The 57,671-nt window shown below is 46.6% G+C and carries 55 protein-coding genes and 1 tRNA gene (1 of these 56 running past the window's edge); 38 read left to right on the plus strand and 18 right to left on the minus strand.

What is annotated here, in order from left to right:
- Positions 1-42: 42 nt before the first annotated feature.
- Positions 43-119 (plus strand) — tRNA-Asp (locus HC752_RS20490).
- Positions 120-723: 604 nt separating this feature from the next.
- Here the strand turns inward: HC752_RS20490 and HC752_RS20495 are convergent.
- Genes HC752_RS20495 through hemC form a run of 4 tightly spaced genes read right to left on the minus strand, consistent with a single transcriptional unit; the run spans position 724 to position 4,786 of the window.
- Positions 724-1,908, minus strand: a complete 1,185-nt coding sequence (locus tag HC752_RS20495) for a heme biosynthesis HemY N-terminal domain-containing protein (protein ID WP_190337062.1) — start codon at positions 1,906-1,908, stop codon at positions 724-726.
- On the minus strand, positions 1,905-3,092 hold the full coding sequence (locus HC752_RS20500; protein WP_190337063.1) for a uroporphyrinogen-III C-methyltransferase: 1,188 nt from the start codon (positions 3,090-3,092) through the stop codon (positions 1,905-1,907). Before HC752_RS20500 ends, HC752_RS20495 begins: the two co-directional genes overlap by 4 nt.
- A 14-nt stretch (positions 3,093-3,106) precedes the next feature.
- Positions 3,107-3,838: a uroporphyrinogen-III synthase gene (locus HC752_RS20505; RefSeq protein WP_190337064.1), complete on the minus strand. Its 732-nt coding sequence runs from the start codon at positions 3,836-3,838 to the stop codon at positions 3,107-3,109.
- Between the two features lie 9 nt (positions 3,839-3,847).
- A complete protein-coding gene (gene hemC, locus HC752_RS20510) occupies positions 3,848-4,786 on the minus strand; it encodes a hydroxymethylbilane synthase (protein ID WP_190337065.1) in 939 nt (312 codons plus the stop codon).
- Positions 4,787-5,136: 350 nt separating this feature from the next.
- Here hemC and HC752_RS20515 point away from each other — a divergent pair, with 350 nt between their 5' ends.
- A complete protein-coding gene (locus HC752_RS20515) occupies positions 5,137-7,665 on the plus strand; it encodes a class I adenylate cyclase (RefSeq protein ID WP_190337066.1) in 2,529 nt (842 codons plus the stop codon).
- A gap of 110 nt (positions 7,666-7,775) precedes the next feature.
- Here the strand turns inward: HC752_RS20515 and cyaY are convergent, their stop codons facing one another.
- Positions 7,776-8,090 (minus strand): iron donor protein CyaY, encoded by a 315-nt coding sequence (gene cyaY / locus HC752_RS20520; protein ID WP_190337067.1) that lies wholly within the window; start codon positions 8,088-8,090, stop codon positions 7,776-7,778.
- A 75-nt stretch (positions 8,091-8,165) separates the two neighbouring features.
- Between cyaY and lptM the strand changes: the two genes are divergently transcribed.
- From lptM to HC752_RS20555, 7 genes are all read left to right on the plus strand, one after another.
- Entirely contained in the window at positions 8,166-8,282 is a 117-nt protein-coding gene (gene lptM / locus HC752_RS25495; protein ID WP_190337068.1) for an LPS translocon maturation chaperone LptM, read from the plus strand.
- 26 nt (positions 8,283-8,308) lie between these two features.
- On the plus strand, positions 8,309-9,562 hold the full coding sequence (lysA, locus tag HC752_RS20530) for a diaminopimelate decarboxylase (protein WP_190337069.1): 1,254 nt from the start codon (positions 8,309-8,311) through the stop codon (positions 9,560-9,562).
- Positions 9,563-9,572: 10 nt separating this feature from the next.
- Positions 9,573-10,403, plus strand: a complete 831-nt coding sequence (gene dapF / locus HC752_RS20535) for a diaminopimelate epimerase (protein ID WP_190337070.1) — start codon at positions 9,573-9,575, stop codon at positions 10,401-10,403.
- A 35-nt stretch (positions 10,404-10,438) separates the two neighbouring features.
- Positions 10,439-11,143, plus strand: a complete 705-nt coding sequence (locus HC752_RS20540) for a DUF484 family protein (RefSeq protein WP_190337071.1) — start codon at positions 10,439-10,441, stop codon at positions 11,141-11,143.
- The gene (gene xerC / locus HC752_RS20545) at positions 11,118-12,062 is read left to right on the plus strand and encodes a tyrosine recombinase XerC (RefSeq protein ID WP_190337072.1); all 945 of its coding nucleotides are present in this window, start codon (positions 11,118-11,120) and stop codon (positions 12,060-12,062) included. Before HC752_RS20540 ends, xerC begins: the two co-directional genes overlap by 26 nt.
- Entirely contained in the window at positions 12,062-12,778 is a 717-nt protein-coding gene (gene yigB / locus HC752_RS20550) for a 5-amino-6-(5-phospho-D-ribitylamino)uracil phosphatase YigB (RefSeq protein ID WP_190337073.1), read from the plus strand. Before xerC ends, yigB begins: the two co-directional genes overlap by 1 nt.
- Before the next feature lie 213 nt (positions 12,779-12,991).
- Positions 12,992-15,520, plus strand: a complete 2,529-nt coding sequence (locus HC752_RS20555) for a bifunctional diguanylate cyclase/phosphodiesterase (protein ID WP_190337074.1) — start codon at positions 12,992-12,994, stop codon at positions 15,518-15,520.
- Positions 15,521-15,578: 58 nt separating this feature from the next.
- Here HC752_RS20555 and HC752_RS20560 read toward each other — a convergent pair whose 3' ends face one another.
- Genes HC752_RS20560 through HC752_RS20570 form a run of 3 tightly spaced genes read right to left on the minus strand, consistent with a single transcriptional unit; the run spans position 15,579 to position 19,177 of the window.
- The gene (locus tag HC752_RS20560; protein WP_190337075.1) at positions 15,579-16,988 is read right to left on the minus strand and encodes an aldehyde dehydrogenase family protein; all 1,410 of its coding nucleotides are present in this window, start codon (positions 16,986-16,988) and stop codon (positions 15,579-15,581) included.
- Complete coding sequence (locus tag HC752_RS20565) at positions 16,978-17,616, minus strand: tRNA-uridine aminocarboxypropyltransferase (protein WP_190337076.1); 639 nt, start codon at positions 17,614-17,616, stop codon at positions 16,978-16,980. The genes HC752_RS20560 and HC752_RS20565 overlap by 11 nt, the downstream gene beginning before the upstream one ends.
- A 1-nt stretch (position 17,617) precedes the next feature.
- Positions 17,618-19,177, minus strand: a complete 1,560-nt coding sequence (locus tag HC752_RS20570) for a hypothetical protein (RefSeq protein ID WP_190337077.1) — start codon at positions 19,175-19,177, stop codon at positions 17,618-17,620.
- Between the two features lie 44 nt (positions 19,178-19,221).
- On the opposite strand from HC752_RS20570, the gene HC752_RS20575 reads away from it, so the two are divergent.
- Complete coding sequence (locus HC752_RS20575; RefSeq protein WP_190337078.1) at positions 19,222-19,674, plus strand: EVE domain-containing protein; 453 nt, start codon at positions 19,222-19,224, stop codon at positions 19,672-19,674.
- A 3-nt stretch (positions 19,675-19,677) separates the two neighbouring features.
- On the opposite strand, the gene HC752_RS20580 is transcribed toward HC752_RS20575, so the two are convergent.
- Together HC752_RS20580 and HC752_RS20585 are read right to left on the minus strand one after the other, a co-directional pair.
- Positions 19,678-20,523: a Cof-type HAD-IIB family hydrolase gene (locus HC752_RS20580; RefSeq protein WP_190337079.1), complete on the minus strand. Its 846-nt coding sequence runs from the start codon at positions 20,521-20,523 to the stop codon at positions 19,678-19,680.
- Between the two features lie 126 nt (positions 20,524-20,649).
- Complete coding sequence (locus HC752_RS20585; RefSeq protein WP_190337080.1) at positions 20,650-21,651, minus strand: alpha/beta fold hydrolase; 1,002 nt, start codon at positions 21,649-21,651, stop codon at positions 20,650-20,652.
- A 78-nt stretch (positions 21,652-21,729) separates the two neighbouring features.
- Between HC752_RS20585 and rhtB the strand changes: the two genes are divergently transcribed.
- From rhtB to arsJ, 6 genes are all read left to right on the plus strand, one after another.
- Positions 21,730-22,347 (plus strand): homoserine/homoserine lactone efflux protein, encoded by a 618-nt coding sequence (rhtB, locus tag HC752_RS20590; RefSeq protein ID WP_190337081.1) that lies wholly within the window; start codon positions 21,730-21,732, stop codon positions 22,345-22,347.
- A gap of 100 nt (positions 22,348-22,447) precedes the next feature.
- Positions 22,448-23,713 carry an EAL and HDOD domain-containing protein gene (locus HC752_RS20595; protein WP_190337082.1) on the plus strand — a complete coding sequence of 422 codons (1,266 nt, stop codon included), beginning with the start codon at positions 22,448-22,450 and terminating at the stop codon, positions 23,711-23,713.
- Between the two features lie 127 nt (positions 23,714-23,840).
- Positions 23,841-24,173, plus strand: a complete 333-nt coding sequence (locus HC752_RS20600; protein ID WP_190337083.1) for a metalloregulator ArsR/SmtB family transcription factor — start codon at positions 23,841-23,843, stop codon at positions 24,171-24,173.
- Between the two features lie 70 nt (positions 24,174-24,243).
- The gene (locus HC752_RS20605) at positions 24,244-25,245 is read left to right on the plus strand and encodes an ArsJ-associated glyceraldehyde-3-phosphate dehydrogenase (RefSeq protein WP_190337084.1); all 1,002 of its coding nucleotides are present in this window, start codon (positions 24,244-24,246) and stop codon (positions 25,243-25,245) included.
- Positions 25,246-25,256: 11 nt separating this feature from the next.
- Entirely contained in the window at positions 25,257-25,760 is a 504-nt protein-coding gene (locus HC752_RS20610; RefSeq protein ID WP_190337085.1) for a cyclin-dependent kinase inhibitor 3 family protein, read from the plus strand.
- 116 nt (positions 25,761-25,876) lie between these two features.
- Entirely contained in the window at positions 25,877-27,097 is a 1,221-nt protein-coding gene (gene arsJ / locus HC752_RS20615) for an organoarsenical effux MFS transporter ArsJ (RefSeq protein WP_190337086.1), read from the plus strand.
- A gap of 167 nt (positions 27,098-27,264) precedes the next feature.
- Here arsJ and HC752_RS20620 read toward each other — a convergent pair whose 3' ends face one another.
- Positions 27,265-27,735 (minus strand): Dps family protein, encoded by a 471-nt coding sequence (locus HC752_RS20620; protein WP_190337087.1) that lies wholly within the window; start codon positions 27,733-27,735, stop codon positions 27,265-27,267.
- 109 nt (positions 27,736-27,844) lie between these two features.
- Positions 27,845-28,675, minus strand: a complete 831-nt coding sequence (locus tag HC752_RS20625) for a LysR family transcriptional regulator (RefSeq protein WP_190337088.1) — start codon at positions 28,673-28,675, stop codon at positions 27,845-27,847.
- 121 nt (positions 28,676-28,796) lie between these two features.
- Between HC752_RS20625 and HC752_RS20630 the strand changes: the two genes are divergently transcribed.
- Both HC752_RS20630 and HC752_RS20635 read left to right on the plus strand, forming a co-directional pair.
- Positions 28,797-29,516 (plus strand): SDR family oxidoreductase, encoded by a 720-nt coding sequence (locus HC752_RS20630; RefSeq protein WP_190337089.1) that lies wholly within the window; start codon positions 28,797-28,799, stop codon positions 29,514-29,516.
- Between the two features lie 124 nt (positions 29,517-29,640).
- Positions 29,641-30,663: an acyltransferase gene (locus HC752_RS20635; protein WP_190337090.1), complete on the plus strand. Its 1,023-nt coding sequence runs from the start codon at positions 29,641-29,643 to the stop codon at positions 30,661-30,663.
- A gap of 21 nt (positions 30,664-30,684) precedes the next feature.
- On the opposite strand, the gene HC752_RS20640 is transcribed toward HC752_RS20635, so the two are convergent.
- Positions 30,685-31,014 carry a DUF2500 domain-containing protein gene (locus tag HC752_RS20640; RefSeq protein WP_190337091.1) on the minus strand — a complete coding sequence of 110 codons (330 nt, stop codon included), beginning with the start codon at positions 31,012-31,014 and terminating at the stop codon, positions 30,685-30,687.
- Positions 31,015-31,247: 233 nt separating this feature from the next.
- Here HC752_RS20640 and HC752_RS20645 point away from each other — a divergent pair, with 233 nt between their 5' ends.
- The 4 genes from HC752_RS20645 to HC752_RS20660 all read left to right on the plus strand — a co-directional run bounded on the left by HC752_RS20645 (position 31,248) and on the right by HC752_RS20660 (position 34,138).
- A complete protein-coding gene (locus tag HC752_RS20645) occupies positions 31,248-31,613 on the plus strand; it encodes a DUF4145 domain-containing protein (protein ID WP_190337092.1) in 366 nt (121 codons plus the stop codon).
- Between the two features lie 943 nt (positions 31,614-32,556).
- Complete coding sequence (locus HC752_RS20650; protein WP_190337093.1) at positions 32,557-33,180, plus strand: lysoplasmalogenase family protein; 624 nt, start codon at positions 32,557-32,559, stop codon at positions 33,178-33,180.
- Positions 33,181-33,224: 44 nt separating this feature from the next.
- The gene (locus HC752_RS20655) at positions 33,225-33,461 is read left to right on the plus strand and encodes a YecH family metal-binding protein (RefSeq protein ID WP_190337094.1); all 237 of its coding nucleotides are present in this window, start codon (positions 33,225-33,227) and stop codon (positions 33,459-33,461) included.
- Positions 33,462-33,547: 86 nt separating this feature from the next.
- Positions 33,548-34,138, plus strand: a complete 591-nt coding sequence (locus HC752_RS20660) for a YhgN family NAAT transporter (RefSeq protein WP_190337095.1) — start codon at positions 33,548-33,550, stop codon at positions 34,136-34,138.
- Between the two features lie 129 nt (positions 34,139-34,267).
- Here HC752_RS20660 and HC752_RS20665 read toward each other — a convergent pair whose 3' ends face one another.
- Positions 34,268-34,534, minus strand: a complete 267-nt coding sequence (locus HC752_RS20665) for a DUF1145 domain-containing protein (protein WP_190337096.1) — start codon at positions 34,532-34,534, stop codon at positions 34,268-34,270.
- Positions 34,531-35,130 (minus strand): 16S rRNA (guanine(966)-N(2))-methyltransferase RsmD, encoded by a 600-nt coding sequence (gene rsmD / locus HC752_RS20670; protein ID WP_190337097.1) that lies wholly within the window; start codon positions 35,128-35,130, stop codon positions 34,531-34,533. The genes HC752_RS20665 and rsmD overlap by 4 nt, the downstream gene beginning before the upstream one ends.
- A gap of 81 nt (positions 35,131-35,211) precedes the next feature.
- On the opposite strand from rsmD, the gene ftsY reads away from it, so the two are divergent.
- The 6 genes from ftsY (at position 35,212) to glpG (ending at position 40,676) form a co-directional block, all read left to right on the plus strand.
- Positions 35,212-36,462 (plus strand): signal recognition particle-docking protein FtsY, encoded by a 1,251-nt coding sequence (gene ftsY / locus HC752_RS20675; protein ID WP_190337098.1) that lies wholly within the window; start codon positions 35,212-35,214, stop codon positions 36,460-36,462.
- Between the two features lie 47 nt (positions 36,463-36,509).
- Complete coding sequence (ftsE, locus tag HC752_RS20680) at positions 36,510-37,184, plus strand: cell division ATP-binding protein FtsE (protein WP_190337099.1); 675 nt, start codon at positions 36,510-36,512, stop codon at positions 37,182-37,184.
- Positions 37,174-38,106 (plus strand): permease-like cell division protein FtsX, encoded by a 933-nt coding sequence (ftsX, locus tag HC752_RS20685; protein WP_190337100.1) that lies wholly within the window; start codon positions 37,174-37,176, stop codon positions 38,104-38,106. The genes ftsE and ftsX overlap by 11 nt, the downstream gene beginning before the upstream one ends.
- Before the next feature lie 172 nt (positions 38,107-38,278).
- Positions 38,279-39,136, plus strand: coding sequence for an RNA polymerase sigma factor RpoH (rpoH, locus tag HC752_RS20690; protein WP_190337101.1), 858 nt, complete (start codon positions 38,279-38,281; stop codon positions 39,134-39,136).
- A gap of 376 nt (positions 39,137-39,512) precedes the next feature.
- The gene (gene glpE, locus HC752_RS20695) at positions 39,513-39,833 is read left to right on the plus strand and encodes a thiosulfate sulfurtransferase GlpE (RefSeq protein ID WP_190337102.1); all 321 of its coding nucleotides are present in this window, start codon (positions 39,513-39,515) and stop codon (positions 39,831-39,833) included.
- A 9-nt stretch (positions 39,834-39,842) separates the two neighbouring features.
- Entirely contained in the window at positions 39,843-40,676 is an 834-nt protein-coding gene (glpG, locus tag HC752_RS20700; protein ID WP_190337103.1) for a rhomboid family intramembrane serine protease GlpG, read from the plus strand.
- A gap of 68 nt (positions 40,677-40,744) precedes the next feature.
- Here glpG and HC752_RS20705 read toward each other — a convergent pair whose 3' ends face one another.
- Complete coding sequence (locus tag HC752_RS20705) at positions 40,745-41,155, minus strand: flagellar basal body-associated protein FliL (protein ID WP_190337104.1); 411 nt, start codon at positions 41,153-41,155, stop codon at positions 40,745-40,747.
- A 130-nt stretch (positions 41,156-41,285) separates the two neighbouring features.
- Between HC752_RS20705 and HC752_RS20710 the strand changes: the two genes are divergently transcribed.
- Positions 41,286-41,825: a chorismate lyase gene (locus tag HC752_RS20710; RefSeq protein ID WP_190337105.1), complete on the plus strand. Its 540-nt coding sequence runs from the start codon at positions 41,286-41,288 to the stop codon at positions 41,823-41,825.
- Positions 41,826-42,680, plus strand: a complete 855-nt coding sequence (gene ubiA, locus HC752_RS20715; RefSeq protein ID WP_190337106.1) for a 4-hydroxybenzoate octaprenyltransferase — start codon at positions 41,826-41,828, stop codon at positions 42,678-42,680. It begins immediately after the preceding gene.
- Positions 42,681-42,787: 107 nt separating this feature from the next.
- Here ubiA and HC752_RS20720 read toward each other — a convergent pair whose 3' ends face one another.
- Both HC752_RS20720 and greB read right to left on the minus strand, forming a co-directional pair.
- Positions 42,788-45,133: a Tex family protein gene (locus HC752_RS20720; protein ID WP_190337107.1), complete on the minus strand. Its 2,346-nt coding sequence runs from the start codon at positions 45,131-45,133 to the stop codon at positions 42,788-42,790.
- 35 nt (positions 45,134-45,168) lie between these two features.
- The gene (greB, locus tag HC752_RS20725) at positions 45,169-45,651 is read right to left on the minus strand and encodes a transcription elongation factor GreB (protein WP_190337108.1); all 483 of its coding nucleotides are present in this window, start codon (positions 45,649-45,651) and stop codon (positions 45,169-45,171) included.
- A gap of 237 nt (positions 45,652-45,888) precedes the next feature.
- Here greB and fdhD point away from each other — a divergent pair, with 237 nt between their 5' ends.
- The 8 genes from fdhD to HC752_RS20765 all read left to right on the plus strand — a co-directional run.
- Positions 45,889-46,764, plus strand: coding sequence for a formate dehydrogenase accessory sulfurtransferase FdhD (fdhD, locus tag HC752_RS20730; protein WP_342029498.1), 876 nt, complete (start codon positions 45,889-45,891; stop codon positions 46,762-46,764).
- A 22-nt stretch (positions 46,765-46,786) separates the two neighbouring features.
- The gene (locus HC752_RS20735; RefSeq protein WP_190337116.1) at positions 46,787-49,072 is read left to right on the plus strand and encodes an FdhF/YdeP family oxidoreductase; all 2,286 of its coding nucleotides are present in this window, start codon (positions 46,787-46,789) and stop codon (positions 49,070-49,072) included.
- Between the two features lie 184 nt (positions 49,073-49,256).
- Positions 49,257-49,976 (plus strand): osmolarity response regulator transcription factor OmpR, encoded by a 720-nt coding sequence (gene ompR, locus HC752_RS20740; RefSeq protein ID WP_190337110.1) that lies wholly within the window; start codon positions 49,257-49,259, stop codon positions 49,974-49,976.
- Positions 49,977-50,074: 98 nt separating this feature from the next.
- On the plus strand, positions 50,075-51,388 hold the full coding sequence (gene envZ / locus HC752_RS20745) for a two-component system sensor histidine kinase EnvZ (RefSeq protein ID WP_190337111.1): 1,314 nt from the start codon (positions 50,075-50,077) through the stop codon (positions 51,386-51,388).
- A gap of 163 nt (positions 51,389-51,551) precedes the next feature.
- A complete protein-coding gene (gene recG, locus HC752_RS20750) occupies positions 51,552-53,642 on the plus strand; it encodes an ATP-dependent DNA helicase RecG (protein ID WP_190337112.1) in 2,091 nt (696 codons plus the stop codon).
- Between the two features lie 381 nt (positions 53,643-54,023).
- Positions 54,024-55,400 (plus strand): glycosyltransferase, encoded by a 1,377-nt coding sequence (locus tag HC752_RS20755; RefSeq protein WP_190337113.1) that lies wholly within the window; start codon positions 54,024-54,026, stop codon positions 55,398-55,400.
- 69 nt (positions 55,401-55,469) lie between these two features.
- Positions 55,470-57,299 carry a non-ribosomal peptide synthetase gene (locus HC752_RS20760; RefSeq protein WP_190337114.1) on the plus strand — a complete coding sequence of 610 codons (1,830 nt, stop codon included), beginning with the start codon at positions 55,470-55,472 and terminating at the stop codon, positions 57,297-57,299.
- A 66-nt stretch (positions 57,300-57,365) separates the two neighbouring features.
- On the plus strand, positions 57,366-57,671 hold part of the coding region annotated (locus HC752_RS20765; protein WP_190337115.1) for a non-ribosomal peptide synthetase (this coding region is incomplete at its 3' end). Its footprint extends 7,212 nt past the window's final position; 306 of 7,518 annotated nt are visible.

The raw sequence follows: 57,671 nt of genomic DNA on the forward strand, positions 1-57,671 counted from the left end.
GGCTTTGATTTTGAACACTTGCTAAGGCAAGTTTTCCACTGCGGAGTGGTAGTTCAGTTGGTTAGAATACCGGCCTGTCACGCCGGGGGTCGCGGGTTCGAGTCCCGTCCACTCCGCCATTTATTTAGAAAGCCCAGTCTCTCGACTGGGCTTTTGTCGTTTTGTGGTTATGATACCGATTTAGAATAAACGCCCTTGGGTGAGCAGCTCTTTAGTCATCAATGGGTGTTTTGTAACCCCAATCTTGCATCCTACCTAGCCGCTGTATACCAAGCAGTGACAAGCCCTAGAACGATATGCCCTATTGAATCTCTATGCTTGTTGAGGTTGTTTGGAGGTGTTTTAAGCCTGAAGTGATACCAATCAGGAAAGTTAACGAGTCAGGTCTCTACACTCGCTCTCTCTAATGCACATTTTGGCGACACGAACAGTATTCTCAAGAAAGCAATTCCAAGCGGCACAAACTTTGGGAACATTATCGTTATTATCGTTGAATTAAATGGTACATGTATATGATGTCCTTTTTAGTCTGCAGCCTTTTCTGATAATAGGGCGAATTTGTATGTTCAGCAGTGAGCCTATTGCTGATGAATTCAACCCAGTCAGCGGCAAAACATCGGCTAAAAAGGTGTTTGGTTATTCAGAGTTGATGTGAATAGGTTTGTTGGGAAAGACAAAGCCAGCGATTTGTCGCTGGCTTTAAGAAGATGAGTCAAAGTGGGATTAAGATTTGCTCTCCATTAACGCAAGCGCTTTACGTGAGACGTCCCCAGCGGCTTGAGTGAGCTGTTGCTTCTCTAAAACATCCGCTAGGTAGGCGTAATCTGAAATGTCTTGTCGCAGTCTCAGTGCTTGCTCGAAATGGTACTGAGCTTCAGACCAGTTCTCTTGACGCATCAGCAACTGAGCAAGCGTGCTGTGTATTGTCGCGCTGTCCCCCTCTTTTTGAAGCGCGCCTTGAAGAAGAACAACAGCCGGATGTAGATCGGGTAAGTTCATTTCGGAGATCAGTGAATACAGTTTGTCGTCAGGTTGCTTTTTCAGTCTATCTCTTACGATTATATAAGCTTGCGAATCGGCTTTACGCTCGATCAGTTGCTCTAGTAGGCAGTAGATAAGTGTGTCATCTTGGCGAGCCTTTTTCGGTAGCCCATTCCAGTATGCGAGTAGACCTTCACTTCCCTTTTGTTGAGCAACGTCGGCAAGTAACCCACATTGCGCTTTTAACATCAAAGAGTCGTGTTCAACTGGGTCAATGAGTTTGGCTTTCTTTAGCAGTGGCAATAGCTCAATCGTGTTCTGCCATAACGACAATTCTTTATAAACGGTTTTAAGAAGTTCGAGCACTATTGGATTGCAGGTATAGCGATCACGCAGGGAATGCAAGGTATCTAAAGCCAATTCATATTGTGCGTCTTTCACAAGTTGTTTTGCTCTTGTCAGCTCTACTGCGAGATCGGAGTTTTCCTGCTTTGAAGCTAACGTTAAGTAATGATCGCGTTTGCTCTTATCGCCAAGCCCTTGTGCGGCTTCTGACGCAACAAGATAACAAAGCATTGGCATGTCATGATGGTTTGCCCAGCGGGTGACTTTTTTCTCTGCCCCTTTCCAGTCGCCTTCTAAAAGCATGATGATGCCTTCGTTTGTATAGCGACGGGCACGCTTCATTTTACGGACACTAAACCAGTTCCAAGTGGCGCTGCTGGTATAGAGGAGTTTTTTAATGAGGAATTCCAAGCCAAATAGTGCCGCAAGAATGATAATTATGAAGATCACCAGCGTTGTCACGCTCATTTCTATCGTCTTATCGGCTATGGAGATTAAGACGTAGCCCTGTTGACCAGAAAACTGAGTACCAGCGTAAAGACCGACTCCCAGAATGACAAAGAGGAAAATTGCACGAATCATTTAGTCTCCTCCGTAATTATGGTGGTCACCTCTCGGCGTAGGCGATCTGAAATGACGTCGGAAAGGAGTTCTTGTGACTCTAGTTTTACTGGGTAATTGACTTGGATGTTTTGTTTGCCCAATGTGGCGATACGTTGGTTAAATTTTTGGACAGCGGGTTCATCCAAATTAAAGAATTGAGTTGACCATTCATGAGCGACTTTAAGTGCTGTTGAGAACACTTCGCCTTGTTCGGTGTATACCCCTTTCATTGCTGTTTCTAGCTTTGCTTTAATGTTCTCACGCAAGTAGAAATGCTGTTCAGGTGACAGTAGTGGGATAACATTGCCATCTCGGGTTCGGAAGGTAATGAATTGCTCTGAAAACTCACTTAAGGAGGCTTTTAGGTTTTGTTTCCAGTCGTTTATATCAGTTGATACTTTTTGTTGCTCAACAACCATACTCTCGGGAAGAATCGCATTGGCGAGCGGTAAACCATCGACTTGAAGCTGCAAACTCGTTAATGCAATGACCAATCCGTCTCGGTCAATTAATGGCAGCGATCGTAGATTGGTAATGTCATTTGCCATGGCTCTTCTCAAAGGAACCAAGCTCGGGTCATTAAGTGCTGCAATGCGCTGATCGGCACTTTCCATCAGTTTGGTCGCGCTGACAATATCGTGCTCTAAAAACAGCTTTCTACCTGCCAGTTTCACCAAATAATCAGATTCGGCTAGGAGCCAGTCATTTGGACGGCGACCTTTTACATCGGCCAATGCGAGTTGGAGGCTTTCAATGCTTTTTTGCTGTTGCTCTAACTCGACCTTAGTGCGGTTGACGGTGTCACGGTTTAGAGCGGCCGTTTCGTTTTTTACGGACTCCAATTCTTGAGCTAGGTTCGTTTGGGTCGCTTTAAATTGAGCCTTGAGCTGGGCGATTTCTTTTTCTTGTTGCTGTGTTTTTTGTTGGATTAGGTAGGTAAGACCGCCTCCGAAGATAAGCGAGAGAATGATCGCAATCGTACCAAGCTTAACGCCTCTCTTGCCTTGTTTTTCTTCAAACTTAATAGGCTCACGTTCTTTGACTTGCGGTTTGTCTGCTTCTTGGCTTTGTGAAGGATCAGATGCCGTTTCCGTCGGCTCTATTGTCTCTTCTTGTGTTTCTTCAGGTTCAATGTGCTCGTTGTTGTTTTTTTTACTTACCATGCTCTTGTCCTGTTTTATTTCTTGCTAACTGCATTCAGCAAGTCCGAATTTGCTGCGCTGCCTGTATTCACGATAGTTTGATAGCCCTGCTCTCTAGCGAGAATAGCTATCCGTTGGCTTGGCACTAAAAGGCTTAAAGTATGTAGCCAGTCTTTTTGAGTTGTCGACATTGATTGTTCTAGGTAGCAGAGTTGTTCACTACTCGTGACAATCAAAGTATCAACATTGCGGCTACGCCAATATTGAATAGAATTTTCCGGATTAAATGGAATCGGGTGTCGCTGATAAACTTCAGCGTATACGACTCTTGCCTTCTTATTCGACAGCGATTCAAAAATCAACTCTCTGCCACCGCTCCCCCGCAAGATCACTATGGAAAGCTGAGAAACGTTTTGCAATTGAGGCAATTGCAGAAAGTGTTCACTGTCGCTGGTTGTTGGATAGTGTACTTTTTGTTGGGTCACTTTGCCTAATTTGTATGCGGTTTTTTGACCAATGGCAAGGTATGACACGCTTTCTGGCCATTTGGCTTTCTGTTCTTTCAGTATTTTATGAGTGAAATGAACAGCGTGTTGGCTGACAGCGATAATAATATCGGCATGGTGAAGCTGATTAAGAAGTGCGTCGCTATTTTTGGATGGCTGGAACTGAATTAACGGATGGTGGATGGCATCAGTGTGCAGCGCTTGTAACGCTTCACACAGTTCGATGCCATCTTGTCCCGGACGGGTGACCAATACCGCCATAAGACCTACTTACTCATGATCCTGATATAAGCGCTTCAGAATGTCTTTTGCGCCTTGGTCAAGGAGTTGGTTAGCTAGGGTGACACCTAATTCCTGTGCTTTGGTTACTGGGCCTTTAATTTCACCGCGCACGATTTTGGAACCATCGGGCTCACCAACAAGCGCCCGGAGCCAAATCTCATCACCTTCGATAAGCGAGTAGCTACCAATTGGCACCTGACACCCGCCTTCGAGGGTTAGGTTCATTGCACGTTCAGCGGCAACTCGATTTGCCGTTTCAGTATGATTTAAAGGTTCGAGTAACCGAATGAGGTATTCATCGTCTAATCGGCACTCAATACCCACAGCTCCTTGTCCTACGGCTGGAAGTGATTGTTCTGGTTCAATGAAACTGCAAATGCGTTCTTCCAATTTTAGACGCTTTAAGCCAGCGGCTGCGAGGATAATGGCATCATATTCACCGGCATCTAGTTTGCCGAGTCGAGTTCCGACATTCCCACGAAGTTCCTTGATGTTCAGATCGGGTCGATACTCTTTCAACTGGCATTGACGACGTAAACTGCAGGTCCCAACAACGGCACCTTGTGGAAGGTCGTCGATTGACGCGAAGGTGTTGGATACGAAGGCATCACGTGGGTCCTCACGCTCACAAATCGTCACCAGTCCCAGCCCTTCAGGAAAATCGACAGGAACGTCTTTCATCGAGTGAACCGCGAGGTCAGCACGACCTTCCAGCATTGCCACTTCAAGTTCTTTGACGAACAACCCCTTTCCACCGACTTTCGCAAGTGGAGTGTCCAAGATAATGTCTCCCTTGGTCACCATAGTGACCAATTCAACGTTTAAGCCAGGATGCACCGCTTGCAAAGAATCTTTGACGAAATGCGCTTGCCAAAGGGCGAGTGGACTTTTTCTGGTTGCGATGCGAATGGGAGCTCTTTCGGACATAATGTTTCCATATAGGTAAATCAGATGCACCAATCCTACCACTGTGTTCGGTAAAGTATTACTGTTTCGTCGCACCTAAAGTCTGCGTGGCTATCGATCTCGATATTAAGAAAAATATATGTGATTGGGATCTCAAATGTTCTTAGGTCTATTATTACTATATGGTAGGAGGGATGCCAGTGAATGTGGCAGGGCAAGATGTAGCAAAAATAAGAAAGCAAGTGTTCAGGATAGACGCTTATTCTTTACCCTTGAACATTAAAGTGTTAAATTGATCACGTTTTTGTGGCGATTATGAATGCACTTTGAACAAAAACATCAATTTAACTCATTATCAAGGAATCACCCCCTTGCAGGCATTTACAGAAACTCTTGTTCACAGATTGGATTTGTTGAATCAACAGCGTATTGATCGGGCATTGGCTCTGATGGATACGCAAAGTCAACGTGTATTCCATTTACTGCCTGCTCTCCTTCACTTCAATCATCCGTCCATTCCAGGTTATTTCGAAAGTCACGTTCCCTATGGCATTTTGGGATTCTCATTGAATCAAATTCAGCAGCAGTTTGTTGAGGATACGGAGCTGACGCTCGGTGAATCGTTAGAAACATCAGGCGAACCGGGAATTCTGGCACTCTATACAATGGGAAGTACGTCCTCGATTGGGCAGAGTACATCCAGTGATTTGGACGTTTGGGTATGTGTGTCACCATCGATGCCCAAACGAGATAGAGATAATTTGACCAACAAGTGTTTGTTGATCACCGATTGGGCAAAAAACTTAGGTGTAGAAGCGAACTTTTTCTTGATGGATGAAGAGCGTTTTCGAAGTAATTGTTCGGAAGAGATGACTGGGGACAACTGTGGTTCCTCGCAGCACTTACTATTGCTTGATGAATTTTATCGTTCTGCTGTACGGTTGGCAGGGCAGAGATTACTTTGGCAAGTCGTCCCTCCAGAAATGGAGGAAGCGTATGATGACTACGTTCAGAAGCTGGTTGCTAAAGGTGAAATCGTCCGTAGTGAGTGGATCGATTTTGGTCAGCTTGATCGCATTCCTGCTGAAGAATACTTTGGCTCTAACTTGTGGCAGTTGTATAAAAGCATTGATTCGCCGTATAAATCGGTTCTTAAAGCGATTCTTCTGGAAGCCTATTCTTGGGAATACCCAGCGACTCGCCTCCTTTGTATTGATTCCAAACGCCGATTCTTCTCCCATGAACCCGATCTTTATGGGATGGATACGTATTATCTGATGCTCGAGAAAGTCACACTCTATTTAGAGCGGGTGAATGATCAACGTCGTTTGGATTTGGTTCGTCGTTGCTTCTATTTAAAAACTCACGAGAAGTTATCGCGTGAACCTGGAGTAGGATCGGTAGCATGGCGGCGAGAAGCGCTGAGTGACATGGTAAGGCGCTGGGGGTGGTCAGACAGTGTGATTGAAGAGCTGGATGATCGTCGTAACTGGAAGGTGGAGCAAGTCAAAGTGGTTCACCACGAATTGCTTGATGCTCTGATGCTGAGTTACCGTAACTTGATTCAGTTTGCCCGCCGAAATGACATTACTTCAGCCATCAGTCCACAAGACATCAGCATTCTTGCACGCAAGCTTTACGCGGCTTTTGAAGTATTGCCGGGCAAAGTAACCTTACTCAACCCTCAGATTTCTCCGGATTTGCATGAATCCGATTTGAGCTTTATTCAAGTTTCTCCAGGTCGAACGAATAAAGTGGGCTGGTATCTGTATAAGCAGCCGCTAGATCCACACGCCATTATTGGTCAAAAACACTTAGAACATAATGAATATCTGAGTAAGTTGGTGGCGTGGTCCTTCTTTAATGGGTTGATCACAGAGTCGACTCGTTTGCACTCTGTGGTGCGAGAAGCGGAACTGGATATCGATAAGTTCTACCAAATGGTGAGTGATTTGCGGAACACGTTTTCGTTGCATAAGCGTCGTCCTACAATGGAAGCGTTAGCGAGCCCGTGTGAGATAAGCCAATTGGCTATGTTCATTAATTTTGAAAATGATCCTACTGTTGAATTGAAAGGCAAATCACTCAAAGTTGACTTGAAAGATATTGATATCTTTAGCTTTAGAGAAGAGCACCGTAGTTTAGTTGGCAGTGTGGACTTGGTGTACCGAAATTCATGGCATGAAGTGCGTACGTTACATTTTACGGGTGAAACGGCGATACTGGATGCCTTGAAAACCGTTTTAGGCAAAATGCACCAAGATGCTTTACCGCCAGAGTCAGTCGATGTGTTTTGTTATAGCAAAAACTTGCGTGGTGTCATGCGTAACATGGTTTACCAGCTTCTGGCGGAGTGCATTGAATTGCGCTTGAAGCCTGTTGAGCAAGAGAAACGTCGCCGTTTTAAAGCCATTCGGATTGGTGAGCAAATGTACGGCTTGTTTTTTGAACGCCGTGGTGTTTCTGTTCAGAAGCTGGAAAATTCGGTCGACTTCTACAGCAGCATATCGACCAATAAACTGAAGGGCTCACCTCTGATGATGCTCGATAAAGATCAGGACTATCAGATGCCAAATGTTGTCGATAGTTTTGCCAGTGAGGGTTTGATTCAATTTTTCTTCGAAGACACTATAAAAGGTTTTAACATTTACGTGTTGGATGAAGTGAATCGAGTGGAAGTGTACCACCAGTTTAGTGGCGACAAAGATGAAATGATCAGTAACGTGAATCGCTTCTATACATCCAATCAGGATGAATTAGAAATTAGCGCAAAGTTCATTAATTTTAATTTGCCTCAGTATTATCAAATCATGAACCCTGAAGACGGTGAACCTTATGTTGTGCCTTATCGTAGTGGCTCTTCACCACAAAACCGTTCTAATAATGCTGTGAATGCTTGAAAGAATAACTTCCATCCGATCTTAAAAAGGAGCGCCTAGCGCTCCTTTTTTGTGTTGCCCATTGTTTTCTGTACTGCCTATTGTTTTCTGTGCGGCTTATTGTTGGGGCTCTAGTCCCAATCTATTGATTCTTGTGCGTGCTTTTCACACTCTTCTTTGACCATAGCAATCAGTTCAACGCCCGTCTTCGAACAAATCCACTCATTATTTTGTCGTTTGAAGTGAAAGCCACCCGATTTTGACGCCAGCCAAATCTCGTGCATAGGCTCTTGTCGGTTAATGATAATCTGAGAGCGGTTTTCAAACTCTAGGGTCATGACGTTACCCGACGTTTCATAATCGATGTCCGCCCCTGAATCATCGATGGCTTCTTCGATAATTTGCAGTTGTTCATCCACTAGCTGATGAAATTCAGTATCGTTCATCTCTTATATCCTATTGCTTTTCCTGAGTGTGGTGCGATTATAGAGGGCATTGAATGATTTATCACGAATTGCAGCATGAAAAAGTCAATCACGGTACTTTTTATGTTTGTGGTACTCGGTATCGCCGGGTGCGGACAGACAGGAGCACTTTATTTACCCAGTGACTCCGAGCAAAACGAACAAACGCAATAGCAATAAAAGAATACAGGGATACAACATTGGATTACTTTAATTATCAGGATGATGGTCAGCTTTGGGCTGAAGACGTCTCATTAACTGAATTGGCGCAGCAATATGGCACGCCACTATACGTATACTCTCGTGCAACGCTGGAGCGCCATTGGAACGCGTTTGATAAATCGGTGGGTGATCACCCACACCTCGTGTGTTATGCCGTAAAAGCAAACTCAAACCTAGGTGTGTTGAACGTGTTAGCCAGACTGGGTTCTGGCTTTGATATTGTCTCTCGCGGTGAGCTAGAGCGTGTTATCGCGGCTGGTGGTGACCCTGCAAAAATTGTATTTTCTGGCGTGGGTAAAACCGCCGATGAAATGCGCCGTGCACTGCAACTGAAGATCAAATGCTTCAATGTCGAGTCAGAGCCAGAATTGGAGCTATTGAATCAGGTCGCCAAAGAGCTGAATGTCGTCGCACCAATTTCATTGCGAATCAATCCAGATGTCGATGCCCACACGCACCCCTACATTTCTACGGGCTTGTTAGAAAACAAATTTGGTATCGCGTTTGATCAAGCATTGCGCGTATACAAGTTTGCCCAAACGCTAGATAACCTTGATATTCAGGGTATTGATTGCCACATCGGCTCTCAGTTAACAGACATCGAGCCTTTCATTGATGCAGTCGATCGTTTGCTTGGATTGATTGATCAGCTAAAAGCCGAAGGCATAGAAATTAAGCATCTTGATGTAGGTGGCGGTTTAGGTGTGGTCTACAAAGATGAATTGCCGCCAGAGCCTTCGGATTACGCCAAAGCCTTGCTAGGTCGATTAACGAACCACTCCAACTTGGAATTGATTTTCGAACCTGGTCGTGCGATTGCAGCCAATACTGGCGTTTTGTTAACAAAAGTTGAATTCCTAAAACATACCGAGCACAAAAACTTTGCGATTATCGATGCCGCAATGAACGATTTAATCCGCCCTGCCTTATATCAAGCATGGCAAGACATCGTTCCTGTTGTACCGCGTGAAGGTGAGGCAACCAATTACGATTTGGTTGGTCCGATTTGCGAGACTGGCGACTTCTTAGGTAAAGATCGAGCATTGGTTCTGGAGCAAGGTGATTTGCTTGCGGTTCGCAGTGCTGGCGCTTATGCCTTCGTCATGTCTTCTAACTACAACACGCGCGCGCGCGCTGCGGAAGTTATGGTGGATGGCAACCAAAGTCACTTAGTTCGTCAACGTGAAGAGTTGAGCAGCTTGTGGGAATTGGAACACCTGTTACCGGAGTAATGTAAAACACATGCACTTTCATTTTTCAAAAATGCACGGATTGGGTAACGACTTCATGGTTGTGGACTGCATTACTCAAAATGTGTTTTTCTCTCCGGATTTGATCCGCCGTTTGGCGGATCGTTATACCGGTATTGGATTCGATCAACTGCTGGTGGTTGAAGCGCCTTACGATCCAGAAACCGACTTCCATTACCGTATTTTCAATGCAGATGGGAGCGAAGTAGAGCAATGTGGCAATGGCGCACGTTGTTTCGCTCGTTTTGTGAGAATGAAAGGCTTAACCAATAAACACGCGATAGGCGTCAGCACCAAGAAAGGCAAAATGGTGTTGAATATTGAAGAAGGCGATCAGGTTACGGTAAACATGGGCGAACCGGTTTTTGAACCTTCAAAAATACCCTTTAAAGCCAAGCAGAGAGAGAAAACTTACATTCTGCGTGCTGATGAGCAAACCTTGTTTTGTGGTGCCGTCAGCATGGGGAACCCCCATGTAGTGACGATCGTCGATGATATATCCACTGCCGATGTCGATACTTTAGGACCGTTGTTGGAATCTCATGAGCGCTTCCCTGAGCGTGTCAACGCTGGCTTTATGCAGGTTGTATCCCGCAATGAAGTCAATTTGCGTGTGTATGAGCGTGGTGCAGGGGAAACTCAAGCTTGTGGTAGTGGTGCCTGTGGTGCTGTTGCCGTTGGTATTGAGCAAGGGCTGCTTAACGAAGACGTTACCGTGCACTTGCCTGGTGGGGATTTGAAAATTCGATGGCAGGGTCCGGGTAAACCACTGTATATGACGGGACCGGCAACCCACGTGTTTGATGGTCAATTAAGCTGCTAGGGGTCCCAGACCCCATTGTTCTAAAAGGAAACGTTTTGTCTTATCCAGAAGCGGATGCGCTCACGGCGGAGATTGTTGCCGAATATCTGCAAGATAACCCTGATTTTTTTCAGCACCGTTCTGAGCTGGTGGGGCGATTATCCATCCCACATCAACAGCAAGGTGCGGTGTCATTGGTGGAAGTTCAGTTGAATCGTCACCGCCAGCGTATTGAAGAGTTGGAAGAAGAAATTACTCAACTTATGTCACTTGCGGCAAACAATGATCGTACGTTTCATGAGTTTATGGACATACAGCAACAGGTACTCAATTGTGGCAACTTAACTGACGTTGTGCGTTGCATCGAACAAAAATCCCAAGAGCTGGGCTTAAAGGGGTGGATGAAAATCTTTGAGTGCCCAGATGAGAATCATCATTTAGAACAAGAGCAGTATCAACGTTTTGCGACCAACCACTTTAATGGGAAAGACGCTTTTTTAGGTCGCATGAAGCAAACGGATCGTGCGCTGCTGTTTTCTGGTGATGCTGTCCCAGAGCTCGGATCATTTGCCGTATTGCCTATAATCAGAAAGAAGCCGTTGGGAATCATTGCGTTTTCCAGTGATGACGGTGGTCATTTTCAACCAAACATGGACACCTTGTTTTTGCGTCATTTGACGCTGGTGATCAGCCATTTGGTGGAAAACCTTCCATGGCAGTCTGATGAGAGCACTCATGTCCAACGTACCTCTTCCCAGTGATATTCAAAAGCCGCTCGATCGCTTCTTTGAATTTTTAAGAAGTGAGCGAGGGCTTAGCCTTCATACTCAGCGTAACTACAAACTTCAACTTCATAGCATGGCGGAACACCTTGTTTCTTTGGGGCTAAACAGTTGGTCTCAAGTTGATGCAGCTTGGGTTCGCCAGTTGGCCAGCAAAGGAATGCGAGATGGCATGAAAGCCAGCAGCATTGCAACCCGATTGTCTTCGCTTCGCTCGTTTTTTGATTTCTTGATATTGCGTGGTGAGATGCAAGCAAATCCTGCAAAGGGAGTGTCCGCCCCACGTAAGCAACGCCCATTGCCTAAGAACTTAGATGTGGATGAAGTCGGTCAATTGCTCGATGTGGATGAGAGCGATCCCTTGTCGGTTCGTGACCGTGCCATGATGGAGCTGATGTACGGTGCTGGTTTGCGTCTAGCGGAATTAGTGAGTGTCGATGTGAAACATATATCGATGTCCAAAGGGGAACTGCGTGTTGTGGGGAAAGGTGATAAAGAACGTAAAGTCCCCTTTTCTGGTATGGCAAAAGAGTGGGTAAAAAACTGGCTCAACCTGCGAGGAGAGCTGGCAAACCCCGGTGAACCAGCGTTATTTGTATCGAAGCTAGGCGTGCGAATTTCTCATCGAAATGTGCAAAAGCGAATGGCTGAGTGGGGGCAAAAGCAGTCGGTTGCCAGTCATATCAGCCCGCACAAGCTCAGGCACTCTTTTGCCACTCATATGTTGGAATCCAGTGGGAACTTACGAGCGGTTCAAGAGTTGCTTGGGCACGAAAACATCTCCACCACTCAGATATATACCCATCTTGATTTTCAGCACTTAGCCACGGCCTATGATAAGGCGCACCCAAGGGCACGTAAGACACGTAAGAAAGATTCTAGCAATAAGGACGACTGATGCGCTTCTATCGTAGTATCCCCACCATTAAAGCCATGACATTTGATTTAGACGATACTCTGTATGACAACCGATCGGTGATATTACGGTTGGAGGCAGAGGTATTTCAATGGATTGCGCATCATTATCCTAAATGTGCACCGTTCACCAAAGCAGACTGGTTAACGTTTAAGTCTCTTGCAAGAGAGAATAACCCAGATGTGGCTGGCGATGTTACCTTACTTCGCCGAGCACAGTTAGCACTAGGGTTGGCACATGTTGGTTATGAAGAGGAGGCTATCCCCGACATCATAGACCAGATCATGGAGCAGGTGTTTTATTGGCGGCATCAAATTGACATCCCCGAAGAAACGCACCACGTGCTTGCTGAGTTATCTCAGCGTATGCCGCTTGTGGCCATCACCAATGGCAATGTGGATCCTGAGAAGATTGGGCTGGGTCAGTATTTTTCATTGGTGTTGAAAGCCGGTCCTAATGGCGAAGCAAAACCACATCGTGAGATGTTTGATAAAGCGGTGTCGTTTTTAGGCTTGAAGCCAAGTGAAATATTGCATGTGGGTGATCATCCTGTGAGTGACGTATTCGGTGCAAAAGAAAGTGGGCTTCTTGCATGTTGGTTCAATGATCAGATGTGTAACACTGCCACTGAGCGGGATATGCGTCTTATTCCAGATATCGAAGTGACTCAATTGAGCCACCTAACAAAAGTATCCTGACGTCGATGTGTAAGCGGATTGTAAGTGCATACTTACGCTAAAGTTCTTATTTTGTTGGGTTTTACTTTCATAGGGTCACAAGAAAGTTGGATCTTTATCACTAAAAAGTGAAATATTATTAGCTAATTGATAAAAAGTTGATCCGATGCGTGTTTTCCAGAGGAATGCTAACGTTATAGTGGGTGAAATCACGTTCTGTTAATAATTTGTAATATGCAATGTCATTCGATTTTGGCTCAAGATCTCAGTCAGTTACAGGCTGAGGTATCAAGTTACTCGCCGGACCAAAACGCAAATCACCTAATACAACTCTTTTCTACGCAATCCCCAGAGCGGGTTATCGAATACAGTCGATTCATGAGGCAGCGTTTTCCGCACAGCACGATTTTGGGTCAAAGCACCAGCCATTGCATCAAAGATGGAACCATCATTAACCTCGGTACATTGGTTGTGATAAGTGAGCTAGTCGAAACGCGTTTAACGTCTTGTGTGGTGCCATACACTGGAAATACCCAGCAAGACGGGGAAGAACTTGTCGAGCGTTTGGCAGTAAGCGAAGAGACCAAAGTTGTGATTTGTTTTGCCGAGCAAGTGAATGACCAGGATACATTGCTTTTTGATTCCAAAGATTACGAAGTGTTTGGGGCATTTAACGAGCTGACATTTGAGATCCCAGTTGCTGGTGGCTTGTCGCAGCCTAATTTGTTCGGGCGTTGGGTATTGTGGGACGATCAAATTTACCGACAAGCATGCGTCGCGGTTGCGCTGCATAACCCTAAGCTTCATGTGTGGCGCGGCTGTTATGCCGAATGGAATCCTATTGGTCGAAAGTTTCGGGTTTCTGCCGCCAATAACGGTGTGCTTTATGAGTTGGATGGCATCCCTGTTCAGACAATCTACGACCGATATCTCGCCGATGGCAACCCCGTGCCCTTTGAGCAGCTCTATGACTTTCCTTTAATGAAAGGTGAGGCCAGCCAGCAAAAAGTGCAAATGCCTATTCGGAAATTGGATGACGGCGGAATAGAGTTTGATACCCAGTGGCACGTAGGAGATGAAGTTCGGTTCTGTTACAACCACCCGTCACTCACAGAAGAGCAAGTGCGAGTGGGGGCGCGTCAGCTCGATGCACACCAGCCAGAAAGCCTCTTTATCTACAATTGTTCATCGAAGTTGGATTTCGCGGATGGGTTTGATGAAATCAGCCCTTTTGCATCCGTTGCAAAAGTCAGCGGTGTGTATTGTTTAGGCGAACTCTATCGCGATGCAAACCATCAAACCATTATGCACCACAGCTTGACGTATCTCGCCATGCGCGAACAGGAAGTCGAGGTTCAAAAAGAAACAGCCCATCAAGGTCAGTTTCAACATCAAATGTCGCCCTTGTTTTCCCTAATACGTAATGCCATCGCCGATGTCGATGATATGCAGGAAAATATGGAGAATGAGTTATTGGTGCAAGCGCATCGATTAACGGAAAGTTACCGACATGATCGGCGAACAGGCTTGCCCAATCGTTCTGTTTTGAAAGAGCGTTTGGCATCGATTAAGGCGAATGAACATCTTCTAACGGTAAAGCTTACCAATTTTAGCCAAGTCAACGAGAAGTATGGTTATCAGGCAGGTGATCAGCTACTCAGTGATCTTAGCCAGTATTTCAAAGAGCAACTTTGGCAGAGATTTGGTGGAGACTCAGAATTGTACAGCATTGGTGTTGGTGAATGGGCTGCGGTTTTTTCATCCCACCATACTGGGTTGTACATTCGCCACTTATTCACCGAATTGGTGGATGAAGTCGAGCACGCGAATTTTGAACCTTTTGGACTGCCGGAATTGGATTGTTTGTCGGTTTCCATTTGTGGTGGGCTGACCAGTCGTCGAGATTTTCCACAATCCAGCGTTGAAGAGTTATTAATTAAATCGATTGAAGCCCGCCGTCATGGCATGAAAAACAATCGTCACATGTGCAATGCCAAATTACTTGAAAAAGAAGAAGAAAACCGTCAGGAGCAATTGAAGTGGCTATCGTCGGTGAGCCGAGCAGTACTGAATCACAACGTGATTGCGTACTCTCAGCCCATATTTGCCGCGCACAGCCATGAGAAAGTGTCTGAAGAGTGTTTGGTTCGAATTCAGGAAGGCGATCAGATCATTCCCCCTGGAAAATTTCTGCCGATTATTGAAGGCACACACATCTACACCCGACTCAGCCGACAAATGCTGAGCAGTGTCTTTGAGTTGATGTCACATCGAGAAGGCTCGTTCTCCATCAATTTGTCCCCGCAGGATTTGATGAGCGACAAAACGCTGTATTTGCTCGAAAGCGCGTTGCAGAAAATGGTGAATCCAGAGCGAGTGGGGATAGAAGTGCTGGAAACCGAACAAATCAAAGACTACAGCCGAATGAGAGAGGTGTGTAACCACTTCAAACAGCTCGGCGCAAAGATTATTGTGGATGACTTTGGCTCCGGTTATTCAAATATCGATGAAATCATCAAACTTGAGCCAGATACCATCAAGTTGGATGGCAGTATCATTCGAAATATTGATAAAGACCGTAGGCAACGCCAAATTGCCATGCAGTTGGTTCAGCTTTGTCATGTGTTTGAAGCCAAAACGGTGGCTGAGTTTGTGCACAACGAACAGGTCTGCCGCGTGGCGGAAGACCTAGGTGTCGATTACTTGCAAGGGTTTTATTTTGCCGAGCCTTCCCCTTTGTTACCCAGAATCGAGGCTTGTTAGCACTCAGAGCAGAGGGTTGTTGGTACCCAGAGCAGAGGCTCGTTAGCACAGAGCTTTGTTAGCGAAGGAGCCATTTGCGCACCAATTGGTGAATGCGGCGAAATGGTGGGTGGATCATGCGAGTCGGGTAAAGCTTCTTTCGAGCAACGACAGTGCGTTGGTTGCTGAACGTCAGGAACCCTTCTTTTCCGTGGTAACTGCCCATCCCAGAACTCCCCACACCACCAAATGGCGCATCTTCAGCCACCACTTGCAAAATGGTGTCGTTCACACATGCCCCACCGGATTGTGTTTTTTCCAACACATGATTGACGCTGTTTTTATCGTGGGAAAACACATAAAGCGCCAACGGTTTTGGTCTTTGATTGACGTATTGAATGGCGTCATCGAGGGATTGGTACGTCACAATCGGTAAGACAGGACCGAAAATTTCGTTTTGCATCAATTGGCTGTCTTCCGGTGCATCCATCACCAACTGAGTGACCATTTTGCGTTGGCTACTATCAATCGAGTATTTGTTGGCAGGTTCAATCCATGCGCCCCCTTGCTCTGCTTCGTCGAGCCATGATTGAAGTCGGTCGAAATGCGTTTGGTTAATGATACTGGTGTAACTTTCGCAATTCACACCAGAAGGGTACAGGTAGCCGAAGTGATGCTTATAGGCAAAAACAAAGTCTTTCGCTTTGCCTTCCGGAATCATCACATAATCAGGCGACACGCAAATTTGACCAGCGTTGAGCGTCTTGCCATAGATTAACCGCTCAACGGCGTCGTTCATGTCCATGTCTGGCGCGATGATCACTGGGCTTTTGCCACCTAACTCTAGGGTGACGGGCGTTAAGTTTAACGCTGCAGATTGCATGACCTTCCGCCCCACTTCAGTGGAGCCTGTAAACAGCAGGTGGTCAAAGGGCAAGGAAGAAAATTGCGCAGCGATGGCCGCGTCTCCTTCCACTATGTGAACGAGCTCCGACGAAAACACACTTTTGAGTAGCTTGACCAAAACTTGGTTGGTTTGCGGTGTAAACTCGCTCACCTTTATCATGACTCGGTTGCCTGCGGCTAAAGCGGTAATTAATGGCCCTATCGACATAAAAACAGGAAAGTTCCATGGGGCTATCACACCGATTACGCCTAGAGGTTGAGGGTGCACTCGGACGTTAGATAACGCCAGCACTAACCCCGTTTTGCGCCTTTCCGGCTTCATCCAGCTTTTTAGGTGTTTAAGCGTATATTTGATTTGCTGAATGCAAGGCAGAATATCCGTTAGTAGTGTTTCATAGTGGTGCTTTGCGCCAAAATCTTTTGCGGCTGCTTCGCAAAGCGCGTCTTGATGGAGTAGGAGTGCTTCTTTAAGTGCCGTGAGGCGTTGTTTTCGTTCACTCAAACTTGGGTGTTTTTCGCCTTCAAACGCCAATTTTTGGCGGTGAAATTGCGCAATCAACGGGTTGTTTTGATCATTGGTCACGATTGCTTCCTTTCCATGGATGCCCACTCTTGTCGGCTCGATAGACATTTAAATAATGTTCAAAAAACGCTTTTAGCGGCTCGCTGTTATTCTGTTTAGGCAATGTGGTGTGATGAGATAGAGATAATAAATGGATACCCACTTCGAGCGTGCAAAAGTGCCCAGACGCCTGATTCCGACGAAGGGAATAACACGAATCTCCAGACATTTGAATATGCCAGTGAGGAAGCGACTGTAGCCAATCGCTCCGATTATACATTTTTTGTGCTTCCTGCCATGTGCCATCCAATACAATAAACACGATGCGTTTTGAATTATCGTGAATGGCGGCTGACGTCAATAATCGGCTGCTGTCACTGGGAAACAGTAAAATGGGCTGATTGTTGGGGTTTTCTAACATCGTCTTCAATTCAGCCGGTATGCGTGTGCGGCTCCATTCAAACACTTGGCACTGTGCCAATGATTTGTGTAACCACTGTCCGGTGTTGGTTTCACGCCGAGTTTCATTCGGGTGTGTAAGAAGCACCAAATCCCAGTCTGCTTCGAGACTGGGTAAGCCGTCGCACACACAGTTAAAAGTAAGACCGCAGCCGCGACAGGTTGTCGTGTGTTTCTTTTCAGCCGTCATGCTACATCTGAACGCCACTTTGTGGGGCCTCTCCATCTGCGAACAGCGTGACAACGGATTGGGAAGGCGACCAAAGCTCCGGAGCATGGCTTGGGATCATCGGATAACTGATGCCATCAAAAGACAGTGTATGTGTGCTAGAACCTTGTGCACCGTTCACGCGCATTTCCAGATCATGCCAACCGAGCTTGTTGTGCTGGCTGACTTGGAACGGGACTGGTACTTGAGTCACTCTTGAGTGAAAGCGCCAACCGTTGCCTTGTTCTTCAAAACCATTGCCTTGTTCTTCAAAAATGAGAAGCGTGCAACCAGCGTTACCACACCAATCCAGATAAGTCAGTAACTCAGGGCTTCCGTCTTGGTTGAGATCGTATTTAAGCCAGCGGTATCGCGTGTTGGCGGGGTCGGTTTTATGCAGTATGAAGTACTGGCGAAGTGCTTGATCGACATCGGCATCGAATGCAATGGAAGAGGAGACATCGGCACCTTTTAGTGGCGGATTCGAGGCGGGGCCGGGTACAGCCATTTCGCTAGTGTAAGATTGGCTGTCGGCAAACAGTTCCAACCCATTTCCTTGGATGGGGTAAACCACGCCGTTCACTTTTTCTTTCACCGCTTTTAGGCTTGAACCTGAACGGGTGTAAATGCGTTCGGAAAGCAGAGGTTGGTTTTGGTAGTGCGTCATCGTCACTTTGATTTGATTGGGATTGAGCTGTTGCCAGTATCCTTTCTCTTGTGTGCTCGGGTCGCCATTGCTGTAGTGGTAATGTGTATTGGCGCTGTGATCCGAGTTGAGTTCCAATTGCACCGAGAACCCTTGATTTTGGGTACTGGTCGCACGATAGCTTCCTAGCCAGTCATGACTTGAGTCACCATTGGAGAGTGCACCACAGCCTAGATATTGGTTGTTTGGGGTGTTGAATGTCGCAGACCAACTGAATACATCGCCACTGCTGGTATCCACACAATGCGCTTTGGTGAACACGAGATTGCCGTTGTCGACATGGTAGGTGCGTTTCAGCGGGGAAATCTCGGTTTTTCTAACTGTGTAGGATTGACTCTCTTTGCCTAATACCGCGAGTTGGATTTGGTCTTGTTTGAATGTTGCTTTCCAGAAAGGCTCGCTGCCTGAGGCGTAAGTGGAGTGTAAGGGGGCGTCGCAACGCGAAGGAGATTGTGCACTGACATGATTAATGTCCGTTACGACAAAGCGCGCCGCAAAATCCGCGGCGAAGCCGTCTTTCGGTGGCGGTGCAAGGTAGCCAATCATTTCACCATAAAGCGGTTGATAGGGGCGTTTGACTAACCCTTGAATGCGTTGGAATGCTTCTGGTTCGATATCCAGCCAGTATTGTAATTTTCCACCACACGGCGCGATGGTTCGGGTTTCATGTCCGAGCACGACTTCGCCATGTAGCATAAAGGTTTGTGGTACGATTTCTGGCTGATCAATGGTGACGGGAGTCGATTTTTCAGGCTCGATTTCCGGTACGTTGGTCTGTGCACAACCCTGTAATATCAGTGTGCTACCAATGAAAGTCGAAAAAATCAGGGATTTCATTAAAATTAACCTCAAGCCAGCCTTCGAATAATGTGAGAGATATTATGTCATATTGGTTATTTAAAACTGAACCAGATGAGTTTTCTATCGATACTCTGCGAGTGAAAAATGTATCGTGTTGGGAGGGAGTGCGCAATTATCAAGCGCGTAACATGATGCGAGATGAGATAAAAGTCGGCGATTTGGTGTTTATCTATCATTCATCTTGCAAACATATAGGGGTGGCCGGCATTGCGAGAGTGACGAAAGAAGCCTACCCTGACCACTTCCAGTTTGATGAAGACAGTGATTACTATGATTCGAAGTCAGACCCTGAAAACCCACGTTGGGTGATGGTGGACATCGAGTTTGTTCGTAAACTGGATAGGTTAATCCCATTAGCCAAGCTCAAGTCTTTACCCGAATTGAGTGAATTGCCTTTGGTAAAAAGAGGAAATCGCCTGTCCATTATGCCGGTGTCGGAACAAGAGTGGCAGACGATTTTGGCGCAGGAGTAAGGGTTAATCGTTTCTTATCAAATGCGCTTTGAGGTAGTGCGCAACGGCATCGTCAGCGTTGCTGCCAATGATGTCGTTGTTGGGCAGGGCAAGTTTCACTTTTTCATGAGACGTTTCCATGACCAGCCCTTTGCCCGCCATGGCTAACATTTCAACGTCATTCATGCCATCACCAAACGCGATGCAGTGTTCAAGCCCAAAGCCCAGTTGTTTGGCAACCGCTTCCAACGCGTCCCCTTTTGACACGCCAGCGGCCATGACTTCTAAGCACCACGGTGTGGAAAAGGCGACGTTCAGCCTGTCGCCAAAGGCTTCATTCAAATAACCTTCAAATCGAACCAAATGGTCATGATCGGGGTAGGTGAAAAACAACTTGGCAATCCCATCGGTTGGGGCGTTATCCACCTCAAAGCGTTGATACGTAAAGCCAGATTCCTTGTGGAAATGTTTGAGTGTTTCGTCTTCGCGATCCAGTAACCATGATTCATTCTGGTACAGATGAATGACGATGTCTTGGTCTGCTTTGATGATGTCTACAATAGGTTGCACCAGATCGGAAGGCACATTCTGGCTGTACATCAAGTTATCATTGGTGTCGTGCACACGAGCCCCATTCGACGTGATCATATAAGCGGGAATGCCCGCTTGGCTCCGAATTCCAGCCACATCGACGTGGTGTCTGCCCGTGGCGAAAATAAAATGGGTGCCTTGCTGATGTAGGGCTTTCAGTGTGGATTTAGTGAACTCACTGAGCTGGTGGTTAGGCGCAAGGAGTGTTCCGTCGAGGTCGGAGGCGACGATGTGAAATGCAGAATCGTTGACATTGGAATCGCTGGTAGTCGTCTTCATAAGGTATGTGGGTACTCATCGTTATCAGTGGGGAAACTATCAACAAACCTTAGTCTAATTCAGTCGTTAAACAAAAAAGAGGGTAATTCCGCATTTCCTCTTTTAGGCTGCCAGAGGCAACAGACCCTAATTATGATGCGGGGTATTTCTTTGAAAGAAACCAAGAATGTTTTCAAGGGCGGTGTTGCGTATGTGATCACGTTCAAACAGCAACTCATGTCGGGAGCCAGGCAGGCTAACCATCTGGGAGGTGCGTTTCTCCTGTTTTAGGTTTTGCATAAATTTCGATTGCGCTTGATTGCTCACAATGATGTCATCGCCCGCTTGCAGCAGCAACAGAGGGGTTGTGATGTCGGCGGCATTATCGACACAGGTTTGCGCTGAGGTCAGGCTTTGCGATACCCAGCGGCTACTTGGTCCACCGAGTTTGAGCTGCGGCATGGATTCATACAAATCACGAAACCATGTGTAGCGTACTTTGCTCAATGTGAGTGGGTTGTTTTCGAAGGGTTTACTCCAATATGCGCCTTGACCTAGGGCAAAGTTGGGTTGGCTTGACAAGGTGTCGAGAAGCACACTGAGCCATCGTGCTATTGGGCGCATGTACCAAGACAAATTGACGCCAAACATAGGGGCGCAGAGTGCCGTCGCGACAAACGGATGGTTGGGGTGGGTTTGCAAATACCGAGTGCAGATCGCTCCGCCCATCGAATGCCCCAGTAAGAAGGAGTGTTCGTAACGCGAGAAGTGGAATTGTTCGACCATTAACGCCATGTCGTCCACATAATCGCTAAAGTCCATCACGTGCCCTAACTCTGGGTTTGCTGTGAGCCTATCGGACAAGCCCTGACCCCGATGATCGTAAGAGTAGATGTCGTAGCCTTGTTGGAAGAGATCGAAGAAGAGTTCTTGGTATTTCCAGGTGCTTTCAATACGCCCATTCACCACCATAATGGCTTTGGTGTGTTTCGGTGACGTCAGAGCGATCCAATAGAGGCGTTGGTTGTTGGTGCCCTGCGAGTAGCCGTGTTGCCTTTGTTGCCAAAAAGGCGCAATCTGTTGGGCATAATATTGCGAAAAGGAGTCTTCCTGACTGAACGGGGGGGAGGAGGAGGCGAATTCGCTCATGGTTTTCTCTGTTAGATGGTCGGCTGTAAGTATATTGTACGCCGAAAGTGACGACTGAATGAAAAAAGGATGGCAGAAATGGATACCCAAGTTTTATTGACCTATATCTTCACGGCAATCATTTTTAGTTTCGCACCGGGCTCAGGAACTGTGAACTCGATCAGCAATGGTATCAATTATGGGATGCGTAAGTCGTTACCTGCGATCGTGGGTTTACAAATTGGGCTTACTTTTCATATTGTTTTAGTCGGAGCAGGGATAGGCACCTTGGTTGCACAGTCCGCAATGGTCTTCACTGTAATCAAATGGGTTGGTGTGGGCTATCTCATTTTTCTTGGTGTCCAAAAATGGCGAGAAACCAAAAGCTTAACCGTTTCTACAGAGCCAAAACAAACCTCTGGATGGCAATTGATGCGAAGTGCGGCTTTCATCAATTTGACCAATCCGAAGTCGATTGTTTTCCTCGTTGCCCTGTTTCCACAGTTTATCGATCCGGCTCAAGATCAGATGACTCAACTTGCCATACTTGGCATAGCTACCGTTGTCATTGATATTGTTGTCATGCTTTTTTACACCGGAATGGCTGCGCAATTAAGCCGCTTTATCCGATCAGAAAAGATGATGTTGAGAATGAATCGGTTTTTTGGCTCCATGTTTATCGGTTGTGGTGCTTTGCTGGCGACGGCAAAAGCGTAGCATTGGTGGATATTAATAATTTGGACTACCGATACGCATGGAAATACGGTATCTTCTCGGGTCAGTGATACCTTTAGTTTGTGGTTTTGGGTAATTATCTATGTACACCTATGTTGCACGGCAACCTATTCTGAATAATAAATGCCAAACCATAGGCTATGAACTACTATTCAGGGACGGGGAGCATAACGCATTTCCCGCTCATGTGGATTCCAATCGTGCGACCTACCGCTTGATCGCTGAGAACTTCCTCACTTTTGGCAGCGACGCGACGTCTAAAGTTTCCCGCTATTTCATTAACTTTCCTCACGAAAGCCTGATTCGCTTGTTACCTATGGCGTTGCCCAAAGAACAAATCATTGTCGAAGTGCTGGAAACGTGCCGTCCAACCGAGGATTTGCTGCACGCCCTCCGCTATTTGCACCGCCATGGTTACGCCATTGCGTTAGACGACTTTGATTTGGGTGAAGAATGGGAGCGATTTGTTCCTTATGCAAAAATCATCAAGATTGATCTGATGCAAGTGGGTATCGAGCAGGCGTGTGAATACGTTCGCCAAAAAATAGCCGCAGGGTCTAAATGCAAATTCCTAGCCGAGCGAGTTGAAACGTATCAGGAGTTTCAGGCGGCGCGTGAAGCGGGTTTCGATTTTTTCCAAGGCTTTTTCTTCAGCAAACCAGAAGTCATTCGTAATCGCGCCGTCAAACCAGAGCAAATGCTTTCACTTGAGCTTTTCCAAGAAGTTTGCCAAGCCAATGTTGACTACGATCGCATCGAAATGTTGGTGACTCAAGATGTGACGCTCAGCTATCAATTGCTGCGTTTTGTCAATGGTATGACGCCCAGAATCTCGGTGCCCATATCCTCGTTTAGACAAGCATTGGTTTACCTTGGACAGGATAAACTGAAACAGTTTGTCTCTTTGGTTGTGGCGTCTTATGTGTCGAATAAAAAACCGTTGGAATTGCACAAACTCTCTTTGCAGCGTGCGCGTTTCTGCCATTTAATGACCCGTTACCGTCCTTTCGATAGCCAACGTGATCAAGCGTTCATTATTGGACTCTTCTCATTGTTGGATTCCTTTCTCGACCATTCTATGGACAGCTTACTTGAGCAGCTCCCATTATGTGCCGAAATCAATATTGCTTTGCTCCAGCGAGAAGGCCCACTGGGTCAGTTGCTGACGCTTGAAGAGCACTTTGAGAACGCTGATTGGGATGGCGTTGAGAGCTTATGCCACTCATTACAACTGAAAGTGGATGATGTGCGTAATGAACTTCACGAAGCCATGAACTGGAGTGAGCACATGCAAGCCATGATACTGACTAATATGAAGCCACCTAAAGCCGTAGAAGGGAAGCTTTAAAAGCGGCTTTCCCCTCTTTAATACCCCCATAAGCTATATGACAATTCTATGAATTCATTCTTCCTCTCTTGACCTAAAGCCATTATTTTTTAATATATACGGATATGCGAATATACTAAGGACGGCTATGTTACCTCACCTGTTTTTCAAGATGCTGTCAGACGAAACGCGTTTGAGATGCTTACTGCTTCTCGCCCGAGAAGGCAGCCTTTGTGTGTGTGAATTAATGGATGCATTGGAAGAGAGCCAGCCCAAAATCTCACGCCACCTTGCACAATTAAGGCAATCGGGTGTGTTGTTGGATGAACGCCGTGGGCAATGGGTGTATTACCAAATCTCTTCAGAATTGCCTGGATGGCTAAAGAACGTGATTGAGGGTATTGCCACTTCGGAATGTTTGAAAGTGCAGTATCGGGCGGATATTGAGCGCTTGAATCGCGCTGACAGGCCGTGCCAGTAGATTTGTCCCCTGAACTCGCATCTTGAGGTCACTTGGGTATCACAATTTCCCTAAATGGAAGAAAAAAACGATGACAATTAAAGTAGGAATTAATGGTTTTGGCAGAATTGGTCGCCTAGCACTGCGTGCGGCGTTTGATTGGTCTGAAATCGAGTTTGTTCACATTAACGATGTGGCAGGCAATGCAAAAACCTTAGGCCATTTGCTGGAATTTGATTCAATTCAAGGACGCTGGCAATACGAAGTGAACGTCGATAACGACGACATTGTGATCAACGGACAGCGAATCACGACCTCTCAAAATGCCTCTATTGCAGACACAGATTGGTCTGGTTGTGATGTGGTGATTGAAGCGACAGGTGTGCATCGCCAAACCTCTTTCCTGAACCAATATTTAGAGCAGGGTGTGAAGCGTGTTGTGGTATCCGCGCCAGTAAAGGAAGAAGGCATTGCGAACATCGTTGTGGGCGTGAATGACCATATCTTCGATCCAGCGACGCATAAAATTGTGACCGCTGCCTCCTGCACCACAAACTGTATCGCCCCTGTTGTGAAAGTCATCCATGAGAAGTTGGGGATAGCACATGCCTCTTTCACAACGATCCACGATTTAACCAATACCCAAACCATTTTGGATGCGCCTCATAAAGATCTTCGTCGTGCACGGGCATGTGGCATGAGCTTAATCCCCACGACAACGGGCAGTGCAACCGCGATTGTGGACATTTTCCCTGATCTAAAAGGCAAGATTAATGGCCACGCAGTGCGCGTGCCGCTCGCGAATGCATCGTTAACCGACATCATTTTCGATGTGAAAACAGACACCACACCTGAAGAAGTGAATGCGTTGCTAAAAGAAGCCTCGGAAGGTGAATTGAAAGGCATTCTTGGCTTTGAAGAGCGCCCACTGGTATCGATTGATTACAAAGGCGACCAACGTTCTACGGTTGTTGACGCGCTTTCAACCATGGTGGTGGGAACTCGAATGGTGAAAATCTATGCGTGGTATGACAACGAAATGGGCTACGCGACTCGTACGGCAGAATTAGTACGTCACGTTGGTTTGGCATAAAGAGGGAAAACATGTCTCATCCTACTTGGAATTTAGATCTAGAAATCGGTGGTTTGGTTTTAACGCCTTGCCCAGGCACAAAAGGCGTCTCTTTAGAGGATTCTCTCAAGCAACTTCAATCTCAAGGAGTGCAAGCCATAGTGACCGCTTTGAGCGATGCCGAACTGACCCATAAAGATGTCGCAGAGCTAGGGGCATTAACGGAGCTATTGGGCATGAAATGGTTTCAAATTGAAATTGAAGACGATTGCGCCCCCAGTGAAGCGTTCAATGCCAAATGGCAAAAAGCCAGCCCAGATTTGCACGCCATTTTAGAAGAGGACGGTAACGTTGCCATGCACTGCATGGGAGGGTCTGGACGTACTGGTTTGTTTGCGGCTCACTTACTGCTGGAGCAAGGCTGGGCGCTGGATGACATTATCCGAGAGGTGCAGGCGCTTCGTCCGGGGGCGTTTACCAAACCCGTGCAAGTGGAGTACATCGAGCGTGTGGCGTCCGACTATGCCTCGAAATAAGCCGATCTCTCATTAACGAAATTGATCGTTTGAAGGCTTTGAGATCATGATGATCTCAAAGCTTGATTACCTAGGTCAACTGACCTTAGCCCTCACTGCCAAGCATGGGAGTTGTCATGTTTTCAGGTCTGAGTAAAAGTGTTCGCCAATACATGTTGGTGACGTTCAATTATTGGAATTTCACGCTGACGGATGGCGCACTCAGAATGCTGGTGGTGCTGTATTTCCACGATTTGGGCTACAGCACATTGGCGATCGCTTCGCTGTTCCTTTTCTACGAATTTTTTGGTGTTGTGACTAACCTCATCGGCGGTTGGTTAGGGGCCCGGCTTGGCTTAAATCGCACCATGAATATTGGTTTAGGGATGCAAATCATTGCACTGGCGATGTTGGCTGTGCCAACGGTGTGGTTGACCATTCCGTGGGTGATGGCGGCGCAAGCGCTTTCGGGTATCGCCAAAGATCTGAACAAGATGAGCGCCAAAAGTGCCATCAAAACTTTGGTACCAGAGGACAATCAAGGCGCCCTTTACAAATGGGTCGCCATTCTCACGGGGTCTAAGAACGCACTGAAAGGTGCGGGCTTCTTTATTGGTGGATTACTGCTTTCTCTTATCGGTTTTAAAGCGTCGGTATTGGTGATGGCAGGGGTATTGTCTTTGGTGCTGATTGGCAGCTTAATCGCACTTGAAAACAACATGGGGAAAGCGAAAAACAAACCCAAGTTCAGCCAGATTTTCTCTAAATCGGACAGCATTAACATTCTTTCCGCTGCACGCATGTTTTTGTTTGGTGCGCGGGATGTTTGGTTTGTTGTGGCGTTACCGGTGTATTTAGGTTCAGTATTTGGCTGGGATCACCTTTGGGTGGGTGGGTTTCTCGCGAGCTGGGTGATTGCTTACGGATTTGTTCAAGGCTTTGCCCCCAAGATTACGGGGAAAGTACAAGGGCGAGTTCCGGATGGTTCCGCCGCATTGTATTGGGCGCTGTTGTTGGCTGCAATCACGGGCATGATTGCATATGCCATCCAAATGTCGTGGTATCCACAATGGGTTATCGTTATTGGTTTGATGGTCTTTGGGGCGGTATTTGCCGTCAACTCGTCGTTGCATTCCTACCTGATCGTGAGCTACGCCAAAGGCGATGGGGTTTCGCTCGATGTCGGTTTTTACTATATGGCCAATGCGATGGGAAGGTTGATAGGGACAGTTTTATCTGGCTGGGTCTTTCAGGTTGCCGGGCTGTCGGCGTGCTTGTGGGTGTCGTTTGGTTTCTTAGTATTCACTGCGGTTATCAGCATCAAGCTACCCAAGCATCATCACGCTACTCAAACATAAAGTTACTCAAACATAAAGTTACTCAAACATAAAGCGACCTAAACATAAAGCCGTCACCGTTTAAAACGAAAAATCCCGGCAGAAGCCGGGTAAAGAGGGGGAACTCTAAAGCGGGTCAATAGACCCAATAGTGCAAGGATTATGTTCCGTGGCGAGCCTTTCAGACCCTACTGAAGCCAAGCATTCAGCATCCATACAAGTTTTTCTTGTTCTCGGATGTAATCGCCCATTTGTGCGGCTGTGCCTTCATCGTTAGCGTCGCCAGCAATGACCAAAATGTCACGTTGCTGGCGAATAAGTTGACCCAACCCCTTTACAAGCCCCGCCATCGTGCTTTGACCATCGAATGCTCGTGTGTGCTCTTCAATCGTGCTGACTTCTAAGTACTCCGAGAAGCTATGCAGTGGTGTATGCCCTAGGGTTAAAATACGTTCTGCGATTTCATCCACTTTGGTTTGTAAATCTGTGTAGATTTCTTCAAATTTTTCATGCAATTCGAAAAACGCATGACCTTTGATATTCCAGTGGTAGCCGCGGCTGTTCATGTACAGCACTTGATAATTGGCGAGCAGCTGATTGAGCGCTTGTGCTAGGTCTTCAGATTGTTGTTGGTCTAAACCGATAAGTGTCGAATTCATAACGCTCTCCCAAAGTGTTGGCTGTTTTTCTTTGCTATGGGAGGAGAATAGCTATGTCTATTGGTTAGTTAAAATCGATTGTAATTATAACTTCAATAGAGAAAAGCTATTACTTTCGATTTAATGTTTTCAATACCAGTTGAAGGGCAGGGTTCAAGCTGGTGTTGGTGGGATAGCACAACCCAATCCGGCGAAACATTCTTGGTCCATTTAACGTTTTGGTGACCAGCATGTTGGACGCCTCTAGTACCCCTGTTGGCAAAAAGGATATCCCCACCCCAGCTTGTGCTAAATGCATCACTTGCGTTTTGTGCTCCGCTTTGGCGACCAAGTTGACTGCTAACCCATCACATGCCAATAGCCCGACGGTTTGCTGGTGGGCTTCACACGGTGGGCATTCGATGAAATCGTGTTGATGCAGTTGGTTTAAATCCACCGTGTCTTGCTTCGCTAAAGGGTGCTCGGGCAGCATACAAAGCACGTAGTCTTCTTCCCAAAGTGGCGAGAAGATTTCGTCTTCTTGTTGAAACATGTCCAAGGAGATTCGAGCATCGTAATCCGCGTGATGATCCACGAGTTCGATCAGTAAGCTCGGGACGTGCTTTGCCAGCTTGGCAAGCAGTTTTGCGAGCTCCGACTGGCTGATGTCAGGAAACGTGGCGAGCTTAATGGGGAGGCATTGATTGCGTTCTTGAAACAGTGATGGCAGCTTTTGCACATCATGCAGTAAGCGGATCGCCAGCGGATATAGGTGATGCGCTTCGTCGGTGAGATCGACCCCTTTCTTATGCCGAACAAAAAGAGACGTACTCAGTTCTTCTTCTAACTGTTTAATGGCGTTAGAGATCGAAGGCTGGGAGACAAAGCAGCGTTCTGCGGCTAGCGTGATGTTCTTCTCTTCGTAAACGGCGACAAAGCTTTTCAGTAAGCGTAGATCCATGGTGACCTTCTCGTTTTTATCTATAAGTTAAATTTATCATAAACCTCAGAAAACGATATTTATCATTTATTTCTCTTATCCATATAGTGTCTCCCGTTCCCATGAAACAGAGAGAAAGAAGATGTCGAAATTAATTGTGATTACAGGTGCAAGTTCAGGTATTGGCGAAGCGGCGGCGAAAAAGCTGTCAGCAGAAGGGTATTCATTGCTTTTGCTGGCGCGTCGTATTGAAAAACTGGAAGCGCTAAATTTACCCAACACTCTATGTCGTAAGGTTGATGTGACCGATGTGAAAAGCTTTGAAGCTGCGATTGCAGAAGCCGAAAAAGCGTTTGGTCCAGTAGACGGTTTGATCAATAACGCCGGTGTGATGCTGCTGGGTAATGCCCATGAGCAAGATCCGCAAGAATGGAAAACCATGTTCGATGTGAATGTGATGGGCTTGCTTAACGGCATCCATGTTGTACTCGCGAAAATGAAGGCTCGCAAAACCGGTACTGTGATCAACATTAGCAGCATTGCCGGTCGCAAAACGTTCCCGAGCCATTCAGCTTACTGCGGCACTAAGTTTGCTGTGCACGCTATTACAGAAAACATCCGTGAAGAAGTGGCCGATGATAGCGTGCGTATGATCACCATTGCACCAGGTGCCGTGGAAACCGAATTGCTCAGTCACACGACCAGTGATGACATCAAAGCGGGCTACGAAGAATGGAAAGAGAACATGGGTGGGGTGATTGTGCCGGAAGACATTGCGAATGCGATCAGCTATGCCTATAACCAGCCACAAAATGTCTGTGTGCGAGAGATTGTGATCGCGGCAACGCGTCAGCCAGCGTAATGTGAGCTGTACTAACGAAAAGAAAATATTCACATGTTGTTGACGGTGATTCCTCTTTTCTGACCGTGGTTAACATAGTGCTCCCGACTTTTACTGATATATTTGGGAAAGTTGGGAGTGATTTATGCAACAACGAATTTTCTATTTTGATCTATTGCGATGCATTGCAGCGGTTGCCGTTGTCGCCATTCATGTACTTGGTCCCTATCGGCATTTGCTCGGGGATGCTCCGATGGGGCATTGGCTCAGCGCGGTAACGGTGAACAGCGCCATTCGTTGGGCGGTGCCTATCTTTATCATGATCACGGGAGCGTTATTGCTCAGTGATCAGCGTACTTTTAATCTGCGTTATTACATGCAGCGGCGCGTGTTGAAAGTGGTTGTGCCATTTGTGGTTTGGTCTCTTTTTTTTGCAGTGATAGCGTCTTACTCCCTAAAAGACGGGTTTAGCAGCCGTGCGTTATTGGAAAAAGTGTCGGCATTTTATAACCAGGAAACCTATTACCACCTTGGTTTTTTTTATTACTTCATACCGCTGTATTTCGTTGCGCCCTTTTTGACTCATTTGGCTCGACATGCTGCTGCTCATGCTCCGTTGACTGCCTTGCTAGTGGTTTGGATCATCACCACGACATTGAATCTGTTTTTTATCGATGGTGTGTGGTCGAATGACTTGTGGCTTTTTTCGGGGTATCTGATTTTAGGTTACTGGCTGTTTAAACAAGAAAGCGTGTCCACGTCATCCGTTTTGCTGATGGGGACGTTGGCCATTATGGCGATGGCTTGTAATGCGTACCAAGTAATTACATTGAGTTTAGAAGCAGAACAATATCGAGTTGGGCGGTGGTTGTCGTACAAAACCATTAACACAGTGATAGAAGCTGCAGCGCTGTTTTTATTGGTGAGATACTTTGCTCCCAAGCTAAGTGACAAAGCGAAACGCTTGGTTTCGTTTGTCAGTCGTCATAGCTTAGGGATTTATCTGATGCACCCGTTGATGCTTTTACCTCTGTATCAATGGCAATGGTACCAAGGTAACCACCCATTATGGGTTATCCCACTGTGGACAAGCATTGGGTTCTTCGGTGCACTTTGGATGAGCTGGGTGTTGTCTCGGTCTAGTTTTACAAGGTGGTTGGTGCCATAGCCACGATAGAGTAACTTGACTCTAGCGCTTGATGGCAAAGTGCATGAACTTCTGACCTTTATACGTCAGCGTTCCTTTATCTCCTGGATTCAGCGCATGATAGTAGTGGACACCGATTTGGAATTCACGTTTAGGACCGACTTTGCCTTTTTGAACGTAAATCCAATATTCTTGAGGTTCCTCTCCTTGCTGGGCATCAGGTACGTCAATGATTTGTTTGTCTAAAACGGTGACTTCTGTTGTTTGCTCTGGTGCATCTTCGCCAAAAGTATGGCGTTTTTGAAATTGAACAAAATACCAACCCGCCGCAAGTGCGAGAAGGAGCAATAAGGCAAACAGAGTAACGGGCATGAGGAAATATCATCTATGAAGCACAATGGTGTTCAATTTTACTCTGACTCGGCGCTTCGTCATAGGAATGCAACACAAATCGTGATCTGGCTAGAGAATTTGTTGCGGTAAGTGCGCTAAATTCAAACGGGGATAGCCATAAAACAGTAAGTTAGGTATATGCTGAGTTATAGTTATGAAACTGGTTTGGTTGGCTGAGGGTGACGCCAGCGACCCAGTAGGGAGGGACGGCAATGTCAGAAATTGAAAAAGTCGTGACAAGAACCCGCAAGCTGGAAAAGTTGCTTAGGGAACAATACCACGCATCTGGTGAAACGATGGCACAGTTGATTTCAAGTTGCGAAGAACGATTACCTCATAACGTGATCGATAAGTTGCGCTTTGTGGCCGCAACGAGCGACTTGCTTGTTCATGAGCATAAAGAAGATCTTGATGACCCTATTCGCTTTTTAAAGCTGTGTGATGAATGTGAAAAAGAGCTAACGCCGAGAAGTGGTCGATTCATATGGGGAGTGGCATTAAGTTTAATGATTGTGATTACATTAGCGGCATTGAGTTTTTATTATGCTCACTGGCAAGAGCTCAGTAAGCATCTGTAAACAGCAGAATTGATACGTAAAAAGGGTGACGCATATTGCGTCACCCTTTTTTGTTCGCTCTATTTAGAAATAGATTCGTCAGAACTTAGATGTAAAGCATTGGCAGCGTCATTAAACCAACAACTACTGCAATTATTACAAGTCCTTGTCTTTGTGAAGACGTAATCATAACGCTGCTCCTAAAATATGTAATTTATCCGTTGACAAAAAGAATAGCACTTGTTTTGGGTTTTGATCAAGTAATTATTTCTCTAAGCCTTAAAAAGATAACTAATCTAACGGATAAATGACAGTTTACGTCACTTTATCGTCAAGTTTTTGTTGTTTTTATTTTGAGCTAAATACGAATTTATGGCAAATTTTGATTTTAACTCATTGTTTTTATTTGATTATTTTATGGCTAAATTATGCCCTTTATATCTTGTTGTATAAATGTCTTCTCAATCTGTCATAAGCTATCTAGTTTCAATAAAACACAGTTTGTGATGGTGATGAGTGGTTTCAATTTTATTCCTATGAGAATAAATATCATTAGTGAGAAAATGAAGCTCAATAACTTAACTATGAATGGAATACGGTCTATAGGGGAGTGAGTAGGCTTTGGTTAGTGATTTTGATTTCATTAATTCCTTTTGAATCAATGAATTAACTTTTCTATTGTTGTCATGTTTTTATGGTTATCTAACAATAAATGAACCTGATAGATGCATTTTTTAGGATCTAAACCATTTTGATTGAGTGAGATGAGATTTTTTCATAGGACTGTTAATGGATTGTTTAATCATGTTGTGTGGTTGTTCTATAACCTGTTTGAAGATTAACCTAGATCGAATTATGAACATTTGTTACTGGACTTCGAACTATCTCTCTCTACACTGAGCCTCTACTTTTTGAGTGTCGCCATATTTGGTGGATTGAAACGGTTAAAAGAGGTCGATGAGGCGTGAAGCAATCCAATCTAATAGACATTGCAACTTCAAATGCATCCGACAGAGCGGTCAGCTATTTTAGGCCCATTGTCGCGTTTTTACTTTGTGCCGCTATTTGGTTAACCGTCCCTTTTTCAGAAGCCTCATTGTGGTTACTTTTAGGTATGGGAATGTTTGGGATCAGTGAGTGCCTACGTGCTTCCACTTCACCAACGTTAAAATTTTCCTTTCTTCTCGATTTATTTGCCGTTGTGGCCATCAGCGGTGCGTTTTGGGCTCAACTCGAAAGTGACATTATATGGTGGTTTCCTGCCTTTCTCTTTGCAGCAGGAGTGATTGTTTTCCTTCTTCTATTACCTCAGCTGGATAAGCTGCTTGGTCCCATCAGCGTCTTTGGAATGGTATTGACGCAGCTCTTGTGGGCTTCAGGAGAAGTCTGGTTGACTCAAATGAGCTTAGTCAGCTTATTGGGTGTCGTTGGGTGCCTCATATTGCTTGTGTCTCAAATAATATTTGTTTGGCACTATTTTAAAAGCCCAATTCGTAATGGCGAAGCATGGTGTTCAGCGAGCTACTTCATTGGCCTTTTTTTTATCTCTATCTCCACCATCATTGCGCTAAATCAACCGCTTGGTTAGCCCTTCCGTTAGTCTGAATGGCCATTTCCAAATTGGAGAAAACCATGTCTCAGTCTGTACACGCACATCAAGTTCTACATTTGCTAGCCGAGCAAGATCTTAGCCTTCCACACCTGCTAGAACGTATACAGCAGTCCTTTGGCGAAAACGCAACGTTTCACACTTGTAGTCGCGAAGGCATGAAAATAGAAGCGCTGCTTGAGTTCTTTGTGCAAAGGCAAAAAGTATTTGTCGAAGGTGAGATGATTTCGTTGAATGCCGCGAGAGTTTGTTCGCATTAATATTTTGATCTGTTTATTTAAACCATGAACCTTAAGGTAACTTGGGTATATACTTGTCGGCATTTGATGTCGACTTGAGATTTTAGATGGATATCTTATCCGCTGCTGTCATGCTGTTTTTGATTATGGATCCGCTGGGTAACTTGCCCGTATTGCTGTCCATACTGAAACACCTAGACCCCAAGCGAAGAAGAAAAGTGCTCGCTCGTGAGCTTGTCTTTGCATTGATGATTTTGCTGTTGTTCCTATTTGCAGGTCAGAAAATTCTGAATTTCCTGAATGTACAGGCAGAAACGTTGAGCATTTCCGGTGGTATTATTCTGTTTATCATTGCAATTAAAATGATCTTTCCGCAGCCCGGTGGTGTCGTTGGGTTAGCGGCGGGAGAAGAGCCGTATATTGTGCCTATCGCGATTCCAATGATTGCAGGACCGTCGGTGATCGCCTCTTTATTGCTGTTATCGAATCAGGAACCCGCGAGAATTTGGGAATGGTCCGGTGCGGTGATGATTGCATGGGGTGCCAGCTTTTTAATACTGATGTTTTATGACTTCTTCCACAAGCTGTTAGGGGAGCGAGGCTTGAAAGCTGTAGAGCGCCTAATGGGGCTCTTGTTGGTGATCATTTCAACGCAGATGTTCCTTGATGGCATCAGTGCCTACTTCAAAATGGCATAAGAGCTCACCATTGGAATAAAAACTTAAAGCTAATCTACAGGCTTTCAATTAGACGGGCTTTCAATTGACGTAAGAACAAAAAACCGCAATTTTAGGATTGCGGTTTTTCTTTATCTTGAGCTCCGTTTTCTAGCTCATGTATTTTCTTCGGATATCCAATAACGAGAAAATACCAAACACCAGTATCGACCACTTTTCCCAGCGAGTGGTGCGTATCTTGTCACCGAACGCCCCCAAGAAAATCAACATCTGAAGCCCGTGCATGAAGAACAAAAATGCCGTCATGATGTACAACGCAATGGCGGCTTTACCCGGAAATGGATGGAAAATATTGAACAACAATACCAGCCAAACAAAAGCGATGGCGGCTTTCGCAAGAATTAGAAGTACTTTCATTTCTCTTCCCTTTCAAACAAACGGTAGCAAACCTGACCGGCGGTTTTCTCCCGATGCAATTGCCAATGTGCCGGAACGGCGTCAATGACCAGTTCTTTTTCCGATTCAATATAAATCATCGCATTAGCGCTTAACCAGCCATTTTGTTCAAGCAAATGTATCACGTCATCCAACAGCCCTTTACGAAAAGGTGGATCGATGAATACCACATCGTGTGGCGTACCGGCTTGCTTCAAAAACGTTAAAGTATCGGTATGAATAGCGTCGATGTTGTTGGCATTGAGTGTTTGAATATTAGACTGAAGCTGTTTGTAAGCCTGAGCGTTCATTTCAAGCAAAGTAACATGCTGGGCCTGACGGCTGGCGGATTCAAATCCCAAACTTCCAGAACCTGCAAAGAGATCCAAAATCTTAGATCTTGGGATATCTTGAGCCAACCAGTTAAAAAGAGTCTCTTTGACCCGATCGGTGGTTGGGCGTAATCCTTCTGCGTCGTAAACGGGTAACTTGCGACCTCGCCAAAGCCCACTGATAATTCGTACAAAACCGCTCGATTGTTTTTTTTGTGATGAGTTTGACTGACGACGTCTTACCATAGATTTTTTGACCGCAAATAAAGTGATAGTATACGCAGTCAAGTGTACCAGAAAGTTTTTGAAGTTTATTTAGGAACCCCGATGACAGGTAAGAAAAAACGCGGATTATTGTCTTGGTTGGGCTTTGGTGAAGAAGAGCAAAACCAGCAAGCTAACCAACAAGTTCAAGATGGTGTTCAACAAAAATCAGACCAATCAGAAGCCCCATCACAAACTCCTGTCGCTGAAGATGTTAAGGAAGCAACTGCAGAAGAAACAGCAGATGGCGCGAGAGAAGACACGCAAAGTGTTTCAACGTCGGCGGTAAGCGAACCAGCGGAGGCAACGGTTGCCAAGGCACCTGAGCTACTTGAATCTGCTCAGCCTGCGGAACCCGCTCAGCCTGAAATAGTCGAGCAAGAAAAGCCAACAGAGAGCTTTTTCACACGCCTAAAACGTAGCTTAAGCCGCACCAAAGAGAACATTGGTGCCGGTTTCTTTGGTATGTTCAAAGGCAAAAAAATCGATGACGATTTGTTCGAAGAACTCGAAGAGCAACTTCTGATTGCCGACGTTGGTATGAATACCACCGTTAAAATCATCGACAGCCTGACAGAAAAAGCCTCTCACCGCGATTTGAAAGATGGCGAGGCACTTTACGGTCTATTGAAAGAAGAGATGGCAGGCATCTTAAGCCATGTTGAGCAGCCACTTGAAGTGGACACCAGTAAAACGCCGTATGTCATTTTGATGGTCGGCGTGAATGGCGTAGGTAAAACCACGACCATTGGTAAGCTGGCAAAGCAATTCCAGTCTCAGGGCAAGAAAGTGATGTTAGCCGCCGGAGATACCTTCCGTGCCGCTGCTGTAGAGCAACTGCAAGTTTGGGGGCAGCGTAACAATGTCCCTGTGATCGCTCAGCATACGGGGGCCGACAGTGCCTCAGTGATTTACGATGCCATTGACGCAGCAAAAGCGCGTGGTGTGGATGTTGTGATTGCCGATACCGCTGGTCGCCTACAAAATAAGAGCAATCTTATGGAAGAATTACGCAAAATTGTACGCGTAATGAAGAAAATCGACGACTCCGCACCGCACGAAATCATGCTTACCCTGGATGCGGGTACGGGTCAGAACGCGATCAGCCAAGCGAAATTGTTCAGTGACGTCGCGCCGATTACGGGCATCACGCTAACAAAACTTGATGGCACTGCCAAAGGTGGCGTCATTTTCGCTATTGCCGATCAATTTCAGATTCCTATTCGCTATATTGGCGTGGGTGAAGGTATCGATGACTTGCGTCCATTTGAAACGCAAGAATTCATTGATGCACTGTTTAGTCGAGAAGAGTAAATTCGTCACAGAGTATCAACATGGCGCATACATAGGAATCAGCACGAGTGATCAGGTTTCAGCAAGTCAGTAAAGCATACCGTGGCGGTAGACAAGCGCTGCAAAAAGTGGATTTCCACCTTAGACGTGGAGAAATGGCTTTTCTTGGTGGGCACTCTGGAGCAGGGAAAAGCACCCTGCTTAAGCTAATTTGTGCCATTGAACGTCCAACCGATGGCAAAATCAGCTTTAATGGTCATGACATCACACGTATCAAAAATGGCGACATTCCTTTCTTGCGCCGCAATATCGGCATTGTTTTCCAAGATCACTGTTTGTTAATGGATCGCAGTGTCTACGACAACGTTGCGCTCCCCATGCGCATTGAGTCTGCTTCTGAAAATGAAATCAAGCGCCGCGTATCGGCGGCGCTGGATAAAACCGGTTTGCTCGATAAAGCGCGTTGTTTGCCTAATCAATTGTCCGGTGGTGAGCAGCAACGGGTGGGTATCGCACGAGCCGTCGTGAATCGACCGACACTATTACTGGCGGATGAACCAACGGGGAATCTCGATTCAGATTTGTCGAACAGAGTGTTGAGCTTGTTTGATGAATTTAATCGCGCAGGGGTCTCCATTCTGTTTGCCACACACGATGTCGATTTAATGAATACGCGAGCGCAATATCGCCGTTTAGAATTGAATCACGGGTTTTTGAGCGAGGTCGATTCTTATGGGCGCTAAAAATCGTCCACAAACGGACCACTTCCTAAAAGCTCACTTTAAGCAAGCACGCCTATCGTTGATGGAGCTGCTGCAGCGCCCGTTGGGTAATTTGCTCACTCTCGCCGTTATCTCAATGGCATTAACTTTGCCAGCCTGCCTATATTTGGTAGGGAAAAACTTAAGTGTGGCTGCGCATGGAATGAATGCGTCGTTACAAATCAATGCCTTTTTGATCGAGCAGACCCCTGAAGCACGTATTATGGTGTTGAAAGATGAACTAGAAAGTTTAGATGAAATAAAAGCGGTCGAATACGTGTCTTCTCAACAGGGGCTTGAAGACATGAGCCAACATTCAGGGTTAGAGCAAGCGTTATCATTATTGGATGATTATGCCTTGCCCGCTGTTTTGGTGATTACCCCAAATACCGATGAATCAAGCGATGTCTCCAAACTTATCGTGAAAATTCAGAATTATGCCGAAGTAACGGATGTTCGAATGGATGAGGACTGGTTAGAAAGGTTAGGCGCGATTCGTAACCTAGCATTAGTCCTGGCTGCGGCATTGGGTTTTTTGATGCTTGGTGCTGTTTTCTTAATCGTCGGAAATACACTGCGATTCAATGTATTGGCTCGCAAGGAAGAAATACAAGTGATGAAGCTCATTGGAGCAACCGATGGCTTCATACTGAGACCTTATCTTTACACGGGGATGTGGTTTGGTGGAATCAGTGCAATAACCGCATGGATTTTAACCGCAATTATTACTATTTTATTGAATGGTGCCGTCGAAGATTTAGCCATCCTGTACGACAGTCAATTCCGATTGATTGGCATGAACTGGGATGAAACCGTCATCTTATTGATGATTGGTACGGCATTAGGGCTGATAGCCGCGAAACTGTCCGCTCAGCGTCACCTAAAAGAAATTGAACCTGTGTAGCATTTTTAAGTCATATATTCAGGTTAAGTGGCGAGTTGAGGGGTTCTCTGACTTGCCAGTGACGTAGAACTATGGATAATATATTTCCCCTCTTGAAATCTGTTCATTTTGAGTTCAAGAAGGTAACGTTAAATTAACCATTGCTCTAATTAAGAGACGAATGAGGAATTGAATGACTAAGCAAGCGTATTCTATGGCTTTAGTAACACAGGATAGCCTAGACAGCTATATCCGTTCAGTGAATAGCTATCCAATGCTAACCGCTGAAGAGGAGCGTGAACTCGCCGAGAGACTACACTACAAAGGTGAAATCGATGCAGCGAAAGGTCTCATCCTTTCTCACCTGAGATTTGTCGTTCATGTCGCTCGCGGTTATTCTGGTTATGGTTTGCCAATGGCAGACTTGGTACAGGAAGGCAACATTGGCTTAATGAAAGCCGTTAAACGCTTTAACCCAGAAGTGGGTGTACGTTTGGTGTCGTTTGCTGTCCACTGGATAAAAGCCGAGATTCACGAATATGTACTGCGTAACTGGCGTATCGTAAAAATTGCCACGACCAAGGCACAACGTAAATTGTTTTTCAACTTACGTAAGTCTAAAAAGCGTTTAGGTTGGTTTAATAACGGTGAAGTCGAAACTGTTGCTCGTGAACTGGGGGTTGAACCTTCAGAAGTTCGCGAAATGGAGTCACGTTTGGCCGCTCAAGACGCTGCATTTGAATTGCCTGCGGAAGATGACGATTCTGCTGCGGCATACTCAGCGCCGGTTTTGTACTTGGAAGACAAGCAATCTGATGTTGCTGAAAACGTTGAAGCGGATAACTGGGAAACACACACCAACAATCGCCTAAGTCATGCTTTGGCGACCCTAGATGAACGCAGTCAATTTATTGTCCGTTCACGTTGGCTTGATGATCAGAAATCGACGCTGCAAGAATTAGCAGATAAATACGATGTTTCGGCAGAGCGCATTAGACAGTTAGAAAAGAACGCGATGAAAAAGCTAAAATTAGCGGTTGGCGAATTCTAAGCTTACATCGAAGGAATTTGAAAGGCCGGGATCCGAAAGGACCCGGCTTTTTTGATCTTCAATTTTACAAATTAATTGTGGATAACTCTGTGAAAATAACTTTCGGCTATAGTGGTCAATACGGGTGTATATTGGGGTGAGGGAGCTTTTGACCTATGGGGATATGTTTGCTCTTACACACAGAAAAACAAAGATCATTACTACATATTGTGGATCTAAGATCAAAAAGACACTTTATCAACGCAATCCACAGAGTTTTCCACAAATGGTGAAAAATTACACAGTAGTGGATAACCCTACCCGTTACGGGTCTAACTTTGCCTTTGGATACGTTACACTTGAGTAAACTCAAGAAGGTCAAAAAATAAGGAATCAAATGGATCAGTTCAAACACATCGATGTCGATCAAGCGAAGCTGAAATTGGAGAGGGGTGAAGCGGTCATGGTGGACATTCGTGATCCACAGTCATTTGCTTTGGCTCATGCACCGAGTGCTTTTCATCTGACGAATGATACTATTGTATCGTTCATGAACGACCATGAATTTGAACAACCTATTTTGGTGATGTGTTACCACGGTGTGAGTAGCCAAGGTGCCGCGCAATATATGGTGAATCAAGGTTTTGAAGAAGTGTACAGCGTTGATGGTGGCTTTGAGGCATGGCAACGCAGTGGGCATACAATCGAATCGGTATAGGTTAACGCTTTGATCAAATTGGCTGATGTGAATAACCCAAGATTGGGTCAGTCATATATAGACTATATGGCGACAAGGGGCATCTTGATTGACATGATGCCTGAAGGGGAAGGGCGTTTCGCACTGTGGGTAATGAATGATCGGGATGTCGAAGAAGCCCAAGCGGAATTTACTCTTTTTGTTCAATCCCCAGAGGACCCCAAATATCGAGAAGCCTCCTGGAATGTTGCGGAAAGCCGCAAGAGCCAGTTCCATTACGGCTCTCCTTCCATGGTGTCGATGATAACCGCCAAGGCTGGTCCTATTACGCTGATGGTCATGATCGTATGTGTTGCTGTTTTCCTAGGACAGAACATCGGCTTTGAGCCAATACTGTTAAATACCTTTCGTTTTCCGGCATCTTCACAACAAGCCTTTGAAGTCTGGCGCTGGTTTAGTCACGCTATTCTCCATTTTTCAGTGCTGCATATTGTTTTTAATGTGTTGTGGTGGTGGCAGCTGGGGGGAGATATAGAGCGTAAATTGGGTAGTGGGAAACTCTTGCTGTTGTTTTTCGTGTCATCGGCGGTATCTGGGCTCGGACAATACTTGGTGGCGGGTCCGAACTTTGGTGGGCTGTCCGGCGTGGTTTATGCGTTGCTGGGGTATCTCTGGATGCTCGGTTGGAAAGCGCCGCACCTAGGTATTACGATCGCCAAACCCATTGTAGGCTTTATGTTGGTGTGGCTTGTTATCGGTTTTGCGCAGCCCTTTATGGCAATAGCCAATACCGCACATGTTATGGGCTTAGTGGCGGGTTGCGCTCTTGGTTTAATCGACGCGCATAAAAAAAGAGATACTTAGTATCTCTTTCGAATCATTTCGCTTTCAACCTCTGCTTCTTTCTAAGCAAGACGCTTTCGCTTTATCTTTTATTGATAAAGGTACTTGGTAAAGAGTAAATCTGATACGACCGTTTTGCCGGTTTCCGGAAGCAAAATTTCATTCAGGCGGCCCATTAACTCTTTACGCAAATCTTCTCTTCCCGATAAGGATTTCACTTTATCTTCCCCCTGCTTACCGAGGAAATCTATCACTGCGTCTCTAATCAGTGGTGTGTGTTGCTCTAACACAGGGACAAATGTCGTGTCTGCAACCATAATGTCTATACGTACCTGAAGGTAACCCAATTTTTTTCCACTGGTGTAAAAATTGGTCGTTAAATCGGGCTGCAACGTATAGTAAGCGAATTTAGGTCCGGTTTTTTCTTCCTCTGTGGCTCCGGTAGCAGAAAAAAGTAGGGCGAAAGCTAAGAGACATGGTGTTATAAGATTTCGAATCATAATGTGTCTTTTCTTTTATGGGTAACTTGGGTATGGATAGTCTGATACAATAGTGGGTCAACAGTGACCAAATTAAAAGAAATTTTTCCCGCATCACATTTTATTGTAATGCGTCTAATAGAATAATGGTATGGATGAGTTGAAATCGTTGTACTTAACCGCACTGAAATCAGTTACCTGGCAATCACCTGAGCACTTTTCTTATCGCGATGAGCATTCAAAACGTTGGTTGCTGGAGTCAGGTTCGTTATCCCGTTTACTGGCGCAGCGATGCAGTCATTTAGGTGTGGATGTATTGAATAACAGCACCGTTGAATCCGATGCATTAACCCGAGATGAACTGAGCCGATTGCCGGCTGAATCATGCCTATTGCGTGAAGTGGTTTTGTCCGGTGATGCTTCTCCTTGGGTCATAGGCAGAACCTTGATTCCTGCGTCTTCTTTACAAGGTCAGCAGTCGGATTTAGCCCGACAGGGAACCATTCCTTTAGGGTTAACGGTGTTCAGTGCAGAAGATGTGCATCGCGATGGTTTAGAACTTGGGTGGGCGATGCTTCCAACAGGTGAACTGATGGCAAGACGCTCGACATTGTGGATGAATCACAAACCGATGCTGGTGGCGGAATTATTTTTGCCAGATGCGCCGATCTATACCAAGGAGAAGGTATAAATGTTAAAGGCGAAAGCGCAAGCGTACTGCCAACTTATGCGGCTAAATCGCCCGATTGGTTCCTTACTGCTTCTTTGGCCGACGTTATGGGCATTGTTCTTAGCGGCTGATGGTTTTCCACAATGGGATGTGTTGATCGTTTTCATTGCTGGTGTATTTTTGATGCGCTCTGCTGGCTGTGTGATCAATGATTACGCTGATCGCGATTTTGATGGGCATGTTAAACGAACTCAGAATCGTCCGCTTCCGTCGGGGTTGGTGAGTGAAAAAGAAGCATTGGTGCTTTTTGCTGTTCTTGGCTTGGCGTCATTTGTTCTGGTTCTTACTATGAATGCTTTGACCATTCAGTTGTCCTTTATCGGAATCGTGCTTGCCTTCATTTATCCCTTTATGAAGCGTTTTACGCATTTACCTCAATTATTCCTTGGCTTGGCGTTCAGTTGGGCAATCCCAATGGCGTGGGCTGCGCAAGCGGGCGAATTGCCTCCTCAAGTTTGGTTGATATTCGCTATCAACGCGTTGTGGACCATTGCATACGATACTCAGTACGCCATGGTGGATCGCGATGATGATTTAAAGATTGGCATCAAATCGACCGCCATTTTATTTGGTCGCTTTGATAAGCTCATCATTGGACTGTTGCAGTTGGTTTCCATAGCACTGTTGATTGTGCTGGGCATGTGGCTTCAGTTAGGCAGTGGATATTATTGGGGTGTCTTAGCGACAGGAGCATTATTTGTGTATCAGCAACACTTAATGCGGCACCGTGATCGTGACGCTTGTTTTCAAGCCTTTCTCAACAACAACTATGTTGGAATGGTGATTACCTTAGGGTTGGCGATTTACTATTTCTAGCTTCTTTTGACCCTACGGTTTTGGGATGAGTAAGAACGAAAAAGGTCGGGCATTTGCCCGACCTTGTGTTTTTAAGCTGTTAATGCAACGAGACCGTGTGAGGAAGCTTATTTTTTCTTCGCATTGGCAAAGGCGGCCGCGAATGCACCGCCCATAGCCCCATTTTGAGGTTCTTGACGGCTGCGTTGATGGCCTCTCTCTTGGCGCTGATTGCTTCGGTCTTGGCGCTGACCTGAAGGGCGATCACTTGGCGGTCGAGAGCTGCGGTTATCTTGTCCCGGCTGATCGTTTAAGCGCATGGATAAACCGATCCGCTTACGCTGCACATCCACTTCCATCACTTTCACTTTGACGATGTCACCGGCTTTCACCACTTCACGAGGGTCAGACACGTAACGATCGGTGAGCGCAGATATATGTACTAAGCCATCTTGGTGAACACCGATATCCACAAAGGCCCCAAAGTTCGCCACATTGGAGACCACGCCTTCCAGCACCATCCCAGGTTCTAAGTCCGATACTTTGTTGATGCCGTCGGCAAAAGTGGCGGTTTTAAACTCAGGACGAGGATCGCGACCGGGTTTGTCGAGTTCTTTGATGATGTCGGTCACCGTTGGTAAACCAAATGAATCGTTGGTGTAATCAACCGCGTTAAGCGAATGCAGGAAGCCGCTGTCGCCGATCATCACTTTGATGTCTTTCTGATTTTTCTCGGCGATGGCTTTCACTACTGGGTAAGCTTCTGGGTGCACCGAAGAGGCGTCCAGTGGGTTCTTTCCATCCATAATGCGTAGGAAGCCAGCACATTGTTCGAATGCTTTTGGCCCCAAACGCGCGACTTTCTTCAGCGTGGTTCGGTTCTCAAAACGCCCATTTTCATCACGGTAGTCGACAATGTTTTGGGCCAACGTGTTAGACAGCCCCGCCACCCGAGTCAGTAAGGCTGGAGAAGCGGTGTTTACATCCACGCCGACGGCGTTTACACAATCTTCCACCACCGCATCGAGTCGTTTCGCCAGCAAGCTTTGGCTGACATCATGCTGGTATTGACCCACACCGATGGATTTTGGATCGATTTTCACCAGTTCAGCCAAAGGATCTTGCAAGCGACGGGCAATCGACACTGCGCCGCGTAGCGAGACATCCATATTGGGGAATTCATTGGCGGCGAGTTCAGACGCAGAGTACACCGACGCGCCTGCTTCGCTCACGATGATCTTCTGTACCTTGAGATTACCGCGCTTGATGACGTCGGCAACAAAAGCGTCGGTTTCACGTGAAGCCGTGCCGTTACCGATGGCAATGAGATCAACATTGAACTGACGAACCAGTTGCTCGACCACATGCGCCGATTTGTCGTATTGTTTTTGCGGCGGGTGAGGATAAATGGTATCCGTAGCAAGGACTTTGCCCGTTGAATCGACCACGGCAATTTTAGATCCCGTCCGTAAACCCGGATCAAGTCCGAGAGTGGCTCTAGGACCAGCAGGGGCGGCCATGAGCAAATCTTTCAAGTTGGTGGCGAAGACTTCAATGGCTTCGATTTCAGCGCGCTCTTTCAGCGCCCCCATCAATTCCGTTTCCATGTGCATCGACACTTTGATTCGCCACGCCCAACTGATGACTTGTTTGCGCCAACTGTCGGCAGGGGCTTGGCTTAGGTGGATACCATAGTGCTCGGCAATGATGGATTCACAGTACGAACCGCGCTGCCCCTCTTCTTGTTGGGGATCGGCATTCATGGACAATTGAAGAAAACCTTCATTGCGGCCACGTAACATGGCCAATGCACGATGGGAGGGAGCCTTGCTGATGGCTTCATCGTGTGCAAAGTAATCTTTGAATTTTTCCCCTTCTTGCTCTTTGCCTTCGATAACACGAGCGCTCAATTCGGCGTGTTTGTTTAAGTAAACACGGATTTTCTCAAGCAAGTTTGCGTCTTCCGCAATGCGCTCCATGATGATGGCACGGGCACCATCCAACGCTGCCTTTGTATCCCCAATGCCGTTTTCGGAATTAAGGTACTTTTCAGCTTCGGATTCTGGATGATGTTCTGGCTGTTGCCATAAGGTATCAGCAAGGGGTTCTAACCCAGCTTCAATCGCGATTTGGCCTTTGGTGCGGCGCTTGGGTTTATACGGTAGGTATAAGTCTTCAAGGCGTGTTTTGCTGTCGGCACCGTTGATCTCGGCTTCCAACTCTGGGGTCAGTTTTCCCTGCTCCTGAATGGACTTGATGATGGTCTGCCGGCGTTCATCCATCTCTCTCAGATAAGAAAGGCGAGAATCCAGATTTCGAAGTTGGGTATCATCCAACCCGCCAGTCACTTCTTTACGGTAACGGGCAATAAATGGAACGGTATTTCCGTCATCAATTAGGGTAACGGCTGATAAGACTTGCTCTGTGCGAACATTCAGTTCCTGAGCAATGGTTTGACAGATAGCTTGGCTCATCCGTGTGTACTCTTAGTCAATTTGGTAGGGGCGTACTACGAGGACTTGTCGTAGCGAATGGCATTGATAAACCACTCTTTTTCACCTTCAGGAGTGCGAACGACGCATTCATCGTCCACTTCTTTTTTCAACAAAGCGCGTGCCATGGGTGAGTCGATGGAAATGTAGTTTTTGACGCCGCCGTATATCTCATCGGGACCGACGATGCGAAACGATTTGACCTCGCCGCTGTCATTTTCCACTTCCACCCATGCACCAAAAAAGACTTTGCCTTCTTGCTGAGGGGCGTAGTCGACCACTTTGACTTGTTCCAAGCGCTTCCTTAAGTAGCGTACTCGGCGGTCAATTTCGCGCAGGCGCTTCTTGTTGTATTGGTAGTCTGCATTTTCGGAGCGATCGCCTAGGCTTGCTGCCCAAGTGACTTTTTTCGTGACTTCTGGGCGGTCTTCTTTCCACAGAAAATCGAGCTCTTCTTTGAGGCGGTTAAAGCCTTCTCGTGTGATTAAATTTGTTTTCATCCTGTTCAGAACGGTATCCGAGATTAGGGTCAGTTTTACCACAAGCCAGCCGAAATGGAATGCCATCTCTCATGGGATCAGAGTAATTTTGACATAGTTTTTAATTTCAGCCATGGATTGTCGCGAAATCGACATTCAGTGCCCATTTTTTATGCTTGGGTATGGCGGAGTGCACAATTTACTGTTTCATTTGAAAGTAACAAACAGATAACAGGTTGGACGATAGTGAAGGATAGGGTGGCACAAAGCCCAGAGCAATACCTTAATAAAGCGGATAATTCGACAAAGCGATTGAATCGAATCTCGGTGAAACAGGGAAAATGCATTCCTCAGACAGACGACTTGATTGTCGAGGAGCCATTGGCGATATGGCTTCGTCAGTCGCAATCCGATACCAGCATTAAGGAAAAACATCTGTTCTCGACGATGCGGACGCCTGGGAGTGATGTCGAGCTTGTCTTCGGGATGTTGCTGTCGGAAGGGGTGATCGACAGCGTTGCCCACGTGAACACCCTGATTTTTGGCGATGGCGAAGACAGCAATGAATGTTACGCCGAGCTGGTGCCTGACGTTGAGGTTGATTGGCTATCAAAAAGTCGCAGTACGTCCTTTTCCAGTTGTGGATTGTGCGGTAAGTCAGCCATCAGGCTGCTGGAGCTTCGAGGGGTACCCAAACCGGATAACACCGCTCGTTGGTTACCAGAGCACGTGGTGGTGGCATTACCCGACACGCTAAAAGCGCAACAGAAACTTTTCGTACAAACGGGGGCGTCCCATGGGTGTGGGTTGTTTGATGCGAACGGCTCCCTCTTATCCATTGCTGAAGACGTAGGCAGGCACAATGCGCTAGACAAATTGCTTGGTTTACGAGCCAGCGTTCCAGAATTCATAGAAAAAGGCAAAGTGATTGGGCTGAGCGGCCGAGTCAGCATTGAGATGATGCAAAAAGTCGTGATGTCTGGGGTGCCCGTTGTGGTGTCGGTCGGGGCACCCACTCAGCTTGCGGTGCAAATGGCGCAGCGCTTTGGTGTCACCCTGATCGGGTTTTGCCAGCAAGAGGGGTTTAACATTTATAGCGGTGAACAAAGGTTAACTTTTGGTTCCAAGCCCTAAAAAATAACATCAAGGAAGAATGATGACGATAAAAAAATACACAGGGAATGCTGGAGGCTGGGGAGCATTAGCGAGCACCACCCAACACTTGATCAAAAGCGAGAGTGTGATTCGTAATATTCGTAATTTGCTGAGTACCAACCAACACGATGGCTTCGATTGCCCGGGTTGTGCTTGGGGAGAGCTGGAAGAGAGCCGTCGGTTTAAGTTTTGTGAGAACGGAGCAAAAGCCGTGAATTGGGAAGCAACACGTCGCCGAGTTCGTGCCGACTTTTTTGCCACTTGTCCTGTGTCGTGGCTTGCCAAGCAAACGGATTATTTTTTGGAAGATCAAGGTCGATTGGCGGAGCCGATGCAATATGACGCCTTGACCGATCACTATCGCCCCGTTAGCTGGGATGAGGCGTTCGCGCTCATTGCCAAACACCTCAAGGCACTTCCCGATCCCAATCAAGCGGAGTTTTATACCTCAGGGCGAGCAAGCAACGAAGCGGCTTTCTTATATCAACTGTTTGTGCGTGCGTACGGCACCAATAACTTCCCGGATTGTTCCAACATGTGCCATGAAGCCAGTGGTGTGGCACTCAAGCAATCCATTGGGGTGGGCAAAGGCACCGTCACCCTAGACGACTTTGATCACGCCGATGCGATATTTGTTTTCGGTCAGAATCCGGGCACCAACCACCCACGAATGTTAGACACCCTACGCTCTGCGTCACTCAGAGGTGCGAATATCGTTACGTTCAATACGCTCAAAGAACGTGGGTTGCAGAAGTTCACCAATCCACAGGCGATGAATGAAATGCTCACTGGTGGTGGCACTCAGATTACCCACCATTATTTTACGCCCAAGCTAGGGGGGGATATGGCGGTGGTACGGGGCATAGTGAAAGCCTTGCTCAAGTGCGAAAAAACCGTACCAGGGAGTGTGTTCGACCAGCGCTTTATAGAGGATCACACGTTGGGCCTCGAGTCGTATTTAGACAAAGTTGAACAAACGGAATGGGATCACATTGTTGAACAATCGGGCTTGAGCCAAACAGAAATCGAGCACGCTGCGCAGATCTATCGTCATTCTGACAAAGTGATACTGACGTGGGCGATGGGCATTACTCAGCACCTGCATTCGGTGAAAACCATTCAGGAAATGGCGAATCTGCAATTGTTGTGTGGTCAAGTGGGTCAGCGCGGTGCAGGGCTATGCCCAGTAAGGGGGCACAGCAATGTACAGGGTGATCGCACCATGGGCATTGATGAAAAGCCGCCACAATCTCTGTTGGACGCGATAGAAAACCAATTCGGTTTTCAGCTCCCGCGAGAAGCAGGGCATAACACCGTTCAAACCATTAAAGCGATGGAAGAGGGGCGCAGCAAAGTCTTCATCGCGTTAGGGGGAAATTTTGCGGCTGCGACGCCGGATTCCGCTCGAACGCTGCAAGCCTTGTCTTCTTGTGACCTTACGGTGAATATTGCGACGAAGCTGAACCGAACGCATGTCACGCCAGGTAAGGCGTCGTTAATATTGCCATGCTTAGGTCGAACCGATATCGATCTTCAAGACGGTGTGCCTCAAAAAGTGACGGTCGAGGATTCCTTTAGCATGGTGCACGCATCGGGTGGGGTGGTGAAAAGTGACACTGGCGACATGCGCTCAGAGCCTGCGATTGTGGCAGGCATGGCCCAGGCTACGCTTGGCACCTTTCCAGTGGATTGGCTCGCACTCATTAAAGATTACGATCAAATACGCGATCTCATAGAGAGAACCATTCCCGGTTTTACGGATTTCAATCATCGGCTGAAACAGCCCGGTGGGTTTTATTTGGGAAACCGAGCGGCAGAGCGAGTTTGGATGACGCAAAGTAAAAAGGCGGAATTTCATGCGCATGTGCTGCCTGATTCGATCATAAAATGGGCGAAGCCACGTAAAAGTACCGCTCCAGTTTTTGTGTTACAAACCATGAGATCTCATGATCAGTACAACACCACCATCTATGGCTTTAATGACCGATACCGAGGCATATCTGGCGAGCGAAAAGTGCTTTTTATTAACCCGACTGATATCGCATTGTTGGGTTACCAAGAGGGGGATCGGGTGACCATTACCGCTTGCTGGGGGGACGATGTGAAGCGTCAGGTCACGGCATTTAAATTGGTGGCGTATGAGATCCCCGTAGGCAACTTAGCGGCGTACTTTCCAGAAACCAATCCGTTAGTGGCGCTCGACAGCCATGGGGAGGACAGTTTTACCCCAATTTCAAAATCCATTCCTGTGACAATTGAACAAATAGAATCATCCATTGTGATGTAGCTGCGTAAATCATAAGTAAAGAAGTTTTCTCTGATAATAAATGCTCGCTGCCAGAATAAGATACGAGATATACTCGTGTTTCATATATGAAGAGAAGACATAAAGTGTAACAATTGATGGGGTGAAAAACGCTCGGTCAATGCTACCTTTAGTGCGATTAAGTTGTTAGCGGAAGATAAGAACTATGCAAGAGAACTACAAAATACTAGTGGTAGATGATGATGCTCGATTACGCTCTTTGTTAGAGCGCTATTTGTCTGAGCAAGGTTTTCAGGTGCGTAGTGTCGCGAACAGTGAACAAATGGATCGTCTGCTGACACGTGAAAATTTCCACTTGATGGTACTCGACTTGATGTTACCCGGTGAAGATGGTTTGTCCATTTGCCGCCGTTTGCGTAATGCCAACAATATGTTACCTGTCTTGATGCTGACAGCGAAAGGCGATGAGATCGATCGTATTGTGGGTTTGGAAGTCGGTGCCGACGATTACTTGCCCAAACCATTTAACCCACGAGAGCTTCTTGCCCGTATCCGTGCCGTGTTGCGTCGCCAGACGATTGAAGCGCCGGGCGCACCAAGTGCCGAGGATAAAATCATCGAGTTTGGTGAATTTGTACTGAATCTTGGCACCCGTGAAATGTTCCGTGGCGAAAAACCCATGCCACTGACCTCTGGTGAGTTTGCGGTTCTGAAAGCGCTGGTCACCAATGCGCGTGAGCCCATGTCTCGCGACAAACTCATGAACATGGCACGTGGTCGTGAATACTCAGCAATGGAACGTTCCATTGATGTTCAAATTTCCCGCTTACGCCGCATGTTGGAAGAAGATCCGAGCCGCCCACGTTATATTCAAACGGTTTGGGGATTAGGCTATGTCTTTGTCCCTGACGGCAAAGAAATGTAACGCTCAAAACCGACATCAGTAGGGAGTAAAGAGAATCACTTTACTCCCTATCTTTTTTAACCGATGCACTTATAACTCAATTCCGAAAGGAGCCCTCGATGCGATTACGCAGCTCCCGCACTCAAAGCATATTCTTATTTCTTACCTTGCTTATTGCCAGTCAGGTTTTTTCCTATTTCGCTGTGTTCAACTATGCACTCTTGCCGAGCTTACAGCAGTTCAATCGCATTCTTGCCTATGAAATGAACCTCATGCTGGATGAAAGCGTTGAGATTGAATCGGGTGTGGTACTCGAAGCGCCACAGCGTCGTAAGTTATTGGAACAGCTTGGGGTCACCATGCATACGCTTGATGAAGCCATCGTCGAGGAGTATGACAAAGCCACCGAAATCGATTTGATGAGTGAGGAAATGAGCGCAGCCCTCGACAGAGAAACGCACGTTCGCTTGATCTTATCGGAAGAAAGTTATGTGTTGTGGGTGAAAATTGAATCCTTATCGGGCTATTTAATTCGCATTCCGTTGTCTGAATTACAAGAAGAAGACTTTGCCCCTTTCTTCCGCAACAGTCTCATTGGCGCGTTGCTGATTATCGTAGGCGGTTGGCTGTTTATCCGTCTGCAAAACCGCCCGTTGATGGCGCTGGAAAAAGCCGCAGCGAACGTTGGTCGAGGTGAAATTCCCCCGCCGTTGCCTGAGCGAGGAGCGACGGAAATCAAAGCCGTGACCAAGGCGTTCAACCAGATGTCCCGTGGTATTCAAGCGCTAGAAGGCGACAGAGCGCTTCTCATGGCTGGAATCAGTCACGATTTGCGCACCCCGCTCACGCGAATTCGACTGGCAACAGAAATGATGTCGCCAGAAGACGCGTATTTGGCGGAAGGCATTATCAGTGATACGGAAGAGTGCAATGAAATCATCAGCCAGTTTATGGACTATCTGAAACCCGTGAATACGGATGCATTCACCCTCGTGCACCTAAACGACATTGCCAAAGACGTGGCAGGATCCGAAGGGGGGTACGAAATCCTGATCGAAACGGACTTACAAGAACCCAATAAACCGGTATTGGGCAGCCCAATCGCGATCAAGCGTGCCGTCAGCAACCTCGTGGTGAATGCGGTTCGTTATGGTAATGGCTGGATCAAAGTCAGTTCAGGCATGACCGCCGATAACAAATTATCGTGGGTGTGCGTTGAAGATAACGGACCTGGCATCGAAAAAGACCAAGTCGCCAAGTTATTTGAACCCTTTACCCGAGGGGACACCGCGCGTGGCAGTGAAGGGACGGGGTTAGGGTTGGCGATCGTCAAACGCATCATGAGCCAGCATGTTGGATCGGTTGTGGTGAATAACCGCAATGAAGGCGGTTTGAAAGTCCAAATCAGCTTCCCTGTCGCGAAAAAGCAGTAGACCTTTGTCCGTTATTCACACGAAATATTGAAAGCCCCGCAATGGTGGGGTTTTTCGTTGAGGGGTCTGATTCCTTGTCTTGCTCTTGAAGATTTATCGAATGGGCGTCAAACTCACTCTCTGAATCCACGTTTACTTTTCTAGAATCAAGAGAGATCGTCTTATGTCGCAACTCCTGTCTGCCATCCCCCTCACAGAGCTGTCTGGTGTCGGCGCAAAAGTGGCAGAAAAGTTAGCCAAAGTGGGGCTGAAGTCGGTTCAGGATCTCTTGTTTCATCTGCCTTATCGTTATGAAGACCGTACCCGTGTTTACCCCATGGCGAAGGTTCACCCCGGTTTGTGGGCTGCCGTGCAAGGCAAAGTGATGGGTGTGGACACCATTTTTGGTCGACGCAAAATGCTGACCGTAAAAATCAGCGATGGTAATGGCACGGTCACCTTGAGGTTTTTTAACTTTACGGCGGGCATGAAGAATAACTTTTCGAACGGAAAGTTGGTTCACGCCTACGGCGAGATAAAGCGTGGTGGTCATGGGTTGGAGATCATCCATCCGGATTACACCTTTTATGCGCCCGACCAAAAAGCGGACACCGACCCGACCTTAACGCCCGTTTACCCAACGACAGAAGGGCTCAGGCAGATTACTCTGCGCAATTTGACCGATCAAGCGTTAGAGCTGTTAGACAAAGCCTCGGTCACCGAATTGCTGCCAAGTGGCCTTTACCACAACCAGATGACCATGGGGCAAGCGCTGCACATTATTCATCGGCCTTCCCCGTCCATCGATTTAGAGGCGTTTGATTCTGGCGAGCATCCGGCGCAAAGGCGATTAATTTTAGAAGAATTGTTGGCGCAGAACTTGTCCATGCTCGCTGTGCGCAGTAAAACACAAATAGATGCGGCTCTGCCACTGCCAGAGGTCAGCCAGTTGAAGCAACAACTGTTGGATTTGTTGCCCTTCACCCCAACCGGTGCTCAGCAAAGGGTTGTCACAGAAATCGAGCAAGATTTAGAAAAGCCACACCCAATGATGCGGTTAGTGCAAGGTGACGTCGGCTCAGGAAAAACGCTGGTGGCTGCGTTAGCGGCGGTACGAGCGTTGGAGCATGGCCATCAAGTGGCGTTAATGGCGCCGACCGAACTGCTGGCCGAGCAGCATGCGATCAACTTTACGGCGTGGTTTGAGCAAATCGAACACAACGGTAAGCCCATCAAGGTGGGTTGGCTAGCTGGCAAGTTGAAAGGCAAAGCCAAAGAAAAAGAGCTCGCTGACATTGCCAGTGGCGAAGCACAAATGGTGGTCGGTACCCACGCTCTGTTTCAAGAGCATGTTGAATTCAACGATCTTTCTTTGGTCATCATTGATGAGCAGCACCGCTTTGGTGTTCATCAAAGGCTAGAGCTGCGCGAAAAGGGGGTTAAACAAGGGTATTACCCTCATCAGTTGATCATGACCGCGACCCCCATTCCCCGCACATTAGCGATGACGGCATACGCCGATTTAGAAACCTCGGTGATCGATGAGCTGCCACCGGGAAGAACTCCCATACAAACCGTCGCGATTCCAGATACTCGCCGCAAGGAGATCATCGATAGGGTTCGTAAAGCGTGTTTAGAAGGGAAACAAGCGTATTGGGTGTGTACCCTGATAGACGAATCGGAAGTACTTGAAGCCCAAGCCGCGGCCGATACCGCAGAAGAGCTTAAACGCCAGCTACCAGAGCTGAACATAGGTTTGGTGCACGGGCGCATGAAGCCTGCCGAGAAACAGCACATCATGGCGCAGTTTAAGAACAACGAGCTGCATTTGCTGGTGGCGACCACGGTCATAGAGGTGGGGGTTGATGTCCCTAACGCCAGCTTAATGATCATAGAAAACCCAGAGCGACTGGGTTTAGCGCAGCTTCACCAGCTTCGTGGTCGAGTCGGGCGAGGTTCGGTCGCCAGCCACTGCGTATTGCTTTATCACTCCCCACTGTCTAAAACCGCGCAAAAACGCTTGGGTGTATTGCGTGAGAGCAATGACGGCTTTGTGATCGCACAGAAAGATTTGGAAATTCGTGGCCCCGGTGAATTGCTTGGCACCAAACAAACAGGTTTAGCGGATTTTAAAATTGCCGATTTGGTGCGGGACCAGAAACTCATACCAGAAGTGCAACGCATCGCGAGGCATTTGCATGAACAGTACCCTAGCAATGCTCAAGCGATAATCGACCGTTGGTTAGGCGATAGGGAATTATATTCGAACGCCTAGCGAACAGGGGGAGCTGGAACAGAAGATAAATGATGGAAACAAAAGATAGCGCATTGAATTTTGTATTTTTAGGTCATTTGAGTAGACAAGAAAATAAAATAATCTAAATCAATCAAAGTACAATTACGGTAGTATTTATTTTTAAATATTGATCTAAATCTCTATTATTTACCTTTATTTAATCAGTTTAGAACAGTCGGTCATTCTCAAATCAGATAAATATAATTGGCTTCCATTTATAATTGTTAACTGAGTCTAAAATTTATCCAATCTTAATGTAACCCTAATTCCATAGATGATATTTTACGCAGTAAAAAATAAAGCAAATTAATACTTATGTATTAATTCTAATAATATGAAAGACTGGCTGGTATCAATTATATGGCGAATATTTTAATATCGACTCATTGGGTCGGAGGGGATGTCATTCCCTTTATCCGATTAGCTGAGTATTTGAAAAACCAAGGGCATTCCGTCCGTATTTTTAGCCATTATGGATACAAAAAATGGGCGGAAGACGCGGGGATAGATTTCACGCCATGGGAAAGTGAAGAAGCGTATGTTCAGCTTCAAAACAGTTTGCCAAATTTCCTCCAACCTTTTTCCCAACCTAATCAGTTCCTGTCTTTCAGGCAGCAGTATTTAAGCCCAGAAACACGTTTAAAAGAATTCCATTCCCTCGCCAAATACGCAAACCGACCTGAAACGATTCTGATCGGTCGTTGTCGCTCCAGTATTGCCGCCATGCACCTTTCTGAGGTACGCCAATTGCCTTTTATCAGCGTGTATCTTGCGCCCAGTAACTTGAGCTATATGGCGCTGATCAACCAATCATTTAAAGCGGTATTAGACAAAGAAGTGAATGACTTTCGATCACTGCTCCAGCTCGAAACACAAACGACTTGGCAGGGCTATCAATTTTCTAGCACACATAATTTGGGGTTTTGGCCCCGTTGGTTTTCTAGCGAAGTGTTGGATTCTCAAGTGGATGTATCGCCTGTGGGTTTCCCTCTATGCCTTGAAAAATCAAGTCATATTGAAACCCCAAGCCGTCTTGAAAACCCGAGCAAGATTGAAACGTCGAGGGTTTCGTTACCTGAAGAGGTGGAACGTTTTTTCCTAGCTCACCCCAAGCCGGTGCTGATCACAGGGGGCACAAGTCAGTTGGTGTCGAAAGAGTTATACCAAACCGCCATCGACGCTTGCGCGCAAGCCCATCGGCCCGCCATTGTCGTGACCGAACATGATCACATGTTGCCAAGTGTGTTGCCTAAGCCAGTTATTCGAGCGAAAAAGCTGCCGTTTGAACAGGTGTTTTCACGTTGTTCGTTGGTGATTCATCACGGCGGAATTGGCTCGAGTGCGCAATGCATCGCGGCAGGAGTACCACAGCTTGTTATGGCTCATATGACGGATGGGCCAGACAATGCGAGAAAGCTTGAAGCCCAGCAAGTGGCGCGTTTTTTACCGCCATCCGAATGGACGGTTGCGCACCTTTTGAATGCGATGGACGAATTAGGTTCCACAAGCGTGGCCGAGCATTGCCAATCACTCGCGGATTTGGCATCCCAAGATCAGCCTTTCGAAGCGGTGCATCGACAAGTGCAAAAATTGGTGGAGTCTGGTGGGGGGCATATTCCTCAACCAAGCCACACCGTTACCGACATCGTCGATAAACCCAAAGAGTTCAAATCAAAGACCAGTATTAATAAAAAAGCCCTACTCATGCGTCGGTTGAAACAAAAAAGTCTCGATTGATTCATTCTAAATCGTGTTTTTTCTGATGCGCATAAAAATCAATGCTCTGTAATTAATAAGGTTACATGAATGAATATAAAAAATAATATTGAGCAAGGTATTTGCCTGCCATATTTATTTGAGGAACGATGTCTCTTATCTGGTGATAAATGTGCGATCGATTTTAAAAATAAAAAAATCAGCTTTAATGAACTGAATTCAAGAGCCAATAAGCTTGCTCGCCTTTTGGTAAATAAAAGGGTGAAAGCGGGGGATGTGGTGGCGATACTTTTGGATCGTTCAGAAGACGTTATTGTGTCTATTTTGGCGGTGCTGAAAATGGGTGCGGCTTATTTGCCCGTGGACTTAAATTACCCAGCATCACGGGTTGAGCATATGTTAAAGGACAGTCTGTGTGCCGTAGTGATCGCAGACGACAATGGCACCAGAATGCTCGAAACGCTGCCAAGCGCACCGTCGGTGGACGTCGCCTTGGTGACGGATTCTTTGGTGCTTTCCCCTTTGCTTGAGGGGCATCAAGGAACAGCAACGGACTTGGCGTACCTCATCTATACGTCAGGCTCCACTGGAAAGCCCAAAGGCGTCTGTGTTACGCATGGCAATGTGGTGAATTTCAATGCAGGCATGCAACAGCGTCTTGGTTTGGGTGAACTGCGCAGCATGGCGTCTTTAACAACCGTATGTTTCGACATTTTTGTGTTGGAGTCTTTGGTTGCACTGCTGCAAGGGCTGACTGTTCGCTTAATCTCAGACGATGAACGCAAGTCCATGTCGCTGCTTTCTGAAGCCCTTTCCGGGGTCGATGCGCTTCAAATTACCCCCTCTCATCTCAGTGTGATGATTGATGATCCAAGAATTCAATGGGCCTTATCAGGGTTAAAGACCATATTGGTCGGTGGCGAAGCCTTTCCAGTCACTCTGCTCAAAAAGCTTCAGTCGGTCACCCAAGCGCGTATTTTTAATCTGTACGGTCCTACCGAAACCACCGTTTGGTCGACCGTGCAAGACGTAACACACAAAGACCAAATCGACATTGGTTCCCCCATATTGAACACCCAAATTCTGATTCTGGATGACAATAACAACGCATTGCCTCAAGGCGAGGTGGGGGAAATCGGCATCTCGGGGAAAGGGGTCACCGCTGGGTATTGGAACCGCTCTGAGTTGACGGCGCAACGCTTTATTGAACACCCGTTGGCGCTAGGTAAGGTGTACAAAACCGGAGACTTAGGGCGGGCCAATGCCGACGGTTCCTACCAATGCCTTGGTAGGATCGATCATCAGGTCAAAATCAACGGTCATCGAGTTGAACTCGGCGACATCGAAAGCCACATACTTGCCCAACCCAATGTGCAGCAAGTGGGGGTTGTGGTGTCTTTGTCGGAGTCTTGCTATGGGGAGTTGGTTGCCTTTGTTGTGAGCACCGCGTTTGATGCCGCGGCACTTCGCCAGCGGCTTTCCCTTGCCTTACCGAGTTATATGGTTCCTGCGTTCATCGAGCACTTAGCCACGTTGCCAACGACCGGCAATGGCAAAGTCGACCGCCAAGCGTTAGCGCAGTTACCTCCGACCGCCGCTATTGCCTCGCAAGCCGCCATTTCTCCACAGTCCGTCTTGCCAGAAACCGATATCGAAGAAGAAATCCATCGCATTTGGTGCGAGGTATTGTCTCGTCCACACCTTTGCTGCACTCAGCGCTTTATGGACTTGGGTGGGACATCAGTGCTCGCGATTCAATTGCTGAGCGGGATCGGTGCGGAACTGGGGGTGGACGTGACCTTTTCAGACTTCATTACCCGTGGAAATACCATTCAGTCGCTCGCGCAGTTGGTTGAAGATCGGATCATCGCAGAGATGAGTGAAGAGGAAATCGAAGCGTTAATGGCATCAGAAGAATAATGCGATACCCAGCACATTGAGATCGCTTGGGTATAAATAACATGAAGCAAACACAGTAGGCAGAATATGAACGGTGAAAGAAAGGGAAGGCTTTCGCTTTCCCAGAAGCAACGGGAAAAATTGCTCGCGCAGCGTAAGCGCCGCACAGGAAATGGCATTGAAGCGTTGAACCGACAAAACCATGACCACACATTTCCGGTGTCTGAATTACAGCAAGACATGTGGGTGCTTGAAAACCTGCATAATACGACGTCCACCAGCAACATCCCCTGCATGTACTCTGTTGAACACCTTTCCTCCGTTGAATACTTTGATGTCGCCAAGCTTCGCCGCGCTATGTCATCCCTAATCCAGCGCCATGAAAGCCTGCGA

This window comes from Vibrio sp. S9_S30 (assembly GCF_014694455.1).
Taxonomy (GTDB): domain Bacteria; phylum Pseudomonadota; class Gammaproteobacteria; order Enterobacterales; family Vibrionaceae; genus Vibrio.

Coding starts and splice junctions, on each gene's coding strand:
- HC752_RS20495 (WP_190337062.1), bottom strand. CDS start 1,908: ATGATTCGTGCAATTTTCCTCTTTGTCATTCTGGGAGTCGGTCTTTAC.
- HC752_RS20500 (WP_190337063.1), bottom strand. CDS start 3,092: ATGGTAAGTAAAAAAAACAACAACGAGCACATTGAACCTGAAGAAACA.
- HC752_RS20505 (WP_190337064.1), bottom strand. CDS start 3,838: ATGGCGGTATTGGTCACCCGTCCGGGACAAGATGGCATCGAACTGTGT.
- hemC (WP_190337065.1), bottom strand. CDS start 4,786: ATGTCCGAAAGAGCTCCCATTCGCATCGCAACCAGAAAAAGTCCACTC.
- cyaY (WP_190337067.1), bottom strand. CDS start 8,090: ATGAACGATACTGAATTTCATCAGCTAGTGGATGAACAACTGCAAATT.
- lptM (WP_190337068.1), top strand. CDS start 8,166: ATGAAAAAGTCAATCACGGTACTTTTTATGTTTGTGGTACTCGGTATC.
- dapF (WP_190337070.1), top strand. CDS start 9,573: ATGCACTTTCATTTTTCAAAAATGCACGGATTGGGTAACGACTTCATG.
- xerC (WP_190337072.1), top strand. CDS start 11,118: ATGTCCAACGTACCTCTTCCCAGTGATATTCAAAAGCCGCTCGATCGC.
- yigB (WP_190337073.1), top strand. CDS start 12,062: ATGCGCTTCTATCGTAGTATCCCCACCATTAAAGCCATGACATTTGAT.
- HC752_RS20555 (WP_190337074.1), top strand. CDS start 12,992: ATGCAATGTCATTCGATTTTGGCTCAAGATCTCAGTCAGTTACAGGCT.
- HC752_RS20565 (WP_190337076.1), bottom strand. CDS start 17,616: ATGACGGCTGAAAAGAAACACACGACAACCTGTCGCGGCTGCGGTCTT.
- HC752_RS20570 (WP_190337077.1), bottom strand. CDS start 19,177: ATGAAATCCCTGATTTTTTCGACTTTCATTGGTAGCACACTGATATTA.
- HC752_RS20575 (WP_190337078.1), top strand. CDS start 19,222: ATGTCATATTGGTTATTTAAAACTGAACCAGATGAGTTTTCTATCGAT.
- HC752_RS20580 (WP_190337079.1), bottom strand. CDS start 20,523: ATGAAGACGACTACCAGCGATTCCAATGTCAACGATTCTGCATTTCAC.
- HC752_RS20585 (WP_190337080.1), bottom strand. CDS start 21,651: ATGAGCGAATTCGCCTCCTCCTCCCCCCCGTTCAGTCAGGAAGACTCC.
- rhtB (WP_190337081.1), top strand. CDS start 21,730: ATGGATACCCAAGTTTTATTGACCTATATCTTCACGGCAATCATTTTT.
- HC752_RS20595 (WP_190337082.1), top strand. CDS start 22,448: ATGTACACCTATGTTGCACGGCAACCTATTCTGAATAATAAATGCCAA.
- HC752_RS20600 (WP_190337083.1), top strand. CDS start 23,841: ATGTTACCTCACCTGTTTTTCAAGATGCTGTCAGACGAAACGCGTTTG.
- HC752_RS20605 (WP_190337084.1), top strand. CDS start 24,244: ATGACAATTAAAGTAGGAATTAATGGTTTTGGCAGAATTGGTCGCCTA.
- HC752_RS20610 (WP_190337085.1), top strand. CDS start 25,257: ATGTCTCATCCTACTTGGAATTTAGATCTAGAAATCGGTGGTTTGGTT.
- arsJ (WP_190337086.1), top strand. CDS start 25,877: ATGTTTTCAGGTCTGAGTAAAAGTGTTCGCCAATACATGTTGGTGACG.
- HC752_RS20620 (WP_190337087.1), bottom strand. CDS start 27,735: ATGAATTCGACACTTATCGGTTTAGACCAACAACAATCTGAAGACCTA.
- HC752_RS20625 (WP_190337088.1), bottom strand. CDS start 28,675: ATGGATCTACGCTTACTGAAAAGCTTTGTCGCCGTTTACGAAGAGAAG.
- HC752_RS20630 (WP_190337089.1), top strand. CDS start 28,797: ATGTCGAAATTAATTGTGATTACAGGTGCAAGTTCAGGTATTGGCGAA.
- HC752_RS20635 (WP_190337090.1), top strand. CDS start 29,641: ATGCAACAACGAATTTTCTATTTTGATCTATTGCGATGCATTGCAGCG.
- HC752_RS20640 (WP_190337091.1), bottom strand. CDS start 31,014: ATGCCCGTTACTCTGTTTGCCTTATTGCTCCTTCTCGCACTTGCGGCG.
- HC752_RS20645 (WP_190337092.1), top strand. CDS start 31,248: ATGTCAGAAATTGAAAAAGTCGTGACAAGAACCCGCAAGCTGGAAAAG.
- HC752_RS20655 (WP_190337094.1), top strand. CDS start 33,225: ATGTCTCAGTCTGTACACGCACATCAAGTTCTACATTTGCTAGCCGAG.
- HC752_RS20660 (WP_190337095.1), top strand. CDS start 33,548: ATGGATATCTTATCCGCTGCTGTCATGCTGTTTTTGATTATGGATCCG.
- HC752_RS20665 (WP_190337096.1), bottom strand. CDS start 34,534: ATGAAAGTACTTCTAATTCTTGCGAAAGCCGCCATCGCTTTTGTTTGG.
- rsmD (WP_190337097.1), bottom strand. CDS start 35,130: ATGGTAAGACGTCGTCAGTCAAACTCATCACAAAAAAAACAATCGAGC.
- ftsY (WP_190337098.1), top strand. CDS start 35,212: ATGACAGGTAAGAAAAAACGCGGATTATTGTCTTGGTTGGGCTTTGGT.
- ftsX (WP_190337100.1), top strand. CDS start 37,174: ATGGGCGCTAAAAATCGTCCACAAACGGACCACTTCCTAAAAGCTCAC.
- rpoH (WP_190337101.1), top strand. CDS start 38,279: ATGACTAAGCAAGCGTATTCTATGGCTTTAGTAACACAGGATAGCCTA.
- glpE (WP_190337102.1), top strand. CDS start 39,513: ATGGATCAGTTCAAACACATCGATGTCGATCAAGCGAAGCTGAAATTG.
- HC752_RS20705 (WP_190337104.1), bottom strand. CDS start 41,155: ATGATTCGAAATCTTATAACACCATGTCTCTTAGCTTTCGCCCTACTT.
- HC752_RS20710 (WP_190337105.1), top strand. CDS start 41,286: ATGGATGAGTTGAAATCGTTGTACTTAACCGCACTGAAATCAGTTACC.
- ubiA (WP_190337106.1), top strand. CDS start 41,826: ATGTTAAAGGCGAAAGCGCAAGCGTACTGCCAACTTATGCGGCTAAAT.
- HC752_RS20720 (WP_190337107.1), bottom strand. CDS start 45,133: ATGAGCCAAGCTATCTGTCAAACCATTGCTCAGGAACTGAATGTTCGC.
- greB (WP_190337108.1), bottom strand. CDS start 45,651: ATGAAAACAAATTTAATCACACGAGAAGGCTTTAACCGCCTCAAAGAA.
- HC752_RS20735 (WP_190337116.1), top strand. CDS start 46,787: ATGACGATAAAAAAATACACAGGGAATGCTGGAGGCTGGGGAGCATTA.
- ompR (WP_190337110.1), top strand. CDS start 49,257: ATGCAAGAGAACTACAAAATACTAGTGGTAGATGATGATGCTCGATTA.
- envZ (WP_190337111.1), top strand. CDS start 50,075: ATGCGATTACGCAGCTCCCGCACTCAAAGCATATTCTTATTTCTTACC.
- recG (WP_190337112.1), top strand. CDS start 51,552: ATGTCGCAACTCCTGTCTGCCATCCCCCTCACAGAGCTGTCTGGTGTC.
- HC752_RS20755 (WP_190337113.1), top strand. CDS start 54,024: ATGGCGAATATTTTAATATCGACTCATTGGGTCGGAGGGGATGTCATT.
- HC752_RS20760 (WP_190337114.1), top strand. CDS start 55,470: ATGAATATAAAAAATAATATTGAGCAAGGTATTTGCCTGCCATATTTA.